General features: G+C 72.6%; 55 protein-coding genes (1 of these 55 running past the window's edge). 36 read left to right on the top strand and 19 right to left on the bottom strand.

Annotated elements, in window-relative coordinates; translation table 11 throughout:
- The 8 genes from sufB to ABZV93_RS10625 form a co-directional block, all read left to right on the top strand.
- Positions 1 to 441, top strand: partial view of a Fe-S cluster assembly protein SufB gene (gene sufB, locus ABZV93_RS10660; protein WP_354933271.1) — the final stretch only. 972 nt of this gene lie to the left of the window's left edge; 441 of the gene's 1,413 nt are visible here — the last part of the coding sequence; the start codon falls outside the window, past its left edge; it ends in the stop codon at positions 439 to 441.
- Positions 442 to 525: 84 nt separating this feature from the next.
- Positions 526 to 1,890, top strand: coding sequence for a Fe-S cluster assembly protein SufD (gene sufD / locus ABZV93_RS10655; RefSeq protein WP_354933269.1), 1,365 nt, complete (start codon positions 526 to 528; stop codon positions 1,888 to 1,890).
- The gene (locus ABZV93_RS10650) at positions 1,887 to 2,222 is read left to right on the top strand and encodes a non-heme iron oxygenase ferredoxin subunit (protein ID WP_354933267.1); all 336 of its coding nucleotides are present in this window, start codon (positions 1,887 to 1,889) and stop codon (positions 2,220 to 2,222) included. The genes sufD and ABZV93_RS10650 overlap by 4 nt, the downstream gene beginning before the upstream one ends.
- A 26-nt stretch (positions 2,223 to 2,248) precedes the next feature.
- Positions 2,249 to 3,013 carry a Fe-S cluster assembly ATPase SufC gene (gene sufC / locus ABZV93_RS10645; RefSeq protein ID WP_354933265.1) on the top strand — a complete coding sequence of 255 codons (765 nt, stop codon included), beginning with the start codon at positions 2,249 to 2,251 and terminating at the stop codon, positions 3,011 to 3,013.
- Positions 3,010 to 4,335, top strand: coding sequence for a cysteine desulfurase (locus ABZV93_RS10640; protein WP_354933263.1), 1,326 nt, complete (start codon positions 3,010 to 3,012; stop codon positions 4,333 to 4,335). Before sufC ends, ABZV93_RS10640 begins: the two co-directional genes overlap by 4 nt.
- 29 nt (positions 4,336 to 4,364) lie before the next feature.
- Positions 4,365 to 4,922, top strand: coding sequence for a Fe-S cluster assembly sulfur transfer protein SufU (sufU, locus tag ABZV93_RS10635; RefSeq protein ID WP_354933261.1), 558 nt, complete (start codon positions 4,365 to 4,367; stop codon positions 4,920 to 4,922).
- On the top strand, positions 4,919 to 5,242 hold the full coding sequence (locus ABZV93_RS10630) for a metal-sulfur cluster assembly factor (protein WP_092882996.1): 324 nt from the start codon (positions 4,919 to 4,921) through the stop codon (positions 5,240 to 5,242). The genes sufU and ABZV93_RS10630 overlap by 4 nt, the downstream gene beginning before the upstream one ends.
- On the top strand, positions 5,220 to 6,041 hold the full coding sequence (locus ABZV93_RS10625) for an acVLRF1 family peptidyl-tRNA hydrolase (protein WP_354933259.1): 822 nt from the start codon (positions 5,220 to 5,222) through the stop codon (positions 6,039 to 6,041). The genes ABZV93_RS10630 and ABZV93_RS10625 overlap by 23 nt, the downstream gene beginning before the upstream one ends.
- A 41-nt stretch (positions 6,042 to 6,082) precedes the next feature.
- Here the strand turns inward: ABZV93_RS10625 and ABZV93_RS10620 are convergent, their stop codons facing one another.
- Positions 6,083 to 7,015: an LLM class flavin-dependent oxidoreductase gene (locus ABZV93_RS10620; protein WP_354933257.1), complete on the bottom strand. Its 933-nt coding sequence runs from the start codon at positions 7,013 to 7,015 to the stop codon at positions 6,083 to 6,085.
- A 355-nt stretch (positions 7,016 to 7,370) separates the two neighbouring features.
- Here ABZV93_RS10620 and ABZV93_RS10615 point away from each other — a divergent pair, with 355 nt between their 5' ends.
- Positions 7,371 to 8,201: an IclR family transcriptional regulator gene (locus tag ABZV93_RS10615; RefSeq protein WP_354933255.1), complete on the top strand. Its 831-nt coding sequence runs from the start codon at positions 7,371 to 7,373 to the stop codon at positions 8,199 to 8,201.
- Positions 8,202 to 8,243: 42 nt separating this feature from the next.
- Here ABZV93_RS10615 and ABZV93_RS10610 read toward each other — a convergent pair whose 3' ends face one another.
- The 5 genes from ABZV93_RS10610 to ABZV93_RS10590 are packed head-to-tail and all read right to left on the bottom strand — an operon-like array spanning position 8,244 to position 12,772.
- A complete protein-coding gene (locus ABZV93_RS10610; RefSeq protein WP_354933253.1) occupies positions 8,244 to 8,879 on the bottom strand; it encodes an energy-coupling factor transporter transmembrane protein EcfT in 636 nt (211 codons plus the stop codon).
- Positions 8,876 to 9,550, bottom strand: coding sequence for an ABC transporter ATP-binding protein (locus tag ABZV93_RS10605; protein WP_354933251.1), 675 nt, complete (start codon positions 9,548 to 9,550; stop codon positions 8,876 to 8,878). The genes ABZV93_RS10610 and ABZV93_RS10605 overlap by 4 nt, the downstream gene beginning before the upstream one ends.
- Positions 9,547 to 10,785 carry a thiolase family protein gene (locus ABZV93_RS10600; protein ID WP_354933249.1) on the bottom strand — a complete coding sequence of 413 codons (1,239 nt, stop codon included), beginning with the start codon at positions 10,783 to 10,785 and terminating at the stop codon, positions 9,547 to 9,549. The genes ABZV93_RS10605 and ABZV93_RS10600 overlap by 4 nt, the downstream gene beginning before the upstream one ends.
- Positions 10,782 to 12,077 (bottom strand): AMP-binding protein, encoded by a 1,296-nt coding sequence (locus tag ABZV93_RS10595; protein WP_354933247.1) that lies wholly within the window; start codon positions 12,075 to 12,077, stop codon positions 10,782 to 10,784. Before ABZV93_RS10595 ends, ABZV93_RS10600 begins: the two co-directional genes overlap by 4 nt.
- Before the next feature lie 11 nt (positions 12,078 to 12,088).
- A complete protein-coding gene (locus ABZV93_RS10590) occupies positions 12,089 to 12,772 on the bottom strand; it encodes a biotin transporter BioY (RefSeq protein WP_354933245.1) in 684 nt (227 codons plus the stop codon).
- A 302-nt stretch (positions 12,773 to 13,074) separates the two neighbouring features.
- Between ABZV93_RS10590 and ABZV93_RS10585 the strand changes: the two genes are divergently transcribed.
- From ABZV93_RS10585 to ABZV93_RS10575, 3 genes are all read left to right on the top strand, one after another.
- On the top strand, positions 13,075 to 14,688 hold the full coding sequence (locus ABZV93_RS10585; protein ID WP_354933243.1) for an ABC-F family ATP-binding cassette domain-containing protein: 1,614 nt from the start codon (positions 13,075 to 13,077) through the stop codon (positions 14,686 to 14,688).
- A 193-nt stretch (positions 14,689 to 14,881) separates the two neighbouring features.
- Positions 14,882 to 15,100 (top strand): helix-turn-helix domain-containing protein, encoded by a 219-nt coding sequence (locus ABZV93_RS10580; protein WP_092655998.1) that lies wholly within the window; start codon positions 14,882 to 14,884, stop codon positions 15,098 to 15,100.
- Between the two features lie 214 nt (positions 15,101 to 15,314).
- A complete protein-coding gene (locus tag ABZV93_RS10575; RefSeq protein ID WP_354933338.1) occupies positions 15,315 to 17,198 on the top strand; it encodes an ABC transporter ATP-binding protein in 1,884 nt (627 codons plus the stop codon).
- A 30-nt stretch (positions 17,199 to 17,228) separates the two neighbouring features.
- Here ABZV93_RS10575 and ABZV93_RS10570 read toward each other — a convergent pair whose 3' ends face one another.
- The gene (locus ABZV93_RS10570) at positions 17,229 to 17,987 is read right to left on the bottom strand and encodes an SDR family oxidoreductase (RefSeq protein ID WP_354933241.1); all 759 of its coding nucleotides are present in this window, start codon (positions 17,985 to 17,987) and stop codon (positions 17,229 to 17,231) included.
- Positions 17,988 to 18,175: 188 nt separating this feature from the next.
- Between ABZV93_RS10570 and ABZV93_RS10565 the strand changes: the two genes are divergently transcribed.
- The 4 genes from ABZV93_RS10565 (at position 18,176) to ABZV93_RS10550 (ending at position 24,434) form a co-directional block, all read left to right on the top strand.
- Positions 18,176 to 18,967, top strand: coding sequence for a Sir2 family NAD-dependent protein deacetylase (locus tag ABZV93_RS10565; protein WP_354933239.1), 792 nt, complete (start codon positions 18,176 to 18,178; stop codon positions 18,965 to 18,967).
- Between the two features lie 119 nt (positions 18,968 to 19,086).
- The gene (locus ABZV93_RS10560; protein WP_354933237.1) at positions 19,087 to 20,415 is read left to right on the top strand and encodes an alpha-L-fucosidase; all 1,329 of its coding nucleotides are present in this window, start codon (positions 19,087 to 19,089) and stop codon (positions 20,413 to 20,415) included.
- Between the two features lie 367 nt (positions 20,416 to 20,782).
- On the top strand, positions 20,783 to 23,617 hold the full coding sequence (alaS, locus tag ABZV93_RS10555; RefSeq protein ID WP_354933235.1) for an alanine--tRNA ligase: 2,835 nt from the start codon (positions 20,783 to 20,785) through the stop codon (positions 23,615 to 23,617).
- Between the two features lie 316 nt (positions 23,618 to 23,933).
- Positions 23,934 to 24,434, top strand: coding sequence for an NUDIX hydrolase (locus tag ABZV93_RS10550; RefSeq protein ID WP_354933233.1), 501 nt, complete (start codon positions 23,934 to 23,936; stop codon positions 24,432 to 24,434).
- An 82-nt stretch (positions 24,435 to 24,516) separates the two neighbouring features.
- Here the strand turns inward: ABZV93_RS10550 and ABZV93_RS10545 are convergent, their stop codons facing one another.
- Positions 24,517 to 26,334, bottom strand: a complete 1,818-nt coding sequence (locus ABZV93_RS10545) for a glycoside hydrolase family 15 protein (protein ID WP_354933231.1) — start codon at positions 26,332 to 26,334, stop codon at positions 24,517 to 24,519.
- Between the two features lie 18 nt (positions 26,335 to 26,352).
- Positions 26,353 to 27,282, bottom strand: a complete 930-nt coding sequence (locus ABZV93_RS10540) for an SURF1 family protein (protein ID WP_354933229.1) — start codon at positions 27,280 to 27,282, stop codon at positions 26,353 to 26,355.
- 245 nt (positions 27,283 to 27,527) lie between these two features.
- Between ABZV93_RS10540 and moaA the strand changes: the two genes are divergently transcribed.
- Positions 27,528 to 28,526: a GTP 3',8-cyclase MoaA gene (moaA, locus tag ABZV93_RS10535; protein WP_354933227.1), complete on the top strand. Its 999-nt coding sequence runs from the start codon at positions 27,528 to 27,530 to the stop codon at positions 28,524 to 28,526.
- 21 nt (positions 28,527 to 28,547) lie between these two features.
- Here the strand turns inward: moaA and ABZV93_RS10530 are convergent, their stop codons facing one another.
- Complete coding sequence (locus tag ABZV93_RS10530; RefSeq protein ID WP_354933225.1) at positions 28,548 to 28,760, bottom strand: hypothetical protein; 213 nt, start codon at positions 28,758 to 28,760, stop codon at positions 28,548 to 28,550.
- Positions 28,761 to 29,041: 281 nt separating this feature from the next.
- On the bottom strand, positions 29,042 to 29,371 hold the full coding sequence (locus tag ABZV93_RS10525; protein ID WP_354933223.1) for a DUF3099 domain-containing protein: 330 nt from the start codon (positions 29,369 to 29,371) through the stop codon (positions 29,042 to 29,044).
- 236 nt (positions 29,372 to 29,607) lie between these two features.
- Here ABZV93_RS10525 and ABZV93_RS10520 point away from each other — a divergent pair, with 236 nt between their 5' ends.
- The 4 genes from ABZV93_RS10520 to ABZV93_RS10505 are packed head-to-tail and all read left to right on the top strand — an operon-like array spanning position 29,608 to position 33,376.
- Positions 29,608 to 30,684, top strand: coding sequence for an ABC transporter ATP-binding protein (locus ABZV93_RS10520; RefSeq protein WP_354933221.1), 1,077 nt, complete (start codon positions 29,608 to 29,610; stop codon positions 30,682 to 30,684).
- Complete coding sequence (locus tag ABZV93_RS10515; RefSeq protein ID WP_354933219.1) at positions 30,681 to 31,412, top strand: ABC transporter permease; 732 nt, start codon at positions 30,681 to 30,683, stop codon at positions 31,410 to 31,412. Before ABZV93_RS10520 ends, ABZV93_RS10515 begins: the two co-directional genes overlap by 4 nt.
- A 36-nt stretch (positions 31,413 to 31,448) precedes the next feature.
- On the top strand, positions 31,449 to 32,765 hold the full coding sequence (locus ABZV93_RS10510) for a sensor histidine kinase (RefSeq protein ID WP_354933217.1): 1,317 nt from the start codon (positions 31,449 to 31,451) through the stop codon (positions 32,763 to 32,765).
- The gene (locus ABZV93_RS10505; RefSeq protein ID WP_354933215.1) at positions 32,762 to 33,376 is read left to right on the top strand and encodes a response regulator transcription factor; all 615 of its coding nucleotides are present in this window, start codon (positions 32,762 to 32,764) and stop codon (positions 33,374 to 33,376) included. Before ABZV93_RS10510 ends, ABZV93_RS10505 begins: the two co-directional genes overlap by 4 nt.
- 12 nt (positions 33,377 to 33,388) lie before the next feature.
- Here ABZV93_RS10505 and ABZV93_RS10500 read toward each other — a convergent pair whose 3' ends face one another.
- The gene (locus tag ABZV93_RS10500) at positions 33,389 to 35,011 is read right to left on the bottom strand and encodes a CocE/NonD family hydrolase (protein ID WP_354933213.1); all 1,623 of its coding nucleotides are present in this window, start codon (positions 35,009 to 35,011) and stop codon (positions 33,389 to 33,391) included.
- Between the two features lie 193 nt (positions 35,012 to 35,204).
- Here ABZV93_RS10500 and ABZV93_RS10495 point away from each other — a divergent pair, with 193 nt between their 5' ends.
- Positions 35,205 to 37,217: an ATP-binding cassette domain-containing protein gene (locus tag ABZV93_RS10495; protein ID WP_354933211.1), complete on the top strand. Its 2,013-nt coding sequence runs from the start codon at positions 35,205 to 35,207 to the stop codon at positions 37,215 to 37,217.
- A complete protein-coding gene (locus ABZV93_RS10490; RefSeq protein WP_354933209.1) occupies positions 37,210 to 38,994 on the top strand; it encodes an ABC transporter ATP-binding protein in 1,785 nt (594 codons plus the stop codon). The genes ABZV93_RS10495 and ABZV93_RS10490 overlap by 8 nt, the downstream gene beginning before the upstream one ends.
- On the opposite strand, the gene ABZV93_RS10485 is transcribed toward ABZV93_RS10490, so the two are convergent.
- A complete protein-coding gene (locus tag ABZV93_RS10485) occupies positions 38,985 to 40,103 on the bottom strand; it encodes an alpha-hydroxy acid oxidase (protein WP_354933207.1) in 1,119 nt (372 codons plus the stop codon). The two genes, ABZV93_RS10490 and ABZV93_RS10485, sit on opposite strands and share 10 nt — an antisense overlap.
- 130 nt (positions 40,104 to 40,233) lie before the next feature.
- Here ABZV93_RS10485 and ABZV93_RS10480 point away from each other — a divergent pair, with 130 nt between their 5' ends.
- The gene (locus ABZV93_RS10480) at positions 40,234 to 40,938 is read left to right on the top strand and encodes a beta-ketoacyl-ACP reductase (RefSeq protein ID WP_354933205.1); all 705 of its coding nucleotides are present in this window, start codon (positions 40,234 to 40,236) and stop codon (positions 40,936 to 40,938) included.
- A gap of 3 nt (positions 40,939 to 40,941) precedes the next feature.
- A complete protein-coding gene (gene fabI, locus ABZV93_RS10475; RefSeq protein ID WP_354933203.1) occupies positions 40,942 to 41,712 on the top strand; it encodes an enoyl-ACP reductase FabI in 771 nt (256 codons plus the stop codon).
- Positions 41,713 to 41,784: 72 nt separating this feature from the next.
- Here the strand turns inward: fabI and ABZV93_RS10470 are convergent, their stop codons facing one another.
- The 3 genes from ABZV93_RS10470 to ABZV93_RS10460 all read right to left on the bottom strand — a co-directional run bounded on the left by ABZV93_RS10470 (position 41,785) and on the right by ABZV93_RS10460 (position 44,418).
- Entirely contained in the window at positions 41,785 to 42,435 is a 651-nt protein-coding gene (locus ABZV93_RS10470; protein WP_354933201.1) for an SGNH/GDSL hydrolase family protein, read from the bottom strand.
- 97 nt (positions 42,436 to 42,532) lie between these two features.
- Positions 42,533 to 43,699, bottom strand: a complete 1,167-nt coding sequence (locus ABZV93_RS10465; protein WP_354933199.1) for an S-adenosylmethionine:tRNA ribosyltransferase-isomerase — start codon at positions 43,697 to 43,699, stop codon at positions 42,533 to 42,535.
- Positions 43,696 to 44,418, bottom strand: a complete 723-nt coding sequence (locus tag ABZV93_RS10460) for an SDR family oxidoreductase (protein WP_354933197.1) — start codon at positions 44,416 to 44,418, stop codon at positions 43,696 to 43,698. Before ABZV93_RS10460 ends, ABZV93_RS10465 begins: the two co-directional genes overlap by 4 nt.
- A 210-nt stretch (positions 44,419 to 44,628) precedes the next feature.
- On the opposite strand from ABZV93_RS10460, the gene ABZV93_RS10455 reads away from it, so the two are divergent.
- The 7 genes from ABZV93_RS10455 (at position 44,629) to ABZV93_RS10425 (ending at position 50,516) form a co-directional block, all read left to right on the top strand.
- The gene (locus tag ABZV93_RS10455; RefSeq protein ID WP_354933195.1) at positions 44,629 to 45,807 is read left to right on the top strand and encodes a GAF domain-containing sensor histidine kinase; all 1,179 of its coding nucleotides are present in this window, start codon (positions 44,629 to 44,631) and stop codon (positions 45,805 to 45,807) included.
- Complete coding sequence (locus ABZV93_RS10450) at positions 45,800 to 46,522, top strand: response regulator transcription factor (RefSeq protein ID WP_354933193.1); 723 nt, start codon at positions 45,800 to 45,802, stop codon at positions 46,520 to 46,522. Before ABZV93_RS10455 ends, ABZV93_RS10450 begins: the two co-directional genes overlap by 8 nt.
- A 168-nt stretch (positions 46,523 to 46,690) precedes the next feature.
- Positions 46,691 to 46,954: a phosphoribosyl-ATP diphosphatase gene (locus ABZV93_RS10445; protein WP_092882967.1), complete on the top strand. Its 264-nt coding sequence runs from the start codon at positions 46,691 to 46,693 to the stop codon at positions 46,952 to 46,954.
- A 98-nt stretch (positions 46,955 to 47,052) separates the two neighbouring features.
- The gene (gene hisG / locus ABZV93_RS10440; RefSeq protein WP_354933191.1) at positions 47,053 to 47,898 is read left to right on the top strand and encodes an ATP phosphoribosyltransferase; all 846 of its coding nucleotides are present in this window, start codon (positions 47,053 to 47,055) and stop codon (positions 47,896 to 47,898) included.
- Between the two features lie 17 nt (positions 47,899 to 47,915).
- Positions 47,916 to 48,464: a PH domain-containing protein gene (locus ABZV93_RS10435; protein ID WP_354933189.1), complete on the top strand. Its 549-nt coding sequence runs from the start codon at positions 47,916 to 47,918 to the stop codon at positions 48,462 to 48,464.
- Positions 48,465 to 48,731: 267 nt separating this feature from the next.
- A complete protein-coding gene (locus ABZV93_RS10430; RefSeq protein ID WP_354933187.1) occupies positions 48,732 to 48,884 on the top strand; it encodes a hypothetical protein in 153 nt (50 codons plus the stop codon).
- A 33-nt stretch (positions 48,885 to 48,917) separates the two neighbouring features.
- The gene (locus ABZV93_RS10425; protein WP_354933185.1) at positions 48,918 to 50,516 is read left to right on the top strand and encodes a glycosyltransferase family 39 protein; all 1,599 of its coding nucleotides are present in this window, start codon (positions 48,918 to 48,920) and stop codon (positions 50,514 to 50,516) included.
- Between the two features lie 20 nt (positions 50,517 to 50,536).
- Here ABZV93_RS10425 and map read toward each other — a convergent pair whose 3' ends face one another.
- Entirely contained in the window at positions 50,537 to 51,400 is an 864-nt protein-coding gene (gene map, locus ABZV93_RS10420) for a type I methionyl aminopeptidase (RefSeq protein WP_354933183.1), read from the bottom strand.
- Between the two features lie 80 nt (positions 51,401 to 51,480).
- On the opposite strand from map, the gene ABZV93_RS10415 reads away from it, so the two are divergent.
- Positions 51,481 to 51,678, top strand: a complete 198-nt coding sequence (locus tag ABZV93_RS10415; RefSeq protein WP_354933181.1) for a hypothetical protein — start codon at positions 51,481 to 51,483, stop codon at positions 51,676 to 51,678.
- A gap of 195 nt (positions 51,679 to 51,873) precedes the next feature.
- Here the strand turns inward: ABZV93_RS10415 and ABZV93_RS10410 are convergent, their stop codons facing one another.
- Both ABZV93_RS10410 and ABZV93_RS10405 read right to left on the bottom strand, forming a co-directional pair.
- Entirely contained in the window at positions 51,874 to 52,791 is a 918-nt protein-coding gene (locus ABZV93_RS10410; RefSeq protein WP_354933179.1) for a histone H1-like repetitive region-containing protein, read from the bottom strand.
- Positions 52,792 to 52,974: 183 nt separating this feature from the next.
- The gene (locus tag ABZV93_RS10405; protein ID WP_354933177.1) at positions 52,975 to 53,700 is read right to left on the bottom strand and encodes a hypothetical protein; all 726 of its coding nucleotides are present in this window, start codon (positions 53,698 to 53,700) and stop codon (positions 52,975 to 52,977) included.
- 104 nt (positions 53,701 to 53,804) lie between these two features.
- On the opposite strand from ABZV93_RS10405, the gene ABZV93_RS10400 reads away from it, so the two are divergent.
- From ABZV93_RS10400 to ABZV93_RS10390, 3 genes are all read left to right on the top strand, one after another.
- On the top strand, positions 53,805 to 54,800 hold the full coding sequence (locus ABZV93_RS10400; RefSeq protein WP_354933175.1) for a TIGR03557 family F420-dependent LLM class oxidoreductase: 996 nt from the start codon (positions 53,805 to 53,807) through the stop codon (positions 54,798 to 54,800).
- A 161-nt stretch (positions 54,801 to 54,961) separates the two neighbouring features.
- The gene (locus ABZV93_RS10395) at positions 54,962 to 55,273 is read left to right on the top strand and encodes a hypothetical protein (RefSeq protein WP_354933173.1); all 312 of its coding nucleotides are present in this window, start codon (positions 54,962 to 54,964) and stop codon (positions 55,271 to 55,273) included.
- A 106-nt stretch (positions 55,274 to 55,379) separates the two neighbouring features.
- On the top strand, positions 55,380 to 56,102 hold the full coding sequence (locus tag ABZV93_RS10390; RefSeq protein ID WP_354933171.1) for a HEAT repeat domain-containing protein: 723 nt from the start codon (positions 55,380 to 55,382) through the stop codon (positions 56,100 to 56,102).
- The last annotated feature ends 55 nt before the right edge of the window (positions 56,103 to 56,157 follow it).

Here is a 56,157-nt window from a genome sequence, read left to right as displayed (position 1 = left end):
GGTGAGGGCCAGCACCAGGACGCGGGCGCCAAGATGGTGCACTGCGCGCCGCGTACGTCCTCCTCGATCATCTCCAAGTCGGTGGCCCGCGGCGGCGGCCGCACCTCCTACCGCGGCCTGGTCGAGGTGCAGGACGGCGCCGACCACTCCAAGAGCACGGTGAAGTGCGACGCGCTGCTGGTCGACCAGGTGAGCCGGTCCGACACCTATCCCTACGTCGACGTGCGCGAGGACGACGTGGAGATGGCGCACGAGGCCACGGTCTCCAAGGTGACCGACGACCAGCTCTTCTACCTCATGAGCCGCGGGCTCAACGAGGACGAGGCGATGGCGATGATCGTGCGCGGCTTCGTGGAGCCGATCGCGCGTGAGCTGCCGATGGAGTACGCGCTGGAGATGAACCGGCTGATCGAGCTGCAGATGGAGGGGTCCGTCGGCTGATCCCCGCGGTGGAGGTGCGGCCGGCGACTCCGGTCGCCTCGGCCGCACCACACCCCGCCGACGACCTGTTGGTACGACGAGAAGGTGAGAGCGACACCCGACATGCCCGATCACGACCAGACCCACACCGGAGCCGAGGCCGCGCAGGAACGCGCAGCCGTGGCGTCCCAGGTGCTCTCGCCCGACACCGGTGCCGCCGCCGGCCCGCCGCCGACCCCCGCGGGATCGGCCGGCCAGGCGCACTCCCACGGCGCGGGCGCGGACGGCAAGCCCGCGTCCCACCTGCACCCGGAGGGCTCCTTCGACCTGGCCGACCACCCGGTCCCGACGGGCCGGGAGGAGGTGTGGCGGTTCACCCCGCTGAAGCGGCTGCGCGGCCTCACCGACGGTTCGGCGGAGGCCACCGGCAAGGTGGTCGTCGACGTCTCCGCGGGCCCGGAGGTCCGGGTGGAGACCGTGGGCCGCGACGACCCGCGGCTCGGCTCGGTGTACAAGCCGGGTGACCGGGTGAGCGCCCAGGCGTGGACGTCGTTCGGGCAGGCCACCGTGGTGACGGTCCCGGCCGAGGCACGCCCGGCCGACCCCGTGGTGGTCACAGTGCGCGGCGAGGCGGCCGAGGGTGCGAGCTACGCCCACACCTTCGTCGACGTCCAGCCGTACGCCGAGGCGGTCGTGGTCCTCGACCACGTGGGCTCGGCGACCTACGCCGACAACGTCGAGCTCTCCGTCGGCGACGGCGCCAAGGTGACGCTGGTGTCGGTGCAGGACTGGGCCGACGACGCCGTGCACGCGGGGCACCAGGCGCTGCGGATCGGGCGGGACTCCCACGTCCGCCACGTCGTGGTGACCTTCGGCGGCGACCTCGTACGCCTGTACAGCCATCTGTCCTACGCCGGTCCGGGCGGTGAGGTCGAGGCGCTCGGCCTGTACTTCGCCGACGCCGACCAGCACCTGGAGCACCGGCTGTTCGTCGACCACAACCAGCCGCACACCCGCAGCAACGTCGAGTACAAGGGCGCGCTGCAGGGCGCGGGCGCGCACACCGTGTGGGTCGGCGACGTGCTGATCCGCAAGGTGGCCGAGGGAATCCAGACGTACGAGCACAACCGCAACCTGATGTTGACAGACGGCTGCCGGGCGGACTCCGTACCCAACCTGGAGATCGAGACCGGCGAGATCGAGGGCGCGGGCCACGCCAGCGCCACCGGCCGGTTCGACGACGAGCAGCTGTTCTACCTCCAGTCGCGCGGCGTACCGGCCGACGAGGCCCGCCGGCTGGTGGTGCACGGCTTCTTCGCCGACCTCATCCGGCACATCGGTGTCCCCTCGCTGCGCGAGCGGCTGATGGCCCACGTCGAGGAGGAGCTCGAGCGCAACGTCGGGCTGCCTCCGGCCTCCTCCACCGCGGTGCCCTTGTCGAGCGCGGCCGCGCAGGAGGTGGGAGCGTGACCGACTACGTTCGCGCCTGCCCGCTGGCCGACCTGCCGGAGACCGGTGCGGTCCCCGTCGTCGTCGACGGCGTGCCCGTCGCGGTCGTGCGCAGCAGCGAGGGCGACATCCACGCGATCCACGACGTCTGCTCGCACGCGGAGGTGGCGTTGTCGGAGGGCGAGGTCGAGGACGGCGAGATCGAGTGCTGGCTGCACGGCTCGCGGTTCGACCTGAACTCCGGCACCCCGACCGGACTGCCGGCCACCGAGCCGGTGCCGGTCTACCCCGTGAAGATCGACGGCGACGACGTGCTGGTCGACGTCCACCACCCGCTCAACTCCCAAGCCTGACCCCGCAAGAACTGGAGCCTGAATCCGTGAGCACCCTCGAGATCCGCGACCTGCACGTCTCCGTCGAGACCGAGGCCGGCCCGAAGGAGATCCTGCGCGGGGTCAACCTGACCGTGAGGTCGGGGGAGACCCACGCGATCATGGGTCCCAACGGGTCGGGCAAGTCGACGCTGGCCTACTCCATCGCCGGCCACCCGAAGTACCAGATCACCCGCGGCACGGTCACCCTCGACGGTGAGGACGTGCTGTCCCTGGCCGTGGACGAGCGGGCCCGTGCCGGCCTGTTCCTCGCCATGCAGTACCCCGTCGAGGTGGCCGGGGTGTCCGTGGCCAACTTCCTGCGTACGGCCAAGACCGCCGTCGACGGCAAGGCACCCAACCTCCGCAGCTGGGTGAAGGACGTCAACGGCGCCCTGCAGCAGCTCGGCATGGGGTCGGACTTCGCCCAGCGCAACGTCAACGAGGGCTTCTCCGGCGGTGAGAAGAAGCGGCACGAGATCGCGCAGCTGGAGCTGCTCGACCCGAAGTTCGCGATCCTCGACGAGACCGACTCCGGGCTCGACATCGACGCGCTGAAGGTCGTCTCCGACGGCGTCAACCGCTTCCACGGCAAGGGTGACAAGGGTGTCCTGCTGATCACCCACTACACCCGCATCCTGCGCTACATCACCCCCGACCACGTGCACGTCTTCGTCGACGGCCGGGTCGCGGAGGAGGGTGGCCCCGAGCTGGCCGAGAAGCTGGAGGCCGAGGGGTACGCGAGCTACCAGAAGGCGGGCTCGTCGTCATGACCGCCGACCGGACCGGCCTGGACGTGGAGCGGATCCGCAAGGACTTCCCGATCCTCGAGCGGGTCATGCCCGGTGGCCGGCCGCTGGTCTACCTCGACAGCGGGGCCACCTCGCACAAGCCCCGCCAGGTGCTCGACGCCGAGCGCGACTTCTACGAGCAGCACAACGCCGCGGTGCACCGGGGCGCGCACCGGCTCGCGGAGGAGGCGACCGACCTCTACGAGTCCGCACGGGCCCGGATCGCCGCGTTCGTCGGTGCCGGCGCGAACGAGGTGGTGTTCACCAAGAACACCACCGAGGGCATCAACCTCGTGGCGTACGCGATGAGCAACGCCGCCACCGCCCGGCCCGAGGCGGAGCGCTTCCGGATCGGACCCGGAGACGAGGTTGTCGTCACCGAGATGGAACACCACGCCAACCTCGTTCCCTGGCAGGAGCTCTGCCGGCGCACCGGCGCCACACTGCGGTGGTTCGGCCTCACCGACGAGGGTCGGCTGGACCTCTCCGGGATCGACGGGCTGATCAACGAGCGCACCAAGGTCGTGGCGCTGACCCACCAGTCCAACGTGCTCGGTACGGTCAACCCGCTCGACCTGATCGTGCCCCGCGCACACGCCGTCGGCGCGCTGGTCGTGCTGGACGCCGCGCAGTCCGTGCCGCACCAGCCGGTCGACTTCGCGAGCCTGGGCGTGGACTTCCTGGTGTTCTCCGGCCACAAGATGCTCGGGCCCACCGGGATCGGCGTCCTCGTGGGGCGCAACGAGCTGCTGGCCGCGATGCCACCGTTCCTCACCGGCGGGTCGATGATCGAGGTGGTGCGGATGGAGGGGACGACGTTCGCCCCGCCGCCGCAGCGGTTCGAGGCCGGCGTGCCCAACATCGCGCAGGCCATCGGCCTCGGTGCCGCGGTCGACTACCTCCAGGCCGTGGGCATGGAGGCGGTCGAGGCACACGAACGCGACCTCACGGCGTACGCGCTGGAACGCCTGCCGGCGATCCCCGGCGTGCGGGTCATCGGGCCGCCCACCGCGGAGGCCCGCGGCGGTGCGGTGTCCTTCGTCGTCGACGAGATCCACCCGCACGACGTGGGCCAGGTCCTCGACGAGCTGGGCATCATGGTGCGCGTCGGACACCACTGCGCCTGGCCGATCGTGCGCCGCTACAAGATTCCGGCCACCACCCGGGCGACGTTCTACCTCTACAACAACCGCGCCGAGATCGACGTACTCGCCGACGGGATCGAGCAGGTGCAGCGGTTCTTCGGCGTCGCCGGCACGACCGTCGGGACCAGCGGGGCGTCCGGCGCGACCACCACGAGCTGACAGCGGAACGACAGGACGGTGCTGACCTGATGCAGGTCGAGGCGTTGTACCAGGACATCATCCTGGACCACTACAAGAACCCGCACGGCAAGGGCCTGCGGGAGCCGTTCGAGGCCGAGGCTTACCACGTCAACCCCACCTGCGGTGACGAGGTGACGCTGCGCGTGCACCTCGAGGGGGAGGGGACCGACGCGAAGATCGCCGACGTGTCGTACGACAGCATGGGGTGCTCGATCAGTCAGGCGTCGGCGTCGGTGCTGTACGACCTGGTGAACGGCAAGACCGTCAAGGAAGCCTTGCGGCTGCACGACGAGTTCCTCACGCTGATGCAGTCCAAGGGGCAGCTCGAGCCCGACGAGGACGTGCTGGAGGACGGTATCGCGTTCGCCGGCGTGTCCAAGTACCCCGCCCGGATCAAGTGCGCGTTGCTGTCCTGGATGGCGTGGAAGGACGCGACCGCGAAGGCGCAGGCGGACCAGCCGGACGGCGTGGGCACGCAGGGCGCGTCCGGCGCGACGGCGGCAGCCGGTGCCGGCGACCAGCACACAGGCGACGAGAACAACGACGAGAAGGGAGCCGGCCGATGAGCGAGGCCGTGAAGACGAGCGAGGACGACCTGCTCGAGGCGATGAAGGACGTCGTCGACCCGGAACTGGGCATCAACGTCGTCGACCTCGGCCTGGTGTACGGCGTGAGCCTGGACGACGAGGGCGTGGCGACCATCGACATGACCCTGACCTCGGCCGCGTGTCCCCTGACCGACGTGATCGAGGACCAGACGCAGGTCGCCCTCGACGGCATCGTGCAGGCGTTCCGGATCAACTGGGTCTGGATGCCGCCGTGGGGCCCGGACAAGATCACCGACGAGGGTCGGGAACAGCTGCGTGCCCTCGGCTTCAACGTCTGACGCGGCTTCGGAACCGGTCTCCGGACCGGCTTCCGGGCCGGCTTCCGGCGTAGGGGAAACCACCCGCGAGCTGACCGTCGGGCCTGAACGGCTCGACCGTTGGCTGGCGGGTTTTCTCACCCGGCACGGCGGACCGGCGGCTGGCTCCGGTGGTGCGGACGCGCCGGCGGGCGAGTGCTCGGCCGGAGGGTCGGTCGAGGTGTCGGCCGACGGCACCTCGGTGACGGTGTACGCCGCCGACGGTGCCCGGGTGGAGGGCGACGTGCCGTTCCCGCCCCTGGTGCCGCCGGGCGGTTCGGATCCCGCGCCGCCGTACGCCGGGCTGGTCGCGCACGCGACGCGCGAGCGCACGGTCGGCGTCGTGCTGGTGCGGATGGGCGGCTACGCCGCGGGGGTGTTCGACGGCGCGGTGCTGCGGACGTCGAAGGTCGGTTCGCGACTGGTGCAGGGCCGCACCGCCGCCGGCGGCTGGTCGCAGCAGCGCTTCGCCCGGCGCCGGGAGAAGCAGGCCAGGGAGGCGTTCGCCGCGGCGGCGGACGTGGCGGCCCGGGTGGTGCTGCCGCACCTGTCCGACCTGGCGGCCGTGGTCGTCGGCGGTGACCGCAGGGCCGTGGGCCAGGTGCTGCAGGACCCGAGACTGGCACCGCTGCGGGCGCTGGTGACCGGCCCGCACCTGGACGTGCCCGATCCCAAGCTCGCCGTGCTGCGGGCGACGCCGGAACGGTTCCGAGCCGTCCGGCTGCGGCTCATCGAGCCGGACCCGCCGGCCCCGTCGGCCGAGCCGGACCGGACTGCCTGAACCATCACGCCCGGATCGTCACGCCCGCGCCGTCGCGGCTGCTACCGCGCCTCCGCAGGACTGCCGGTCGCACGGCCGGCGTTCTCGCGATACCGCGCGCAGGCGTCGGCGATCAACGTCACCGTGTCGGCGTCGGCCGGGTCCGGTGAGCAGATCAGCTCCGAGACCCCCTCGGCCTCCCAAGCGGCGAACGCCGCGGCCACGTCGTCCACGTCACCGCGGATCAGCCGCTCTGGCTTCTCCTCGGCGTTGGCGGCGGTCGGCGCGGCCACCTGCACACCGGCGGTGCGGGCCAGGGTGGCCGGGTCGCGGCCGATGTCGCGGCAGGCCTGGTCGAGGGCGGCGTTGGCCTGGCGGAAGCGGTCGCCGGGCAGGCCGAACCACGCGAGGTTCCACAGGTCGGCGTACTGCGCGGCGAGACCGAGCATCCGCGGCCGGACGCCCGCGACCAGCACCGGCGGCACCGGACGATCGGGCCGGTCGCGCACCGGCGCGTCCTGCACCCGGTGGTATTCACCGGAGAACGTAGCCCGCCCGCTGCGCAGCATCGTGGTGATGATCTGCAGCGCCTCGTCGAACCGGCCCACCCGGTGGTCGAAGGGCAGATCGAAGGCCTGGAACTCCGGCTCGTGCCACCCCGCGCCGACGCCGAGGACAAGCCGGCCGCCGCTGACCTCCTGCAGCGTGTCGGCCATCCGGGCCAGCACGCCGGGCGGACGGAACGCCGTGCACAGGACCAGAGCGCCCAGGCGGACGGTCGAAGTGGCCTCGGCCAGCGCGGTGAGAATGGTCCAGGCCTCCCAGGGAGACCCGGCACCGTCGTCGACGGAGTCACCGACGAGGTGGTCGTAGACCCAGAGAGAGTCCAGGCCCTGCGCCTCGGCATGGACGGCGAGATCGCGGATGCCGGCGTAGCCGCGGGGCACTCCGGGCTCCTGCTCGTCACCCATCGGCAGAATCAGACCTACGTGCACGCCGGCTCCTCTCACCGCCCCCGGGGCTCTGCGGGGTTCGCGCTCGCAGATTAGCCCCCGGCGGGCTTACGGGCGAGGCGCGCGAGCCGGCCGGTCCGCCCGCGAGTCCGTGTTCGGCTCCCACGCCGACGCCCCGCCCGGCGGGTACGGCTCGGCAGGAGGTGGTCGCGGCCGGTGATGGCCATCGCCGGAAACGATGCCGGTAATGCCGCCAAGTGGGATAATCGCTCGCAATTCGAAACCCCGTGACCTACGCACCGCCGGAAGGGTGAGGTCAACGAATCGTGAGGATTCGCCGAACGAACCAGGCCCGGCCACCGAGACGTCCACCACCTCAATGACCTCCGGGACATCCATGACGTCCGGGCGGCGCCGCGGCGTCCAGTCCATCGACCGCGCCGTCACCATCCTGCGGTGCTTCGACACCGCGCATCCCGAGCTCGGCATCAGCGACATCGCGCGCCGCACCGGGCTGTCGACGAGCACCACCCACCGGTTGCTCAGCGCGCTGCAGGACAACGGCCTGGTACGCCAGTCCCGCGACCGCCGCTACGCGCTCGGCCCGCTGCTGCTGCGGCTGGCCAGGGTCGGCGCCGCACCGGCCAGCGTCCTCGACGCCGCCCGGCCGGTGATGACCCGGCTGCGCGACGACGTGGACGAGACGGTCGGCCTGCACGTGCTCCTGCCCACCCGCGAACGCGCGGTCATCGACCAGGTGGAGAGCCGGCAGCCACTTCGGCGTACCTACACCGAGTTCGGCGCCCCGATCCCGCTGCTTCTCGGCGCGCCCGGCAAGGTGCTGCTCGCCGCACTGCCGTACGACGTGCAGGAGCTGGTGCTCGCCCGGCCGTTCACGGCCGCGACCCGGCCCGGCGCACCGGGCGAGGCCGCCGAGCCGGACGTGCTGCGCAAGCAACTGGTCGGCATCCGCCGGCGCAACGTCGCCTTCTCCCGGGCCGAGCGCACGTCGGGGATCCGCACCGTCGCCGCGGCCGTCTTCGACGGTGCCGACCTGCCGGTCGCCTCGCTCAGTGTCTCCGCGCCGGCCGGGCGGATGCCGGAGGAACGCATGGAGGAGTACGCCCCGCTGGTCGTCGCCGCGGCGTGGTCGATCTCCGAGCAACTCGGCGCCACCCGGGAGGGAGTTGCGGCGTACCTCACCCGGGCGGAGCCGCCACCGGCCTGACGAGGGTCATCCCGGTCGTCGGTGTCATCGGTGTCGTCGGTGTCATCGGTCCTCGGGGTCGTCCTCGACGCCGCGGGCGGCCAGCGCCTCACCGATCGCGTCGGCCCGTTTGAGCAGCCGGATGACCAGCGGGACGATCAGCGCGGCCGGGCTGCGCTCCAGGCCGCGGGCGCGCTGGGCCTCCCGGGTCTCGGCGAACGTCTGCGCGACCAGAGGTACGCAGCGCACCGTCAGCGCGAGCACCAGCCCCACCCGTGCCGGGCTCACCCCCACCCGCCGCAGCGGCCGCAGGCACGCCTCGAACGCGTCCAGCATCGCCGACACCCTGGTGGTGAGGGTGACCAGCGCGGCCAGCGTGACCATCAGGAGCAGCTGACCCACGACCAGCACCGCCCGGTGCGGACCGGCGGTGACCCACTGGAACGCCAGCAGCGGCACCGCGAACCACAGCACCGGCCGCAGCTGCGCGAGACCCACCCGCCACGGGATCCGGGCGAGCCCGGCGGCCAGCAACGTCACCGCGAACGCCAGCGCGAGGGCCGGCACGGTAGTGATCCGCAGGACACCGACGGCGGCCACCGCCAGGCCGGCGAGCTTCGCCCCGGCCGGCGCGCGGTGCAGCAGTGAGCCGCCCGGCTGGTACAACCCGAGCGTGCCGGAGGCCGAGGACGCGCTCACGCGAGCAGCTCCTCGTACGCCGCGACCGCCGACGCCGGATCGGTGTCCGCGGCCACCCGGCCCTCGTGCAGCACCAGCACCCGGTCGAACCCGTCCAGCAGCTGCAGGTGGTGGGTGACGAGGACGACCCGCTGAGGCAGCGAGGCCAGCAGTTCGGTGACCATCCGCGCGTTGCGCAGGTCGAGCAGCGTGGTCGGCTCGTCGCAGACCAGCGTGCCGGGTTCGGTGACCAGGACGCCGGCCAGCGCCAGCAGCTGGGTCTGCCCGCCGGAGAGCAGGTGGGCCGGGTGGTCGGCGTACTCGCTGAGTCCGTACGCCGAAAGCGTCGCGTCCACCCGCTCGGCGATCTGGGCCCGGGACAGCCCGGACCGGCGCAGCCCGAACGCGACGTCCTCGGCCACGGTGGGCATCACGACCTGGGCGTCCGGGTCGGTGAACACGAACCCGACCCGGCGGCGCACCTCGCGCCCTGCCGTCCGCGTGTCGTAGCCGTCCACCAGCACCTGCCCGCGGGTCGGCAGCACCAGGCCGTTGAGCAGCCGGGCGAACGTCGACTTGCCCGAGCCGTTGGCGCCGACCACGCCGATGCGGCGCTCGGAGAGTTCGAGGTCCAGCCCGGACAGCACCGTCCGGGAGCCGTAGCGATGGGAGACGCCGCGGAGTTCGATCACGGCCGGCTCCCGGCAGGCACCCTGGCCACCAGCGCGGCCAGTCCCATCCCGCCCCCGACCGCGACCGCGGCCAGCCCTAGGTCGGGGCCGTCCGCGCGCACCATCCGCGAGAACAGCCGCACCAGGACGACCGCGCCGCTCGCGCCCCACGGGTGGCCGAGCGCCAGCGCACCCCCGTCCGGGCAGATCCGTTCCGGGTCCAGGTCGAGGGCGTCGGCGCAGGCGAGGACCTGGCCGGCGAACGCCTCCACGAGCTCGATCGCGCCGACGTCGGCGAGCTTGAGGCCCTGCCGGTCCAGCAGCGTGCGTACGGCGGACACCGGTCCCAGTCCGGGCCGGCCGGGATCGGTGCCGGTGCACGCCCAGTCGACCAGGCGCAGTCCGGCCCAGCCGCGGGCGGCGCGCAGGCGCTCGGACACGACCGCGACGGCGGCCGCACCGTCGTTGATCCCGCAGGAGTTGCCCGCGGTGACGGTGCCTCCGTCGCTTTCGGGGACGAAGGCCGGCCGCAGCCGGGCCAGCCGGGTCACGTCCAGCCCGGCCCGCGGGCGGTCGTCGCGGTCGCAGCCGGCCAGCGGGACGAGCTCCGCGGCGAACCTCCCGGCAGCCGCGGCCGCCACCGCGCGGGCGTGGCTGCGCGCGGCGTAGGCGTCCTGGCGCTCCCGCCCGACACCGGCCTCGCGGGCCACCAGGTCGGCCGCCGCGCCCATCTCCGGGTCGGCGTACGGCGGGGGAGCGAACGGCGCACGGTCGTACGGTCGTGGTGCCCCGCCCGGGGTTGCCGGCCGCCACGCGCGCACCGGTGCCGTCGACGCACTCTCCACCCCGCCGGCGAGGTACAGGTCTCCCCGGCCCGCCCGCACCTGACCAGCCGCCAGCGTCACCGCCTCCAGGCCGCTGCCGCACTGGCGGTCGACCGTCAGGCCGGGCACCGCCGGGCCGAGCCCGGCGCGCAGGGCGGCCACCCGGGCGACGTTCCCGCCGGGACCCATCGTGTTGCCGAGGATCACGTCGGCGACGGCGGTGTGCTGTTCGGCGTCCGGCCCGGCGTCCGGTTCGGCGTCCGGTTCGACGGGGATTCCGATGTCGGCCAGGACGGCGCGCAGCACCGGTGCGGCGAGCTCGTCGGCGGGCAGCCCGGCGAGCCCGCGCCCGGCCGTGGCCAGCGGTGTGCGCCGGGCGGCCACCAGGACGGGGCCGGAGCCGGAGACCGCGCTCACGTCGCCCGCGCTCACGTCAGCACCCGGGCGCCGAGGGTGCCGTCGCGCAGGCCGGCGCCGACCTCGGCTCGCGCGACCTTGCCGGCGGAGGTACGGGGAAGCCGGTCGACGGCGTACCAGAGCCGTGGCCGGTCGGTGGCCGGCAGTCCGGACGCCGCGGCCGCCCGCAGCTCGGCGAGGGTGGGCGCGCGGTCCGGCCGCGGCTCGACGACGGCGGCGACGACCTGGCCCAGCCGTTGGTGGGGCGTACCGACGCAGGCGACCTCGGCCACGCCGGGCACCTGCCGCAGCACGTGTTCGACCGCCTCGGCGACGACGGTCGCACCACCGGTGGTGATCGCCGCGTCGCCGCGGCCGAGGACCGACAGCGTTCCGTCGTCGTGGCGTACGCCGTGGTCGCCGACCGTGGCGAACCCGTCGGGGTCGCGGTCCAGCCCCAGCGCGAGGTAGGGGCCGCGGGCCCAGACCACGCCGTCGCGGACGTCGACGGTCACCTCCGGGAACGGCCGCAACCGATCCGGCGGCAGGGCCGGCCTGCGGATCGCCACGAAGGAGAGTTCGGCCGCGCCGTAGTAGTCGACCACCTCCATGCCCGCCGCCGCGGCGGCCCTGCGGACGCCCGGAGCGAGGTGGGCGCCCCCGCACACGACGGTGCGCAGCCGGCTGGCGGCCGGGTCGAGCCGGTCCAGCAGTTCGGTGAGCATGCCCGGCACCAGGTGCACGGCGGTGCAGGACTCGCAGGCCCGGGCAGCCTCGGCGGGGGACCATGACGGCAGGGCGTGCACGGCGGCGCCCATCGTCAGCGCGTGCAGGGCGCCGTACAGGAACAGGCTCCCGGACAGCCGGCCGGGCACCAGCACCGTGTCCTGCGCGCCGACACCGGTGAGCGCGGAGAACGTCGGGAAGCTGAACGTCCACGACCGGCGGGAGCGAGCCACCGGTCGGGGCGTGCCCGTGCTGCCGGAGGTGAACACCACCAGGCTCACGGCGGTGCCGTGCCGGTCCACCAGCGCGCGGGCGGCGTCCGCGGCGGCTTTGCCTACGGCGTCCGGCCAGTCGGGGTCGGCTACCACGGCGGCCGCCTCCAGCAGGTCGGCCGCGAGGACGGCGGCCAGCAGGTCGGCCGGGTCCGGCTCGGCACAGACCACGGGGTGTCCGGCGGCGACCCCGGACGCGGCGAGCACCTCGGCGCGGCGTTCGGCGCGCGCGGCCAGCTCGCCGTAGGTGACCGTCCCGGACGCACCGACCAGCGCCGGCCGGTCCGGCTCGGCGGCCGCCCGGCGGCGTACGTCGCGGGAGATGGGCATCGAGGCGAACGCTACCGCCGGGCGCGGCGCCCGGAGCCGCTCGGCTTCCCGCCCGCCGGATCGGCGGCATCGTCCTCGGGCTCCTCCGTGCTGTCCGCGTGCTCGTCGGGTTCGGCCGTGCCGAGCGTCGGGTAGCCCGTGTGCACACCGCGGGCGACCAGCGTCGCGAGCACTGCCTTGATCAGGTCGCCGGGCAGGAACACCGCCGCCGCGACCAGGGTGGCCACCAGGCCCGTCGTGCCCGACCGCCATGCCTGCACCGGAACGCCGACCGCGTACACCACCACGATGCCGCCGACGACGTTGGCGACCAGGCCGGCCGGGATGCTGTACGTCCGGTGGCGGGGGAGCAGCCGCTCGGTCAGCCATCCGGTCACCCAGGCGCCCAACGGGAAACCGATGAAGTAGCCGGCCGACGCACCGGCCAGCACCCCGAGCCCGCCCCGCCCCCCGGCCAGCAGCGGCAGCCCGGCGAGGACCAGCGCACAGAACGTCAGCGTGGCCAGCAGCCCGCGGCGCGCACCCAGGATCGACCCGGCCAGCATCGGCCCGAGCGACTGCGCGGTGATCGGCACGGCGCTGCCGAACAGCGCGATCGACCCAGGCAGCCCGAGCACCGCGATCAGGGCCGCGAACAACGCGATCAGCGCCAGATCACGCGTGGATAGCCGGCGGGCGGATGCCGGTGCTGCCATGGCACAACTCCTCGTGGTTCGGTCGGCGCCCGACGCGGGGCCGCATCGAGGGTATGCGGCAGGCCCGCCGGCCCGACCTGCCCTCCGCGCCAACATCCGCCCGCGCCGGTTGGCATGACCTCACAACCGCGGGCCGCCCGCGGACCGACCGGGGGCGGACCGACCGCCTACCGGCCGACAACCGGGTCGCGGCCAGTCGGGACCGCCCCTTACACTGGCAGGCATGCTCATCCGGATTGCGTGACTGGACACTCCGTTGCCCACGTGTCCCCTGTGTCCGTTCGACTCCGGAGCGTTCTCCCGTGATCACCGTAAGCAGTCTCGAACTCCGCGCCGGCGCGCGGCTTCTCCTTTCTGATGTCTCCTTCCGGGTCGCCGCCGGCGACCGGGTGGGTCTGGTCGGCCGCAACGGCGCCGGCAAGACGACCCTGACCCGGATCCTCGCCGGCGAGGGCCAGCCCGCCGCCGGCACCGTCACCCGGTCCGGCTCGGTCGGGTATCTCCCGCAGGACCCCCGTACCGGCGACCTCGAGGTCACCGCCCGCGACCGCGTGCTGTCCGCGCGCGGCCTGGACCAGGTGGTCGAGCAGCTTCGCTCCGCCGAGCTGGAGATGGCCGGGGTCGGCGCGAGCAGCGCCGGGACCGCCGGCACCGACCGCGCGATGCGGAAGTACGCCCGGGCCGAGGAGGAGTTCCTCGCCCGCGGCGGGTACGCCGCCGAGTCCGAGGCCGCGCAGGTCACCGCGAGCCTCGGTCTGCCCGAGCGGGTCCTGGCCCAGCCGCTGCGCACCCTCTCCGGCGGTCAGCGGCGCCGGATCGAGCTGGCCCGGATCCTGTTCTCCGGCTCCGACACCCTGCTCCTCGACGAGCCGACCAACCACCTCGACGCCGATTCGGTCACCTGGCTGCGGGAGTACCTGCGGTCCTACAAGGGCGGCCTGGTGGTGATCAGCCACGACGTGGGCCTGCTCGAGGCGACTGTCAACCGCGTCTTTCACCTGGACGCCAACCGCGCCGAACTGGACGTCTACAACGTCGGGTGGCGCACCTACCTCGACCAGCGTGAGACCGACGACCGGCGGCGCCGGCGCGAGCGCACCAACACCGAGCGCAAGGCGAACGCGCTGATGGCCCAGGCGGACAAGATGCGGGCCAAGGCGACGAAGGCGACCGCGGCCAAGAACATGGCCCGCCGGGCCGAGCGGATGGTCTCCGGGCTGGAGGCCGAGCGCAAGGCCGACCGGGTGGCCAAGATCCGGCTGCCCGAGCCCGCTCCCTGTGGCAAGACGCCGTTGACAGCGCGCGAGCTGTCGAAGTCGTACGGCTCGCTGGAGGTCTTCGGCGACGTCGATCTGGCCATCGACAAGGGCAGCCGGGTGGTCGTCCTCGGGCTGAACGGCGCGGGGAAGACCACGCTGCTCCGGGTGCTGTCCGGGGTGGAGAAGCCCGACACCGGCGAGGTCGTGCCGGGCCACGGGCTCCGGCTCGGCTACTACGCCCAGGAGCACGAGACCCTCGACACCACTCGTACCGTCCGGGAGAACATGCTGGCCGAGGCGCCGCACCTCACCGACACCGAGGCGCGCAAGGTGCTCGGCTCGTTCCTGTTCTCCGGCGACGACGTGGACAAGCCGGCCGGGGTGCTCTCCGGCGGGGAGAAGACCCGGCTGGCGCTGGCCCGGCTGGTGTGCTCGAGCGCCAATGTCCTGCTGCTGGACGAGCCGACGAACAACCTCGACCCGGTGTCGCGGGAGGAGATCCTGGGCGCGATCCGGTCCTACAAGGGCGCGATCGTGCTCGTCACCCACGACGAAGGCGCGGTCGAGGCGCTCGAACCCGAACGCGTCCTGCTGCTCCCCGACGGCGTCGAGGACCTGTGGAACGCCGACTACGCCGACCTGGTGTCGCTCGCCTGAGCCGGCCTCGACGAGACGCCCGATTTCCGCCATTGGGACGACATCACCGGATTGCGAATCGGTAATCAGGGCGATCAGATCTTGCCGACGCGCATGGTCCGACCGATCATCGGGCATTGGTGGGTTGATCGAATGCCGTGCGGCTCTGCCATGTGAGCCGAGGGCAACCGCCAACTCGCCAGCGGAGGCAAGCGTGGTCGAGACATTGAAGAAGGGCGTTCGGGTCACCGGACCACAGCGGGACAAACTCGCCGCGGATCTGAGACGAAAGTACGACGGAGGCAAGAGCATCCGCACGATCGCCCAGGAGACCGGCCGTTCCTACGGGTTCGTGCACCGGTTGCTGAGCGAGTCCGGGGTGCGGCTTCGCAGCAGGGGCGGAGCGACCCGGGCCAAGAAGGTGCGGGCCTGAAGCCGCGCCGCCGTACGCACCCCGTCAGACGCGAGGAACAGACGTACGGAGGCGGGCCACGGCCTTGGGGCCGCGGGGGACACCAGGGAGCTGGGCCGGTCTCTGCGAGATCATGACGCCCTGACGCACGAACCCCCTGGCCGGGGAAGACATTCGCCGGCCAGGGGGTTCACTGTGCGGACCGTTGTCTAGGAAGGGATACCGCGCCTTGAGCATGCACGGTGGTGGCTGGGGCACGATGCGTTCCTTCACCCGGGACCGCTCGGCGGCCCGGCGGCGCCTCGCGCCCGGCACGATCCGGCGGATCGCGGCATTCGCCCGTCCCTACGCCCGGTTCGTCGTCGGCCTGACGGTGTTGCTGGCCGTGGACGCCGCCGCGGGCGCGGTGACGCCGTTGATCTTCCGCGAGATCATCAACAACGGTGTGCTCGGCAGGGACTCCGGGCTGGTGGTCCGGATGGCCCTGGTGGTCGCGGGCATCGCCGTGCTGACCGGCGCCCTCGGCCTGGTCGAGCGCTACTGCGGCGCCCGGATCGGCGAGGGCCTGATCTTCGACATGCGCTCGCGGGTGTTCGCGCACATCCAGCGGATGCCGCTGGCGTTTTTCACCCGTACCCAGACCGGGGCCCTGGTGTCCCGGCTCAACAACGACGTGCTCGGCGCGCAGCAGGCCTTCACCTCCACACTGTCGAACGTCGTGAGCAACCTCCTCACCGCGGTGTTCACGCTGAGCGCGATGTTCGTGCTGTCCTGGCAGATCACGCTGGTGTCCCTGGTCATGCTGCCGCTGTTCCTGCTGCCGGCGCGCTGGCTGGGACGCAAGCTGCAGGCGATCACCCGGGAGTCCTACGACCTCAACGCGCAGATGAACGCCATGCTCACCGAGCGGCTCGGCGTGTCCGGCGCGCTGCTGGTGAAGCTGTTCGGCCGGCACGAGGCGGAGGACGAGGCGTTCGGGCAGCGCGCGGCCAGGGTCCGCGACATCGGGGTCACCCAGGCGATGTACAGCCGGGTGTTCTTCACCGCGCTGATGCTGGTCGCCTCGCTGTCGGTGGCGCTGGTCTACGGCTGGGGCGGCGTGCAGGCGGTGGCCGGTGCGCTGAGTGTGGGGACGCTGGTGGCCCTGACGGCGTACCTCACCCGGCTGTACGGTCCGCTGACCGCGCTGTCCAACGTGCACGTCGACATCATGACCGCGCTGGTGAGCTTCGAGCGGGTGTTCGAGGTGCTCGACCTCGAGCCGCTGGTGAAGAACCTCCCCGGCGCCCACGACCTGCCGGCGGACGTGCCAGCGAGCATCGAGTTCGACCGGGTGAGCTTCGAGTACCCCCGCGCCGCCGACGTCTCACTGGCCTCGCTGGAGACCGTCGCCGTCCTCGACCAGACCGTCTCCACCCAGGTGCTGCACGAGGTGTCGGTGCGGGCGGAGGCCGGCCAGCTGGTCGCGCTGGTCGGGCAGTCCGGTGCGGGCAAGACCACGATGACCCACCTGGTCACCCGGATGTACGACGTCACCGCGGGCGCCCTGCGCGTGGGCGGCATCGACGTCCGCGACCTCACGCTGGAGTCGCTGCGGGACGCGATCGGCGTGGTCACCCAGGACCCGCACATGTTCCACGACACCATCCGGGCCAACCTGCTCTACGCCAAGCCGGACGCAGGCGAGGAGGAGCTGGTCGAGGCGCTGCGGGCCGCGCAGATCTGGACGCTCGTCAGCGGTCTGGCCGACGGGCTGGACACCGTGGTCGGCGAACGCGGTTACCGCCTGTCCGGCGGGGAGAAGCAGCGGCTGGCGATCGCGCGGCTGCTGCTCAAGGCGCCCCGGATCGTGGTCCTGGACGAGGCGACCGCACATCTGGACTCGGAGTCGGAGGCCGCGGTGCAGAAGGCGCTGTCGACCGCGCTGGCCGGCCGGACGTCACTGGTGATCGCGCACCGGCTGTCGACCGTACGCGACGCCGACCTCATCGTCGTGCTGGACGAGGGCCGGATCGCCGAGCGCGGCACCCACGAGCAGCTGCTGGCAGCGGGTGGGCTCTACGCCGAGCTCTACCGAACCCAGTTCGCCATACAGGGACAGGCGCAGGGCACGCTGTAGCGCGTCTTTCCGGCGGACTTCCCGCGTCGCTCAGATCGCGCGGGTGGCGCCGCCGTCGACGGAGACCGTCGTACCGGTCATGTACGACGCCACCGGGGCCAGCACGAACGCCGCCACCCGGCCGAACTCCAGCGGCGCGCCGTACCTCCGCAGCGGGATCTCCGCCTCACGCCGGCGGCGGTATGCCTCCGGGTCCGGGCTCTGGTCGGCGATCTCGCGGGTGCGTTCGGTGTCGAAGCTGCCCGGCAGCAGGGCGTTGACCCGGACCCCGGCCGGTCCCAGCTCGTCGGCCATCGTCTTGGCCAGCCCGGCGAGGCCTGGGCGCAGGCCGTTGGAGATCGCCAGCCCCGGAATCGGAGAGCGCACCGAACTCGACAGGACGAACGCGATCGAGCCGCCGTCGCGGCAGGCCGCGGCGACCGAGCGCGCGAGCCGCAGGCCCCCGAGGAACACCGACTCGAACGCCGACCGCCACTGCTCGTCCTCGGCGTCCATCGCGGTGCCGGGCGCCGGACCACCGACGCTGATCAGCGCGCCGTCCAGCCGCCCCCACTTGGCCATCGCGGTGGCGACGAGGCGTTCGGCCGAGGCGGGATCGGCGTTGTCGGCCGCGACACCGACGGCACGCGCGGTGCCCAGGCTCGCCGCGGCGCGTTGCACGCCCTCCTCGCTGCGCGCGGAGATCACCACGTAGGCGCCCTCCGAGACCAGCACCTCCGCCGCCGCCCGGCCCAGCCCACGACTGGCACCACTGAGTAGGAACACCCGGTCCCGTACGCCAAGATCCACGATGCCTCATCTTTCCTCATGACGGTCACGCCATGCGTACTGACACGCTGGGTGGTCCGACCAGTCTGGGTGTTCGGGAGCGCCGGGCAGGAATCCGTCACGGCGGGTGTGCTTCGGAGCGGCAGCGGAGGCGGGTCCGGCTGCGGCCGGTCGCCGGAACCACCGCGTCCTCGCGTACGGTCGGTGGCATGTCTGGTGGCATGTCTGGTGGCACGTCCGGTGGCACGTCCGGCGAAGACCGCTCCGTGGGCGGGTGGCTGCGCACGGCCGGCGCGGTCACCGTCCTCACCGGCGCCGGTATCTCCACCGACTCCGGCATCCCGGACTTCCGCGGCCCGAACGGCGTGTGGACCCGCGACCCGAAGGCCGAGCGCCTGTCCACCCTGCAGGACTACCTCGCCGACCCGGAGGTACGCGCCGAGGCGTGGCGACGCCGGCTGGACCATCCGGCCTGGTCGGCACGTCCCAACGCCGCCCACGAGGCGCTGGCCCACCTGGAGCGGGCGGACCTCGTGACCTCGGTCGTCACGCAGAACATCGACGGGCTGCACCAGCGCGCGGGCTCGCGGCGGGTGATCGAGATCCACGGCACCATCTGGTGGGTCACGTGTGTGGACTGCGGCCTTCGTACGCCGATGCGCGACGTGCTCGCCCGGGTGGAGGCCGGCGAGGCGGACCCGCGCTGCCTGCGCTGCGGCGGTATCCAGAAGTCGGCCACCATCTCCTTCGGGGAGTCGCTGGACCGCGCGGTGCTGCTGGCCGCGCAGGAGGCGGCGCGCACCTGTGACCTGCTCCTCGCGGTCGGTACGTCGCTGCAGGTCCACCCGGCGGCCGGGTTGTGCGACGTCGCGCTGCGGGCGGGCGCTCGGCTGGTCGTCGTCAACGGCCAGCCGACGCCGTACGACGAGGAGGCCTCGGCGGTCCTGCGTACTCCCATCGGCGAGGTCCTGCCCCGCCTCGCCGCCGCCGCAACCGGCTAGGGATACCCCGGAAACCGCCCGGGCCTTGCCTGTCGGAGGCGTGCCCTAGGGTTCGACGCACTCCGCGAACTCCGCGAACGCCGCGGCAGAAGAGACCCGGACGGACCCCAGGGAGCGCCATGACGCACGCCGTGCCCTCGAGCCGACGCCCGACACCCGCACAGCTGGCCTGGCAGCGCGCCGGGATGGGGATGTTCTGTCACTTCGGCATCAACACGTTCTTCGACAAGGAGTGGAGCGACGGCACGCTGCCGGCCTCGGGGTTCGCGCCGACCGACCTCGACGCGCGGCAGTGGGTGGACACCGCCGCCGACGCCGGCATGCGCTACGTCGTGCTCACCGCCAAGCACCACGACGGGTTCTGCCTGTGGCCGACCGACACCACCGACTACTCCGTCCGGTCCTCGCCGTGGCGGGGCGGGCGCGGGGACGTGGTCGAGGAACTCGCCCAGGCCTGCCGGGACGCGGGTCTCGGCCTCGGTCTCTACCTGTCCCCGTGGGACCGCAACGCCGCCTGTTACGCCGACCCGGCCGCCTACGACGACTTCTACGTCCGCCAGCTGACCGAGCTGTGCACGAGGTACGGCCCGCTGTTCGAGGTGTGGTTCGACGGCGCCGGCTCGGAAGGGCGCGTGTACGACTGGGGCCGGATCATGGACGTGGTCGACGAGCACCAGCCGGACGCGATGGTGTTCAACATGGGCCGGCCCACGATCCGCTGGGTGGGCAACGAGGACGGGCTGGCCGCCGACCCGTGCGACTACGTCGTCTCCGCGGTCGAGGGCGACCCCGGTGGCGAGGGTGGTGACCGGGCGTGGCTCGGCGAGGGCCGCTACCTGCCACCGGAGTGTGACGTGCCGATCCGGCGGCACTGGTTCTGGCAGAGCGACGACCTGGCGACGCTGAAGAGCCTGGAGCACCTGCTGGCGATCCACCACCGCTCGGTGGGCCTCGGCGCCGGCCTGCTGCTGAACGTCCCGCCCGACCGCCGCGGGCTGCTGGACGAACACGACCGCGCCCGGCTGGGCGAGTTCGGCGCAGAGCTGCGGCGGCGGTTCGGATCGGGGCGGCCGGGCGTGCTGACCGCCGAGCCGGACCCCGGCACCGATACCGCCACGGATACCGGCACGACGGTCGTGCGGGTCGACCTCGGTGCGCGGACGTCGTTCGACCACGTCGTTCTCGGGGAGGAACTCGCGGCCGGGCAGCACGTCACCGGGCACGAGGTGCTCGTCGGCGGGACCGTGGTGGCGGCCGGCGGCACCATGGGGGTGCGCCGCATCCACGCCTTCGACGAGGTGACCGCCGACCGGCTGGAGATCCGGCTCAGGGGAGCGGGCGCCGCGATGGCCGAGGTCACCGCACACCGGACGGGAGTGACCCGGGCGCCCGCACTGGAGGAACAGCCGGACATCTCCGCGCAGAAGGTGGACGCGCCGGCGACGTGACCCGGCGACGTGACCCGGCGCCGTGACCCGGCGCCGTGACGGCAGGCCCGGCGGCGGCTTCGGACCTTCGCGAGGCCGTCCGAATCGGCCGGGAGGACCGGAAAACCCCCTGGAGCCGGCCGGGCTGGCTCGGCATACTGGGCACGGACGAGAGCCGTCCCCGTATCGGTGCAACGACACCGACCGGGCGGCGTGAGCAGCCGGCTGAGCGAGAAGGGTCGAGCGATGCGGGTCGGGCAGCGAGCTAGGTGCGCCGAGCTGGGCGCCGAGGTCCGTCTTCGCTGACTCCTCGACCGGCCCTCGGTCCGGCTCGGCGTGAACGCGATTCCCGTTCGCTCCGCCGATCCCACGAACCGAGGGCTTTCTCGTGCGCACCGTCGACATCCGCCGTACCTTCCTGAACTTCTTCACCGACCGCGACCACCAGGTCGTGCCGTCCTCCTCCCTCGTCACCGACGACCCCACCATGCTTTTCACCACCGCCGGCATGGTGCAGTTCAAGCCGTACTTCCTCGGCACTTCCACCCCGCCCTGCTCCCGGCTCACGTCGGCGCAGAAGTGTGTGCGGACCGTCGACATCGACGGGATCGGGCACACCGACCGGCACACGACGTTCTTCGAGATGCTCGGCAACTTCTCCTTCGGCTCCTACGGACCGGACGAGGTGGTGCCCTGGGCGTACGAGTTCCTCACCGAGCGGCTCCGCCTGGACCCCGGCCGGCTGTGGGCGACCGTCTACCGCGACGACGAGGAGACGTCGGCCCGCTGGCAGCGGCTCGGCATCCCCTCCGACCGCATCCAGCGGCTCGGCATGGCCGACAACTACTGGTCCACCGGCGGGCCCGGCCCGTGCGGGCCGTGCACGGAGATCTTCTACGACCGCGGCCCGGAGTTCGGCGGGGAAGGCGGCCCGGCGGCGGCCCCCGACCGGTTCCTCGAGGTCTGGAACCTCGTGTTCATGCGGCACGTACGTGGCGAGGGTGGCACCGGCGACGACTTTCCGATCGTCGGTGACCTGCCCCAGGCGTGTGTGGAGTCCGGGCTCGGCGTCGAGCGGGCGGCGGTGGTGCTGCAGGACGCGCCCCACATCCACCGCACCGACGCGTTGCTGCCGGTGCTGTCGAGCGTGCTCGGCCGGGCGTCCGCGTCGCGCACCCGGTCACCGGAACTGTCCGCCCGGATCGTCGTCGACCACGTGCGCGCGGCGGCGTTCCTGCTCGCCGACGGCGTCCTGCCCGGCCCGGACGGCCGTGGTTACGTGCTGCGCCGGCTGGTACGCCGGGCGGTTCGGCACGCGCGCCTGCTCGGAGTCGAGTCGCCGCTGCTCGCCGACCTCGCGGACCAGGTGGTCGACACGCACGTGGAGTCCTGGCCGGAGCTTTCCGGGCACCGCGCGCTGGTCCGGCAGGCGATCGCGCACGAGGAGGAGGCGTTCGGCCGGACGTTGACGCACGGCACCCGGCTGCTGGACACCGCGATCCGGCGGGCGCGGGCGGAGTCCTCGGGCTCCCCGGGCTCCCCGGAGTCCACCGAGTCCCTGGGATCGGCGCGGCCGTCGGGGCGACCCGCGCTGTCGGGCCGTACTGCGTTCGAACTCCATGACACGTACGGCTTCCCGGTCGACCTCACCGTCGAGGTGGCGGCGGAGGCGGGACTCGGGGTCGACACCGACCGGTTCGCGGCGCTCATGGCGGACCAGCGGGAACGCGCGCGGCAGGCGCGCACCTCGGCGTCCGGCGACGTCGACGTGCCCTACCGCGCGCTGGCCGAACGACAAGGGCCGACCCGGTTCGTCGGCTACGACCGTCACCAGGCGGACGGCACCGTGCTGGCGTTGGTGCGCGACGGCCGCGAGCTCGCGGTGGCGACCGAGGGGGAACGGTGCACTCTCGTCCTGGACCGAACGCCGATGTACGCGGAGTCCGGTGGCCAGGTGGGCGACACCGGCACGATCCGCGTCGGGTCCGGGTCCCGGGGGTCGGACGGTGACACCAGGCTGCGGGTGCTGGACACCAGGCGCGGACCCGGTGGCCTGCACGTCCACGAGGTCGAGGTGGTCCACGGCGAACTCCGGCCCGGTGAGCCGGCGCGGTCGACGGTCGACGTGCAGCGCCGGCAGGCAACCGCGCGTTCGCACAGTGCGACGCACGTCCTGCACGCGGTTCTTCGTGAGCATCTCGGCGACCATGCGCGCCAGCAGGGCTCGCTGGTGGCGCCGGGACGGTTGCGGTTCGACGTGTCCCACTTCGCGCCGCTGGACCCCGACCAGCTGCGGGCGGTCGAGGACGAGGTCAACCAGCGCCTGCTGGCCGACCCCGAGGTGCGCGTGTGGGAGGCCAGCCAGGACGAGGCGCGGGCGGCGGGTGCGATCGCGTTGTTCGGCGAGACGTACGGCGAGGTGGTCCGGGTCGTCGACATCGGCGACTTCTCCCGCGAGCTGTGCGGCGGCACGCACGTCGGGCACGCGAGCGCGGCAGGCCCGGTGCGGATCGTCGGGGAGTCCTCCGTCGGTGCCGGGGTACGCCGGCTGGAGGCGCTCACCGGGCTGGACGCGCTGCGGTACGCCGACCACGAACACCGGCTGCTGGAACAGATCCAGGACCTCCTCGGCGGGTCCGGCCGGTCGGGCAGCGGTGGGCCGGGCCGGTCGGCGGACCGGATACTCGACCAGCTCCGGCGCCGGTTGTCCGACCTGGCCCAGGCTGAACGCGAACTCGGCCGGCGCCGGCGGGCGGACCTGCTGGCGGGTGCGGACCGGCTGCTGAGCCGTCGTCGCGACACCGCGTCCGGCGGCTGGCTGGTGGCGAGCCGGGTGGACGAGCGCGGCGGGGTGGCGGGTGGTGCGGATCAAGGCGACCTGGATCAAGGCGACCTGGATCAAGGCGACCTGGATCCGCGGGACCTGGACCTGCGGGAACTGGCGCAGGCGGTCCTGGAACGCGGCCCGCGGGACCGACCAGGCGGCGTCGTCCTCGCTCGCGCGCTCGACGGCCGGGCGCAGCTGGTGCTGACGGTCGACCCGTCGTCGGCGGGCCGCGGCACTGCCAAGGAGCTGTTGACACCGGCGGGGCGGGCGATCGGTGGCGGCGCGGGAGGCAACGGTTCGTTCGCCCACGCGGGTGGCCGTGACGTCGACCGGTTGGACACCGCGCTCGCGCTGGCGGCCGACCGGCTGACCGACCACCTCGGCGCGACCGCCTGACCGCCTGACCGCGGCGTTTGCCCAAGCTGGGAAGACTTGTGGGTGCCATAAGCCCCATTGGTCTTCCCAGCTCGCCGCGATCTCGTGGTTCGGACGGCTTGCGGCGCGATCCCGCGAAGGGCGGCGCTTCGGTCCAGCGCTCCGGTCCAGAGCTTCGGCATTCTTCCGCGGAAGAATGCCGAAGGCGTTCGACGGACGCGAGGATTCTTCCGCGGAACAATGCCGGGCGCCCTAGCCCGCCAGGGGGGTGCCGAGGGCGCGTCAGACGCATGTCGGCGCGGCGACGGGGAGGACCGACACTGATATGTTCCGCCGGATGACGACGATCGAGCCGCCCGACGGTCACTGGAGCCTGCGCCTGCCGCGCAAGCGCGAAGCCTCAGGTGCGTTGTTCTTCGACTCGGCCGGCCGCGTGCTCGTGGTCAAACCGACCTACACCGACGGGTGGGACTACCCCGGCGGTGTGGTCGACGCCAATGAGGCTCCGTACGCTGCCGCAGCCCGGGAGGTGAAGGAGGAACTCGGCCTGACCCGGCCGCTCGGCAGGCTGCTGGTCGTGGACTGGGAACCCCGCACCGAGGCCATACCGATCGAAGGGCTGATGACCGTGTTCGACGGCGGAGTCCTCACCCCGGAAGAAATCGCGTCGATCACACTTCAGGAAAGTGAACTGGGCGCCTTCGACTTCTGGTCCATCAGGCAGGTCCGGGAGATGCGTCCAGCGCTCTACGGACGCCGCATCAGTGCGGCCATGCGGGCCAGGAAGACCGGCGCCGTCGCCTATCTGGAGAACGGATATCCGCCCGTCTCCTTCTAGCAGGATGCTCCGGTGTCCATGGGAAAGTCGGACGCCGGTCGGGATGTCCAGCCCCACCATGGGGAGCGCCGGAAGAATCGCCTCACGCCGCCGGCGCGGCGTGGTTCGGGTCGCAGCGCACCGGGGTCGCGCCGTTCAGGTGCAGAGCCGAGTTGATCAGGGCGATGTGGCTGTACGCCTGCGGGAAGTTGCCGACCATCCGGCGGTGGCGCGGGTCGTACTCCTCGGCCAGCAGACCGACGTCGTTGCGCAGGTCCAGCAGGCGGCAGAACAGGTCGCGGGCGTCTCGTTTCCGCCCGATCATGGCCAGGTCGTCGGCCAGCCAGAACGTGCAGGCGAGGAAGGTGCCCTCGGTGCCCGGCATCCCGTCGGATCCGCGTTCGCCGCCCTCGTCGCTGGGATAGCGCATCACCAGCCCGTCGCGGGTGAGCTCGCGCTGCACGGCCTCGATAGTGCCCACGACGCGTGGGTCGTCGGGCGGCAGGAAGCCGACCTGCGGGATCAGCAGCAGCGCGGCGTCGACGTCGCGGGATCCGAACGACTGGGTGAAGGTGTTGCGGTCGGCGTCGTACCCCTTCGCGCACACCTCACGGTGGATCTCGTCCCGGACCGCCCGCCACTTCCCGACCGGGCCGCGCAAGCCGTAGTCCTCGACCGCCCTCACCGCGCGGTCCATCGCCACCCAGGCCATCACCTTGGAATGGGTGAACGGCCGGCGCGGACCGCGAACCTCCCAGATCCCCTCGTCGCGGTCGTGCCAGTGCTCGCTGAGGTGGGAGATCAGCACCGCCTGCAGCGACCACGACTCCTCGTGCGGGTCGAGGCCGGCCCGGCGGGCCAGCGCGAGGGCGTCGATCACCTCGCCGTACACGTCCAGCTGAAGCTGGTCGACCGCCTTGTTCCCGACCCGGACCGGGCGGGAGTCGTCGTAGCCGGAAAGCCACGGCAGGTCGTACTCCAGCAGCCGGCGCTCACCGGCCACGCCGTACATGATCTGCAGGTCGGCGGGCGATCCGGCGACCGCGCGCAGCAGCCACTGACCCCACGCGGCGGCCTCCTGGTCGTACCCGCTGCGGATCAGCGCGGACAAGGTCATGGTGGCGTCGCGCAGCCAGCAGTAGCGGTAGTCCCAGTTGCGGCTGCCGCCGATGTCCTCGGGCAGGGAGGTGGTGGCCGCCGCCACGATGCCGCCGGTCGGCTCGTACGTCAGCGCCTTCAACGTCAGCAGCGAACGCAGCACCGGCTCCCGCCAGGGCCCGTCGAAGGTGGACTGCCCCGACCACGCCTTCCACAGCTCCTCGGTGTGGGCGAGTTCCTCGTCGGCGTCGACCGGGGTGGGCGGCGGCAGGTGGGACGGATGCCAGGTGAGCACGAACCGCACCCGGTCGTTCGCGCTCACCTCGAAGTCGGCGTACGTCGCGAAGTCCCGGCCGTACGTGTGGACGTCGGAGCGCAGCCAGACCGCGTCCGGACCGGCGACGGCGGCGACCTGCTGGTCGATCTTGCGAACCCACGGGACGACAGCGCCGTAGTCGAACCGCAGGCGAAGGCAGCTGCGCATCGGCACCCGCCCGGAGACGCCCTCGACGATGCGGACGATATCGGGCGCCTGGTCCCGCGGCGGCATGAAGTCGATCACCCGGACCGCGCCCTCGGGGACCTCCCACTCGGTCTCCAGGATCAGGGTGTCGCCGCGGTAGTGCCGCCGCGCCGCGCGCGCCGAGCCGCCGCGGGGCCGGATCGTCCAGTGGCCGTTGTCGTCGTCACCGAGCAGGGCGGCGAAGCACGCGCCGGAGTCGAAGCGGGGGAAGCACAGCCAGTCGATGGAGCCGGACCTGCTGACCAGGGCGGCGGTCTGCATGTCGCCGACGATGGCGTAGTCCTCGATGGGTGCCGCCATGCCACGCTCCTCACGGCCTCAGGTGGAACGCCGCGCGCTGTCCTCGTCCTCCAGTGTCGCGCTCCTCCCCGAGTGCCCGCGAGTGCCGGGCGAACCGGGCGGGCCGGGGCGCTCGGGCGGTCCGGGGGTGCGTCCCGGGGGCGTACGTCCGGGCGCGGTGCGGCCGGCCGGTCGGCGCGGTTCGTTCGGTTCGACCCGCATGTTCCGGAGCCGTTCGCGCAGCCGCCCGTCGTGCGCCTCGTCGTACGCGAGGAAGATCGCACCGGCCACCGCGATCAGCGCGAACATGTACCACTGGAACGCGTACGCCAGGTGTGGTCCCTCCGACAGCTCCGGCGGCGGCAGCATGTGGGGGAGATCGGCGCGCTGGGCGGGGATCTGGCGGGCGAGTTCGACGTAGTCGCCGAGCAGGGGGTACGGCATCACTGCCGAGATCGCGCGGACCTGGATGAACCGGACCTGTCCGTCGTTCACCGGCACCTGCTGGTCGGTGGCCTCGCTGGCCCGGACCCGCGCGATCACGGTGACCTCGCCGGTGGGCGGGGCGGGTGCCTTCGGCGCGTTGGTGGAGCGGAGGCTGGGAATCCAGCCCCGGTTGACCAGAACGGCGTACCTCGACCCGTCCAGCCGCAGCGGGGTGAGGACGTTGAAACCCGGCTCGCCCTGCAGCGGGCGGTACCGGACCAGGATCTGGTGCGCGGCGTCGTAGGTGCCGCGCGCCTTAACCTGGGCGTACTCCCTGGCCGAGCCGACCGACCGGCCGGGCACGAGCACGTCGGCGACGGGGCGGGCGGACACGCCGGAGTTGCTGGTGATCAGGGCGTTGTGTGCGCGGCGCGCCTCCAGGCGGTGCAGCTGCCAGCCGGCGAGTTCGACGCACACGGTGGCCGCGATCACGACCGCGACCATCATGGCGAGCCAGCGTGGCCGCAACAGGAAGCGGTACACGATGAACGACGCTAACCGAACCAGCCCGGCGGCCCTCCCATCGGGGTGGCGGCGGCCGGCTTCGAGTCCGAGGGGGAGACCGCCTCGCGGTCTCGTTCGGCTCTCGCTCGGGGTCCGGCTCGGGGTCCGGCTCGGGTCCGGCTCGGGTCCGGCTCGGGTCCGGTTCGGATCCGGCTCGGGTCCGGTCGCGCGCGCGAGGCCGCGAGCCGGGGGCGACTGTCGGTGGTGTGACCTAGGCTGGGCGAATGGTCCCGCAACTACTGGACTCCTTCGGCCGGGTGGCAACCGACCTGCGGGTCTCCCTGACCGACCGGTGCAACCTGCGCTGCACCTACTGCATGCCGGCCGAGGGTCTCGCCTGGCTGCCCGGGCCGGAGCTGCTCACCAACGACGAGGTCGTCCGGCTGGTCGAGGTCGCCGTCTGCCGGCTCGGCGTTCGGGAGGTCCGCTTCACCGGGGGCGAGCCACTGGTCCGGCGCGGCCTGGTCGACATCGTTTCCCGTACGGCGCGACTCTCGCCCCGGCCTGAGATCTCGCTGACCAGCAACGGGATCGGGCTCACCCGGCTCGCGGCACCCCTGCGCGAGGCCGGGCTGGACCGCATCAACGTCTCTCTCGACACTTTGCGCCCGGACACCTTCGCCCGGCTGACTCGTCGCGACCGGTGGAACGACGTGGTCGACGGGCTGGCCGCCGCGGCCGACGCCGGGCTGACCCCGGTGAAGGTCAACTCCGTGCTGATGCGCGGCACCAACGACCACGAGGCGCCCGACCTGCTGGCCTGGTGCCTGGAGCGCGGTTACGAGCTGCGGTTCATCGAGCAGATGCCGCTGGACGCCCAGCACGGCTGGGACCGGAAGACCATGGTCACCGCCGACGAGATCATCGAGCGGCTGGAGGCCCGGTTCAGCCTGGTGTCCGACGACCCGAGCCGGCGGGGCAGCGCACCCGCCGAGTCGTTCCTCGTCGACGGCGGGCCGGGGCGGGTCGGGGTGATCGCATCGGTGACCAGGCCCTTCTGCGGCGACTGCGACCGCGTACGGCTCACCGCCGACGGGCAGGTCCGCAACTGCCTGTTCGCCCGGTCGGAGTCCGACCTGCGGACCGCTCTTCGGGCAGGCGCCGACGACGCCGAGCTCGCCAGGCGCTGGCAGGACGCGATGGCCGGCAAGCTGCCCGGGCACGGGATCGACGACCCCAGCTTCCTGCAACCAGCCCGCCCCATGTCCGCCATCGGCGGCTGACACCAGGCGGGAGCCCCGTTGTCAGCCGGGGGAGAAGGGTTCCACCTCGCGCAGGAAGCCGCGGGCGGACAGGAAGTCGGACAACTGGGCGCGGTGCGCGTCACACGCGAGCCAGGTCTTGCGGCGTTCCTCGGTGTGGATGCGCGGATTGTTCCAGCGCAACGCCCACTCGGCGGGCGCGGAGCACCCCTTGGCCGAACAGATCGGCTCGTCCTCGACGACGCTCTCGGTCACGACCTCACCTCACCGCGCGACCACCGCGCCTGCCACGCCGGGCCCGCGCAGCCGGACCGGCAGGGCCGACTCAGCCCCACAGACGCTCGGCTGCGAAGAGTAGCCGAGAGTGGCCACATCAGGCGGATCGGCTCACGCTGAGTCATAATTAACGGTCCGTAGAAGACAAGAAGCGATGCCGGGCAGCCACGGGGGAAGCCGCCCGGCATCGCATCACGTCGCACTCCGACGGGGGAAGCGGAGCGCGCAGAACGAGTCTGGCACGAAGGCACCAGGTAGGTCTAGCCGGTCCTCACGTTATTTTGCGGGGGGACAGGGTGCTCCGGAGGTGCTGGAAGCTCCAGCCGGTGATCAGCCAGGTAGGCCGGTGGCGGCGCCTTGGTCCGCTCCCGACCGGCGTTGGCGATCACAACCGCGATGTACGGCAGAAAGACGGCGGCCACGATGAGCAGCCATCGGGCGATGCCGTGAGTGACGAACGCGCCCACGAAGCAGAGCGTTCGCACCCCCATGGAGATCAGATATCGCACCTCCCGGGAACGGACATCAGCCTTCAGGCTGCGCGGGGCCCCCGAGATCCGGAACACGCCCTGATCCGACTTCTGGTTCATTCCACCTCCCGCACCTGATCCACGGTACGCGTGTCCACCGACAGGTCCCACCGGCGAGCGGCGCTCCGACGGCCCCGATGGCCCGTCGACTGCGCCGATCACCGTGCGCCTACCCCCTCAGGACCACTCCGAGCGCCCGAACGTGACACCGGTGGGCCCGAACGTGACAGATGTCATGCCGGGACCAGGATCACCGGCGCAGGCAGGCACGCCGGCCGACCGGCACCGTGGACTCCGTGCAGACGACACCATCGCGTACGGCACGGTCCCGTACGAATCCCTCCCGTACGTCACGCCGGCGGACGGCCTCCCCGGGCGCGGCCCCGGCCACCACCGGCATGGCGGTCCACCTGTCCGGTCTGGTGAAGAGCTACGGCGACGTCCACGCCGTGCGCGGTGTGGACCTCGACATCGCACCCGGTGAGGTCGTGGCGCTGCTCGGCCCCAACGGCGCCGGCAAGTCCACCACCCTCGACATGCTGCTCGGCCTGGCCCGCCCCGACCAGGGCTCGGTCGCGTTGTTCGGCGCCGAGCCCCAGCAGGCCGTGGCGCAGGGCCACGTGGGGGCGATGCTGCAGGCCGGGACGCTGCTTCCGGACGCCACCGTCGGCGAACTGGTCGGGATGTTCGCCGCCCTGCACCGAGCGCCGCTGCCGGTGCAGGAGGCGCTGGAGCGGGCAGGCATCGCCGACCTCGCGGACCGGCCCACCGGCAAGCTGTCCGGCGGCCAGGCCCAGCGGGTGCGGTTCGCGCTGGCGGTCGTACCCGATCCGGTCCTGCTCGTCCTGGACGAACCCACCGTCGGCATGGACGTGGAGTCCCGGCGCGCCTTCTGGGCCTCGATGCGCAACCTCACCGCTGCCGGGCGGACCGTGCTGTTCGCCACGCACTACCTCGACGAGGCCGACGACTACGCGGACCGGGTCGTGCTGATGCGGGCCGGCCGGATCATCGCCGACGGAACCGCCGCCGAGATCAAGAACCAGGTGAGCGGCCGGCGGATCAGCGCGCGGCTCCCCGGCGCGGACGAGGCCAGGCTTGGTGGTCTGCCCGGAGTCTCCGAGGTGGCGGTGCGCGGTGACCGGGTGACGCTGCACTGCACCGACGCGGACGCCGCGCTGCGCGCGCTGCTGTCGACGTATGAGCGGGCCGGTGACATCGAGGTCCGCAGCGTCGACCTCGAGGACGCTGTGGTCGCCCTCACCTCCGGCGCGGACGACCAGAGCAACGACGCCCACGCCGACGCACCCCACACCGACACACCCCGTACTGACGAAGCCCGCAGCCGGGACGACCAGGAGAGCCGGTCATGACCACGCGCTACCTCATGCTGGAGGCGCGCCGCGCCTACCGGAACAAGCGGTTCCTCATCTTCACCCTGGCGATGCCGGTGGTGCTGTTCCTGATCTACGTCCAGATGTACGGCAAGGGAGACATCAACGGGGTCAGCGTCAAGGCGTACCTCATGGTCTCGATGGCGGCGTTCGGCGCGATGAGCGGAGCCATGTCGGCGGGTACGCGGATCGCGCTGGAACGCCAGAGCGGCTGGAACCGCCAGCTCCGGCTGACGCCGCTCAGGCCCGTCTCCTACCTCGTGGCCAAGGCGGCGGTGGCGATGCTGGTGGCCGTGCCCTCGGTCGTCCTGGTCTACGCCGCGGGCGCGCTGGCCGCCCACGTCCGGCTCAGCCCGCAGGAGTGGGCGGTGTCGGCGGTCGGGCTGTGGCTGGCGCTGATCCCGTTCGCGGTGATCGGGATCGTCATCGGGTACGTCGCCTCGCCCGACAGCGCGCAGGCGATCTTTCCTGCGACCTTCATGACCCTGTCGCTGTTCGGTGGCATCTTCATCCCGGTGGAGGCGATGCCGAAGCTGATGGCGAACATCGCGCAGGTGCTCCCGTCGTACTGGCTCGGGATCATCGGGCGCAGCCCGCTCGGTCTGGCCGGGTTCGAGTGGAAGGCCGTGCCGGTGTTGCTGGCCTGGACCGCGGTGCTCACACTGATCGTGGTGCGGCGCTACCGGGTCGACACCGCCAGGGCGTGACCTGCCGAACACCTACCGAAACCGGAGTCGAGAAGCGTGACCCCAGCCGTCAAGGGCGAGGACGCGGCACCTGTCCGGCCGGACACCGGCCGCCCGGACACCGGCCGCCCGGTGGCCGCGTCCTCCGGTGCCGGCTCCGCGGACGTCACGGTGCCGGGCGACTCCCCGGAGCCCGCGGTGATGCGGCGGAGCCGCCTGGGGCGATGGCGTGGCATCTTCGGCGCCGCCCTGTGGCTGGTCTTCATCGCCTCTCCGGTGTCGACGGCACTGAAGCGCAATCCCGCGTGGGAGTGGCAGCTTCTCGTCGCCGTGGTGACCGTGGCGTTCTGCGCGACCTACGTCGCGATCTTCCGGATGGTGCGCCGGGACGCCGAGCGCCGGCACGCGCTGGCCTGGCTGGCGACGCTGGCCGCGCTGGCCGGCGCGTTCTGCTTCCTGGCGGGTGAGGACGGCCTGTTCTGTCTGGTCTACGTCGCCGCGGGTGGTGCCGCGGCGCTTCGTGGGCGCACGTCGGCATGGTGGACGGCGGGCTGCGTCGCCGCGACGATCGTGCTGCCGCTGGCCGTGCCGGGATGGAACCTCACCCCCGAGGGCACGATGTCGGTGCTGCTGGGCGCGCTGGCCTCCACGGCGTTCGTCAGCCTGCTGCGGCGCAACTGGGAGTTGCGCGAGGCCCAGGGCGAGATCGCCCGGCTGGCGGTCGCGGACGAGCGGCTGCGTTTCTCCCGCGACCTGCACGACATCCTCGGGCACAGCCTCACCGTCATCACTGTCAAGGCGGAGTTGGCAGGGCGGCTGGTGGAGCAGGCGCCCGACCGGGCCGCCGGTGAGATCGCCGACGTCGAACGCCTGGCCCGCGAGGCGCTGGCCGACGTCCGGGCGACGGTCGCGGGATACCGTGCCACCAGCCTGGCGGCCGAGCTGAGCCAGGCCCGGCACACGCTGGAGTCCGCCGGCATCACCGCGGTGCTGCCGAACTCCGCCGACGAGGTGACCGGCCCGCCACGCGAGGTGTTCGGATGGGTGGTGCGTGAGGGCGTGACGAATGTCGTACGCCACAGCGGGGCGGCGACCTGCACCGTACGGCTGACACCCACCAGCGTGGAGGTCGTCGACGACGGGATCGGGTCGCTCGCGGGCAGGGGGTGGAACGGCAGGATCCGGAACGGCCATGCACCGGACGGCCCCGCACCGGTGGAGCGTGCGTTCAACCTGTCCGACGGCTTCGACGAACCCGCCTCCTCCCACGGGCTGGTCGGCCTGGCCGAACGCGTGCGGGCCGCCGGTGGCAACCTCACCGCGGGCCCGCTGCCCGACGGCGGGTTCGCGTTGCGGGCGGAGGTGCCCGCATGAGCGAGCAGATCCGGATCCTGCTCGCCGACGACCAGCACCTGGTCCGCGGCGCGCTCGCCGCCCTGCTGTCGCTGGAGGCCGACCTGGAGGTGGTCGCCGAGGTGAGCCGCGGCGACGAGGTGGTGGACCGGGCACGGGAGACCAGGCCCGACGTGGCGTTGCTGGACGTGGAGATGCCCGGCGCGGACGGGATCACCGCCACCCGGGAGCTGCGGACCGCACTGCCGGACTGCCGGGTGCTCGTGGTCACGACGTTCGGCCGGCCCGGGTACCTTCGCCGGGCGCTCGCCGCGGGTGCCAGCGGGTTCGTGGTGAAGGACACTCCCGCCTCCCAGCTCGCCGACAGCATCCGCCGGGTGCACCAGGGGCTGCGGGTGGTGGACCCGACGCTGGCGGTGGAGTCGCTCACCGCGGGGGAGAGCCCGCTGACCGCGCGCGAACGCGACGTGCTGCTGGAGACCCGCGGCGGCGGGACGGTGGCCGACATCGCCCGGGCACTGGTGTTGTCGGAGGGTACGGTGCGCAACCACCTGTCCAGCGCCATCGGCAAGACAGGCGCGCGTACCCGCGCGGAGGCGGTCCGGATCGCCGACGCCAACGGCTGGCTGTAGAAGCTGCAGACCCTAGGAAAGCGTTCCGGCGTACGCCGGAAGCACGATCCGCGACGCCGCCCGGCCGCCGCGGTGGACGGTCTGGTCACCGGCCGGGCAGAGGTCGAACCTCGGGTAGTTGGACGACGCGATCTCCACCCGGATCCGGTGTCCGGCCCGGAACGTCATCGCGGTCGACCCGACCGTCACCTCCACCTCGGTGCTCCCGCCCGCCGGTAGCTCCACCCGGCGAACCGAGTCGGCCACCGACATCGCGGTGCCGTCCGGGTGCACGTCCACCAGCTTCACCGTCACGTCGGCGACCGGCGCGGTCGACTCGAACACCACGTGCGCGCGGACCGTGCCGAGCACCGTCAGGTCCTGGCTGAGCACGTCGCCGGTGTAGACGAGGACGTCGGGCCGGCGCTCCAGGTCGCGCTGGTCGCGGGGACCGGCCTCGGGCAGGACCGGATGCAGGGTGCGCCCGCCGTTGGTGGGCACCGGATCGGCCGGGTCGTGGCGGTAGCGGTCAGCCCCGGACTCCTGCGGAACGGGCCGGTCCAGCCGTCCGCCGGCGGCGAGGTAGAACGCGGTCTCGTGGGCGGGCGGCGGCCAGGTCGGCAGATCGAGCCACCGGTTGGCGCCCATGACGTAGACGCGTACGCCGTGCGGCACCTCCCCACCGGCCAGGCCCGCGCCCAGGAAGCCGGCCTGCTCCTCGTACAGCCCGTTGAAGTCGCCCATGGCGGCCACGCCGAAGTCGAGCTGCCCGGTCGTCCGCCGCAGCATCGACATGTGCGACCACGGCCCGACGACCAGCCGCTGGCGGCGGGCGGCCCGCCCGTCGGCCCCGGCCAGTAGCGAGTAGCCGGCGATGGTGTTCTCGCAGAACAGGTCGTGCCAGCCGGCCAGGTGGTAGCCCGCGACGTCGGTGCCGGCCCCGTCGAGAGCGGGGGAGGCGTCGAGCTCGGCCCACGGGCCGTTCCCGTCCGCATCACCTGAGCTCGGCTGCTCCTGCGAACTGCCAGAGCCCAGCCAGCGTCGCCATTCCGGGCTGATCGCGGTCAGCGTCTTCTCGGCCTGGGCGATCGAGGCCGGCCAGGTGTCCAGTGCCTCGATCGACGCCTGGCGTACGCCGTCGCCGAGGTTGTTGCCGATCGCGCCGAGCCCCAGCGTCCAGGAGGAGAAGACGCCGAGCTGGAGCGCACCGCCCTCGTAGGCGACCGACCGGATCGACGGCCCGGCCACAGCCGGCGCGACCACCCGCAGGCCGGCGGGCCGGTCGGCCAGGGCGAGCCACTGGGTGAAGCCGTTGTAGGAGGCGCCGATCATCGCGACCGCGCCTGCCGACCACGGCTGGGTGGCGCACCAGGCGACGGTGCACGCGCCGTCCTCGCGTTCGGTCCGGAACGGCGTGAACCGGCCGGCGGAGTCCCAGCGCCCGCGGACGTCCTGGGTGACCACCGCGAACCCGAGCCGGGCCAGGCCGACCGCGTCGTGGGCAGCCCGGGCCGACGCCCGGCCGTAGGGCGTGCGGACCAGGACGACCGGGTGCCGCTGCCCGTCGTCGGCGACCGTCACGTCGGTCGCCAGCGCGGACCCGTCGGCGGCGGTGACGGTGGTGTCGAGGGTGAGGACGCGCGAGGCCGAGATCACGTGGGGAGCCTACGGTCGCGGCGCCGGATGGAAGGGGGCCCGGCGGCCCGGCTGTCCGGGCCTGGTCGCCCGGGTCCCCACCCGCCCCCGCACCCGCCGCCGAGGCGGTCGGAGCGCGCCGTGACATCGGCGTGGCGCCGACTGACGCCGCACTGACGTTGACATGACGTCTCTATGACGCCATCATGCCGTCATGACGTTGGTCGAACGAGTTCGCGCGCTTCCGCGCCGTTGGCCCGGTTTCGAGTCGATCCGGGGCATTCCGATCCTGTTGCGCCTGTTGCCCTCGGTGAGCCGCCGCCAGTCCGCCCTGCTCGGTCTCGGAGTGCTGCTCGCCGCCGCTCTCCCGGTCGCGGCGATCGCGCTGACCGGTCTGCTGGTGGGCTCGATCCCGGCGGCCGTCCGGGGCGGACTCGACTCGCCGGCCGGTCAGCGGACCCTCGACCTGCTGGTCGCCGTGGGCGCCGTGGTCGTGGCGCAGCGGTTCGTCGCCCCGATGCTGCGCGCGGTCTCGATGACGCTCGGCCGGGAGACCGACCGCTACCTGCAGGACCGCGTACTCGCCGCCGTCGGCCGGCCGGGCGGCATCGCCCACCTGGAGGACCCCGACGTCCTCGCGCACGTACGCCTGGTGAAGGGGCTCGGCGCCGACGCGCAACGCCCCGGCCTCGCCGTCGAGGGGCTCGGGTACGTCCTGCCGTCCTGGCTGCAGGCGCTGGGCTCGGCCGTGGTGCTGTTGTTCTTCTCCTGGTGGATCGGCCTGCTGTGGTTGGTCGTCTGGCCGGTCGTGGTGTTCGCGATGCAGCAGGAGTACCTCCGCGTCGGCGAGGTCGGCTACGGCCGCAGCGACGCACTGCGCCGCGCGGAGTACCTCCGTGACGTCGCGCTCGGGCCCGCCGCCGGCAAGGAGGTGCGGGTGTGGGGGATGCTCGGCTGGCTGGTCGCCGCGTTCGAACGCGCGTGGTACACCGCGATGGCGCCGGTGTGGAAGGTGCGCAGCCCGCGGGGGAGCGTGCTGTTCGGGGCCAGCGGTGCGGTGCTGGCGGTCAACGCCGTGTCGTACGGGCTGCTGGCCTGGGCCGCGACCCGCGGCGACCTGTCCGTGGCGGCGGTGGCGATCTACACCCAGGCACTGGCCGGGGTGAACTCCTACACCGCCTTCGACGACCGCAACGTCTACCTGTCCTACGCCGCGGTGACGGTGCCGAAGGTGCTCGCCCTGGACGCTCGGCTGGGCGGCACGGGTGACTACTCTGCCGGCACCTCGACGGTGTCCGTCACCGAGCGGCCCGAGCGGCCCGAGCGGCCCGAGCGCCCCGAGCCGCTCGCGCCAGCGGCCGGCCGGGACCTGCCACGGCACGGCATCCGGTTCGACGGCGTGACGTTCCAGTACCCGCGCAGCGAACGCACGGCCCTGCACGGGCTCGACCTCGCCATCCCGGCCGGACGGTCGCTGGCCATCGTGGGGGAGAACGGCGCGGGCAAGACCTCGCTGGTCAAGCTCCTGTGCGGGCTGTACGCACCGACGCGCGGCCGGCTGCTCGTGGACGGCCACGACCTCGCCGGCCTGGACCCCGCGGCGTGGCGGGACCAGGTGGCCGTTCTGTTCCAGGACTTCGCCCGCTACCACCTGCCCGTCCGCGACAACATCGGCCTCGGCGCCCCGGCGTACGCCCACGACGAGGACCGGCTGCGGTCGGCCGCCCACAAGGCCGGCGTCCTGGACCTGGTCGAGTCGCTGCCGTACGGCTTCGACACCGTGCTGTCGCGGGAGTACACCGGCGGCGTCGACCTGTCCGGCGGCCAGTGGCAGCGGATCGCGCTCGCCCGGGCGATGTTCGCGGTGCAGGCCGGCGCCCGGCTGCTGATCCTGGACGAGCCCACGGCGGCACTGGACGTGCGGGCGGAGGCGGAGCTGTACGAGCGGTTCCTGGAGCTCACCGAGGGGCTGACCACCTGCCTGATCTCGCACCGTTTCTCGACCGTGCGCCGGGCCGACCGGATCGTCGTCCTCGCCGACGGCGGCGTGGTCGAGGACGGCAGCCACGAGGAGCTGATGGACCTGTCCGGCCGGTACGCCGAGATGTTCACCCTGCAGGCCTCGCGCTTCCTCGACCAGCAGACTGCACAGGCGGCGCTGCCGGTCGACGGGCAGGGGCACGCGGCCGGCACCTCCACAGGAGAAGGGATGGAGACCCATGCGTGAGGCACTGCGCGCCTACCGGATGACGATGGCGATCGGGTTCCGTGCGGCACCCTGGCGAGCGACCTTCCAGCTGGTCACCGGCGTGGTCATGGCGCTGGTGCCGGTGGTCCTGGCGTACGGCGCGAAACTCGTCGTGGACGCCGCCCTCGGCCGCGACCTGGGGCTGGGCCTGTGGGCCGCGGGCCTGCTCGCCGGCGTCGTCGCGGTCAGCCTGGTCAACGTCTTCTACTACTGCGACTGCGTGTTCGGCGTGATCGAGCGGGCCCAGGCCTACGCGGAGCGGCGGCTGATGGTGCTGCTCGGCGGGGTGGACGGGCTGGCGCACCACGAGCGCCCGGAGTACCTCGACCAGGTGCAGCGCATCCGCGAGGAGAGCCGTTCCCTCGGGACGATGGTCAACGCCACCGCCGGGATGGTGCGGTCGCTGGTGTCGCTGGCGGCCACCGGAGTGCTGCTGGGCCGGGTGCATCCGGCGCTGCTCGCGTTGCCGCTGGTGTCCGTGGTGTCCATCGTGATCGGCCGGCGGGCCCGTGACCTCGACGTCGCCGCGCAGGAGGTGACCACCGAGCCCGAACGCCTGCGCCGGCACCTGTTCGACGTCGCCACGTCCGCCTCGGCCGGGAAGGAGCTGCGGGTCTTCGGGCTCACCGGTGAGCTGCGTACCCGCCACAACGAGGTCGCCGGTCGCGTGGTCGCCGAACGCAACCGCGCCACCTGGAGGGGCGCCGTGCTCGGCGCGGTGGACGCGCTGGTCGTCGCCGCGGCGTACGTCGCCGCGATCGCCTTCGTGCTGCTCCTCGCCGTGCGGGGACAGGCCGGCCCAGGTGACGTGGTGCTGGCCATCGGGCTGGCCGCGCAGCTGACCTGGATCGTGTCCACGGCCGTCGCGTACGGCACCAGCCTGATGCTGGTGCTGAAGGTCGGCCGGCGGCTGCTGTGGCTGGAGGACTACGCGGAGAACGAGGCGTACGTCCCAGCGCACCCGGCAACGGTGCCGAACCGGCTGCGGGACGGCATCGAGGTGCGCGACGTGTCGTTCGGCTACCCCGACACCGGCGGGAAGGTGCTCGACCGGCTGTCGCTGCGGTTGCCGGCCGGCAAGGTCGTCGCGCTCGTCGGCGAGAACGGCGCCGGGAAGACCACGCTGGTGAAGATGCTCTGCGACTTCTATCGCCCGGACCAGGGGGCGATCCTGGTGGACGGCACGCCGCTGGCCGACTTCCCGGTGGAGGAGTGGCGGTCCCGGCTGAGTGCTGCGTTCCAGGACCACGTGGCGTTCGAGTTCGCCGCCCGGGAGGCGGTCGGCGTGGCGGACCTGCGCCGGGTCGACGACGACGCGGCGGTGCTGGCCGGGCTGGAGCGCGCGGGCGCGAGCGGTGTGCTGACGGCGCTGCCGAACGGCCTGGACACCCAGCTCGGCAAGTCCTGGGAGGGCGGCGTCGACCTGTCCGGCGGGCAGTGGCAGCGGCTGGCGCTCGGGCGTGGGCTGATGCGCACCGACCCGCTGCTGGTGGTGTTCGACGAACCCACCGCCGCGCTGGACCCGCAGACCGAGCACGCGATGTTCGAACGCTTCGCTGCGGCCGCCCGCAGCGGGGCGCGCCAGGGCACCGTCACGCTGCTGGTCTCGCACAGGTTCTCGACCGTACGCATGGCCGACCTGATCGTCGTGCTGTCCCGCGGGCGGGTCCTGGAGCAGGGCAGCCACGCCGAGCTGATGGAACACGGCGGGTTGTACGCCGAGCTGTACGACCTGCAGTCCCGCGCCTACCGCTGAGGGTGAGCCGGGCGCAGCAGGTCAGGTGTGACGTCGGCGAGGGACGCGCATCCGCACAGGGCCAGCGTCTCCTCCAGGTCGGCCCGCATCGCCACCAGCAGGTCGCGCACTCCGTCGGCACCTCCGGTGGCCAGCGCCCACACCGCGGGCCGCCCGACGAACGCCGCCGTGGCGCCGAGGGCCAGCGCACGGACGACGTCGCGGCCGGTGCGGATCCCGCCGTCGACGTACACCTCCACCTCGTCGGGCAGGGCGGACCGCACCTCGGCCAGGGCACGCGCGGTGGGTACGGCGCCGTCCAGCTGGCGGCCGCCGTGGTTGGACACCCACACCGCGTCCGCGCCCGCGTCGGCGCAGGCGCGGGCGTCGTCGCCGCGCACCACGCCCTTCACCACCAGCGGCAGCCGGCCCGACACCTCGGCCAGCCAGGCCAGGTCGGCGTACGTCACACCCGGGTCCTGCCACACGCCCTCGTCCGCGCGGGCACGCAGCTCGGGGACGAGCACGGGCGAGACCTCGGCGGGCGGGAACGCCGTGGACCGCGCCTTCTTCGCGACGTACGGCGTGTCGACGGTCAGCACCAGCGCCCGGGCACCGGCGGCCGCGGCCCGCTCGACCACGGCGGCGGTGAGGTCGCGGTCGCGGAGCACGTACAGCTGCAGCCACCACGGCCCGGCCGCGCCCGCGAGCTCGTCGAACGTCGCGGTGGCCCGGGTGGACAGCGCCAGCAGGGAGCCCGCGTGTGCGGCACCGGTGGCCATGCCCAGCTCGCCGTCGGGATGCACCAGCCGCTGGTAGCCGGTCGGTGCGACCTGGACCGGTGAGCTGACCGGCGTACCCAGCACTGTCGTGGACGTGTCCACGCTGCTCACGTCGCGGAGTACCCGGGGAGCGAGGGCCAGGTCGCGCCAGGCGGCCAGGTTGGCGGCCAGCGTCTCCTCCACGCCCGAGCCGGTGGCGATGTAGTCGTACACCTCCGCGGGAAGCACCGAGCGGGCCGCCGCCTCGAGGTCGAGAGGCTCGAGCTGCGGGGCCGTCACGGCGGCCGACGCCGCCGGAGGCTGCGGGTCGGGGGAAGGCCGGGTGTCCGGAGGAGGCACGGAGGTCATGACGGCCATTGTCCCGTCTCTCCCGCGAACTGCTGCCCGGACGGCCGCGCCCACCGTGCCTGACCGATGATCGACACCCGGGCTGCTAGCGTGCCTGGATCGAAGACGGCAGCTGACCAGGGAGGCGTACGTGGGTCGATCCGTGCTGGTGACAGGGGGGAACCGCGGCATCGGGCTCGCTGTCGCGCAGGCGTTCCGCGAGGCCGGCGACGACGTCGCGATCACCTATCGCGGCGGGGAGCCCCCGGAGGGCTTCCTGGCGGTGAAGTGCGACGTGACCGAGCCGGACACGGTGGAGGCGGCGTTCGCCGAGGTCGAGGAGAAGCAGGGCCCGGTCGAGGTGCTGGTGGCCAACGCCGGCATCACCCGCGACACCCTGCTGATGCGGATGAGCGACGAGGACTGGTCCAGCGTCATCGAGACCAACCTGACCGGCGCCTTCCGCTTCGCCCGGCGGGCCGCCAAGGGCATGCTGCGGAAGCGCCGCGGCCGGATCGTGTTCGTGTCCTCGGTGGTCGGGCTCTTCGGTGGCGCCGGCCAGGTCAACTACGCGGCCAGCAAGTCCGGCATGGTCGGCATGGCCCGGTCCATCGCCCGCGAGCTGGGGTCGCGGGGAATCACCGCCAATGTCGTGGCCCCCGGTTTTGTGGAAACCGCCCTGACGGCCGAGCTTTCCGACGAGCTACAAAAGCAGTACCTCAAGCAGATCCCGCTCGGCCGGTACACCAGCACCGAGGAAGTGGCGCGGGTGATCCGCTGGGTGGCAAGCGACGAGGCGGCATACATCACCGGGGCCGTCATCCCGGTGGACGGCGGACTAGGGATGGGGCACTAAGACATGGGCGGGATCCTCGAGGGCAAGCGCATCCTGGTCGCGGGCGTGACCATGGACTCCTCGCTCGGCTTCGCGGTCGCGAAGGTCGCGCAGGAGCAGGGCGCGCAGGTGGTCATCACCAACTTCGGCCGGGCGCTGTCGATCACCAGGCGAATCGCCAAGCGGCTGCCGGTCGAGCCGGCGGTACTCGAACTCGACGTCACCAACGAAGACCACCTGGCCGGGCTGGCCGACGCGCTGCGCGCCCACGTCGACGGGCTGGACGGCGTGGTGCACTCCATCGCGTTCGCGCCGCAGGACGCTCTCGGTGGCAACTTCCTGAACACCAGCTGGGCCGATGCCGCGACGGCGATGCAGGTCTCGGCGTACTCCCTGAAGTCGCTCACGATGGCCACGCTGCCGCTGATGAAGGAGGGGTCGTCGGTGGTCGGCCTCACCTTCGACGCCACGGTGGCCTGGCCTGCGTACGACTGGATGGGGGTGGCGAAGGCCGGGCTGGAGTCCTGTGCCCGCTACCTCGCCCGCGACCTCGGGCCGAAGGGCATCCGGGTCAACCTCGTCTCCGCGGGCTACACCAAGACGATCGCCGCGGGCGGCATCCCCGGGATCGAGAAGGTGGAGAACGTCTGGAGCGAGCGGGCTCCGCTCGGCTGGGACCCGACGGACAGTAGCCCCACCGGGCGCGCGGTCGTCGGGCTGTTGTCGGACTTCTTCCCGAAGACGACCGGCGAGATCATCCACGTCGACGGCGGCTACCACGCGATGGGTGCCTGACCGCCCCAGCTCGCAGCTCCACACTGCTCAGGTGGGCGCCACGCACGACGCGTGGCGCCCACCGGCGTCTTCTCAGGAGGCTGCGGCCTCGCCGGGCGATCCGGTAGTGGCCTCCAGCCAGAACCTCGCGATCAGCGCGTGCCCCGCGTCGGTGGGGTGTACGCCGTCGGCGGCCAGCTCGGCCGGGTCCTGGTCGGCGGCGGCCTTGGCCAGTAGTCCGTCGAGCGGCACCAGGGTCGCGCCGTACTCCGCGGCCAGTCGGCGGACGACCTCGAGCTTGGGGTCCAGGTCCTCCCGCCAGCCGTGCTGGCCCGCCGTCACCGGCAGCACGAACGGCTCCACCAGCACCAGCCGGGCGGGCAGCGCGTCGGTCGTCCGGGCAAGGATGTGGTCGTAGTCGCGGGCGAAGTCGTCCGCCGACGTGGCGTCACCGCTGTCGTAGCGGCGCCAGGTGTCGTTGATCCCGACCAGGATCGACACCACGTCGGGAGTGAGATCCAGGCAGTCCTCCTGCCACCGGGCGCGCAGGTCGCGGACCCGGTTGCCGCTGATGCCGCGGTTCAGGAACCGCACGCCGTCGCCGGGCCGGGTCCGGAAGTAGGTGTCGGCGACCAGCCGGGGGTATCCGGCGCCGAGGTCGTTCGGGTCGGAACGGTCCCGGCCGGCGTCGGTGACGCTGTCGCCGATGAACAGGACCGTCGAGTTCGGGGTCAGTACGCTCACGTGTTCGAACCTAGGCCGACTCGCCCCGATCGGCGGGTCCGGGGTCCGGTCCTGGACGGCCGGCCGCGGGCCGCGAGTACGCCGACCGGGGCGCTGCTCAGGGCAACAGCAGGTTGACGTCGCCGAACTCGTGCCACAGGTAGCCGTTCTCCACCGCGGCCGCGTAGCAGCGGCGTACGAGATCGGGCCCGGCGATCGCCTCCAGCATCAGCAGGTGGGACGCCTTCGGCTCGTGGAAACCGGTGAGCAGCCCCGACACCACCGCGACGCCGCGCTCGGCGGTGACCACGAGCTCGGTCCAGCCGGAGGCGGCGCGCACCCATGGTCCCTGGGCGGCGGACTCCAACGCGCGCACCACCGTCGTACCGACCGCCACCACCCGGGCGCCGCGCTCGTTGGCGTCGTTCACCACGGCGGCGGTCGCCGCCGGGACCTCGAACCACTCCGCGTACGGCGGTTCGTGGAACTCCGCCGAGGCCACGCCGGTATGCAGGGTGATCGGCACCACCAGGACGCCGCGGGCCACCAGCTCGGTCACCACCTCCGGGGTGAACGGCCTGCCGGCACTGGGCATCTCCGCACTTCCGGGCGTGGTGGCGAACGCCGTCTGGTAGGCGTGCAGCGGCCAGTCACGGCCCACGTACCCGTACCGGATCGGCCGGCCGTGCCGGGCGAGATACGCCGGTACGTCGGGGACGGTGGACGGGAGGGCCGGTACGGCGTGCCAGAGCCGGCCGGACCGGTGCCGCTCGCGCAGCACCAGCGCCGCGCCGCCGGGCAGGTCGATCCGCCGGCCGGGACGGCCGCCTGGGTCGGGGCCGTCACCGCGGCGGAGCTCGACCAGCCACGAACCATCGGCGGCCAGGGTGGAGAAGTGCACGCTGCGCCGCTCGGCCTGCTCGGTGCCGTCGGCTCCCGGGGGCAGGTCCACGGCGGCGGGCCGGGTCCCGGACCGGTTCACCACCACCACGTCGCCGGGTTCGAGCAGCTGCGGCAGGTCGACGAACCGGTGGTGGGCGACCTCGTTCGCCGGCCCGTCGCCGGACCCGTCGCCCCGGCCGAGCAGCAGCCGTACGCCGTCCCGGGTCAGTCCGCGGGCCTCCGGCGGCTCGTGCGCCTCGAGCTCGGGCGGCAGAACGAAGTCGATCCTGGGCGTGGGGAGAACGCCCGGCGAGGTCCGGTCCGGCTGGACGGCGGCTGTCTTCGTACTGGCTGTCTTCGTACTGGCTGTCTTCGTACTGGCTGTCTTCGTACCGGAGCTCATGCGGCCACCTCGCTGAGCAGGTCGGCGGCACGGTAGCGGCCGTTTGCGGGGCGCTCACTGACCAGCCGGACGAACGCCGGCACCACGGTGTCGGGCAGCGGGCGGTCGGAGATGTCCTCGCCGGGGAAGGCGTCCTGGTGCATCTGGGTGCGCAGGTCGCCCGGGTCGACCCACCACACCCGTACGTCGTCGCCGGCCTCGGCGAGCTCGACCGCGAGGACGCGGGACCAGTGCTCCAGCGCGGCCTTGGCCGAGCCGTAGCCACCCCAGCCGGGGTAGGCCTCCACGGCCGCGTCGCTGGTGACGTTCGCCACAGCGCCGGACCGCTCCCGCAGCAGCGGCAGCGCCAGCTGGGTCAGCGCCAGCGGGGCGACGACGCCGATCTCCAGGACCTCCCGGTACGCCGGGGCGCCGAGCGACGCCAGCGGCGGCAGCGGGCTGGGGCCGAGCAGGCCGGCGTTGTTGACCAGCAGGTCGAGGCCGCCGAGGTCACGGGCGGCCGCCACCAGTTCGGCGCGGTGTGCGGCGTCGCCGACCGAGCCGGCCCGGGCCTCGACCCGGGCGCCGGGCCCGGCCCGGCTGGTCAGCTCGGCCACCGCGTCGCGCAGTGCGGCGTCGTGGCGGGCGTCGACGACGAGGGACCAGCCGCGGTCGGCGAGCCCGCCGGCGAGGGCGAGCCCGAGGCCGCGGGAGGCTCCGGTGACAAGGGCGACAGGCATGGCGTACCTCCGGATCGGAGAGGTTCGAGGGGCGGCTCCGCGCCGTCGGGAACCGCGGGCTTCGAGGTGCTGCTGGTCCCGACGCTAGGAGCGCGGGCGGTCCCGGCCATCGGGCCGCGGATCGGACCGGCCTCGGTCGATGGGCCTAGGACCAGCGGCGGGGCGGCGCGGCCGGTCCCGGGGGCCCCGGCGGCGGGTAGCGTTCGGAACGTGTCCAGCTCCGATCACGCCGCGGACCCGGGCCGGCCCCGCGACGCCAGCCGCCGGGACGATCTCGAGGCACTGTCGCGTGCGCTGCTCGCGATCACCGAGCAGACCGCCACCCGCGAGGTGCTGCAGATGATCGTGGAGTCGGCGCGCTCGCTGGTGCGGTCGGAGTACGCCGCCCTGGGGCTGCCGGACGAACGCGGCCGGTTCGCGGAGTTCTACGCCAGCGGGATCAGCCCCGAGCAGTGGCAGGCGATCGGCCCGCTCCCGCGCGCGCACGGCCTGCTGAGCGTGATGATGGCGCAGGCCCGGCCCTACCGCGCCGAGGACGTGCAGGCGGACCCGCGGTTCTCCGGCTGGCCCGCCGCCCACCCGCCGATGCGGGGCTTTCTCGGCGTCCCCATCGTCGACCGGGGCGAGATCATGGGCGCGATCTACGTCGCCAACGGTCCGGACGCGCCGGTGTTCGGCGACGAGGACGAACGCCTGCTCGGCATCCTCGCCGCGCACGCCGCGATCGCGCTCACCCGCGCCCGGATGTTCGAACGCGACCGCGAACTCACCCTGGTGGCCGAGCGCGCCCGGATCGCCCGCGACCTCCACGACGCGGTGGCGCAGAAGCTGTTCAGCCTGCGCCTGACCGTGGGGGCCGCGGAAGCCCTTACGGTGAAGGGCGATCGCGACCGTGCACATGAACAGTTCGCCCGGGTGAAGGAGCTCGCCGGGTCCGCGCTGGACGAGTTGCGCGCCGTGGTGACCGAGCTACGCCCGCCGGCGGTGCGCGAGGACGGCCTGGTGCCGGCGCTGCGCAAGCATGTCGCGGTGATCTCCCGGGCCCATCCGGTCCGGGTCCGCTTCACCTCCGACTGCGACGGCCGCTGCGAGCTGCCCGGCGAGGTCGAGGACGTGGTGTTCCGGGTGGCCCAGGAGGCGTTGCACAACGCGCTGCGGCACGCCGAGCCGGGCAGGGTCGACGTCGACCTCAGTACGTCAGACCACGAGGTGGTGCTCGTGGTGGCCGACGACGGCAAGGGGTTCGACGGCGACCCGGCCCGCGACGGCGGCCACCATCTGGGGCTCGCGTCGATGCACGAACGCGCCCGGCAGGCGGGCGGGCGGCTCCGGGTCGACTCCCGTCCCGGCGCGGGAACCACACTTCGGCTGGAGGTGCCGCATGAGTGACAGTGCCCCTGGGAGTGCCCCCGGGAGCGCGCCCGGCAGGGCCGCGGGGAATGCCGCACGAGGTGCCGTGGAGGCCGCCGGCACCGCCGGGCCGATCCGTGTGCTCGTCGTCGACGACCACCAGGTCGTACGCCACGGACTGCGGACGTTCCTCGACATCCAGGACGACATCGAGGTGGTCGGCGAGGCCGGTGACGGCGGCACGGCGGTGGAGTTGACCGAGACGCTGCGACCGGACCTGATGCTGCTCGACCTGCAGTTGCCGGGGGTGGACGGGGTGTCGGCACTGCGCATGCTGCGTGACCGGGGGAGCACGGTGCGCGTTCTCGTTCTCACCTCGTTCACCGAACCCGCCACCGTGGTCCCGGCACTGCGGGCCGGCGCGGCGGGCTACCTCTTCAAGGACGTCGACCCCGAGGCGCTCGCGCAGGCCATCCGGGCCGTGCACGCGGGCCAGGTCCTCCTCGAACCCGAGGTGGCCGAGGCGCTGCTGCGTGGGGACGAGCCGGCCGAACGCGCCGGAGGCGGCCTCACCGAACGCGAACGTGAGGTACTGGTCGAGATCGCCCATGGCCGGTCCAACCGGGAGATCGCCCGGGCGCTGGTGCTGTCGGAGAAGACCGTGAAGACGCACGTCTCGTCCATCCTGGCCAAGCTGGGCCTGGCCGACCGGACCCAGGCGGCGCTGTACGCGGTGCGCCGCGGCCTGGCCTGATCCACACCCGGGATCTCGGCACCGCACCTGTGGTGAGGGCGGCCAGTGGCGAGATTTGGGTCACCGCACCCGTGGAGAGGGCGGCCAGTGGCGAGATTTGGGTCACCCATAGGCTGGGGCGCGTCCACGTACGCCCGTACGCACCCCGAATCCCAGGGACCCACTCGGATGAAGACGTTCGACGAGTTGTTTGCCGAGCTGGCCGCGAAGGCCGCCACCCGCCCGGAGGGTTCGGGCACGGTCGCGGCGCTGGACGCGGGCGTTCATGCCATCGGCAAGAAGCTCGTCGAGGAGGCGGCGGAGTCCTGGATGGCCGCCGAGCACGAGGGTCGTGAGCGCGCCGCGGAGGAGATCTCCCAGCTGCTCTACCACGCCCAGGTGCTGATGCTCGCCTGCGACCTGAAGCTCGAGGACGTCTACAAGCATCTGTAGGGGTGAGCGGCCCTCACCCCTCTCCGGCGACCGAGTACCGCCAGGACTTCCCGGGCCCGTCCGGGTTTCCTTCCAGGCTTGAGGAAAGAGCGTCCGACATGTTGCGTGTGGCCATTCCGAACAAGGGTCAGCTGGCCGAGCCCGCCGCCCAGATGCTGCGCGAGGCCGGCTACCGCCAGCGCGGCAGCGCCCGTGAGCTGGTGCTGATCGACCCCGACAACCAGATCGAGTTCTATTACCTGCGTCCCCGCGACATCGCGGTCTACGTCGGCGAGGGCACCCTCGACGTCGGCATCACCGGCCGGGACATGCTGCTGGACTCCGGCGCGCCCGCCGACGAGGTGCTCACCCTCGGCTTCGCCCGGTCGACGTTCCGGCTGGCCGCCCGGCCGGGGACCGCGAAGTCCGTGCACGACCTGCAGGGCCTGCGCATCGCCACGTCGTACGCCGGGCTGATCCGGAGCTACCTCGCCGACAACGGCGTCACCGCTCATGTGACCCACCTCGACGGCGCGGTGGAGACCGCGATCCAGCTCGGCGTCGCCGACGTCATCGCCGACGTCGTGGAGACGGGCGCCACGCTCCGCCAAGCCGGGCTGGAGCTGTTCGGCGACCCGATCCTGCGTTCGGAAGGTGTGCTGATCCGCCGCAACGGCACGGCCGACCCGGAGGGGTTCGAGCTGATGCTGCGCAGGCTGCAGGGTGTGCTGGTCGCCCGCGACTACGTCCTGATGGACTACGACATCGCCGCGGACCGGGTGGACGAGGCGTCCCGGATCGCGCCGGGGCTGGAGGGGCCGACGGTCTCCCCGCTGCATCGGTCCGGCTGGGTCGCGGTGCGGGTGATGGTGCCGCGGGCGGACGCCCAGCGGTTGATGGACGAGCTGTGGAACGCCGGTGCGCGTGCGATCCTGGTCACCAGCATCCACGCCTGCCGACTGTGAGCGGATCGGTGCATTCGATGTCCGTACCCCGGCCCGATCCGGGCGATGCCGGGGACCATTCCGGCGACCGTGACGACCGCGGTGGTGCTGGTGACCGCGGCGGCGACGGGCCGGTGGTCCCACCCCTGCCGCACACCTGGCGTTCCCAGCTCGCCCTGGTCGTCGCCGTGGCGATGGGAGTCCTGCTGACGGCCGCCGCGGCGGGCCTGTGGATCGCGTTCCCGGCCGAGATCCGCGCGAAGTTCAGCTGGCCGCAGACGCTCACCCTGCTGGCGTTCCTCGCGGTGCTGTTGTTCGGCCTGTACCGCCTGGGGCGAATGCGACTGCGCGCCGACGACGCCGGGGTGACCATCGTCAACCTCACCCGTACGCACACGCTGGAGTGGGCCCAGGTGGTGCGGGTCAACCTGCGCCGCGGCGACCCCTGGGTGCAGCTCGACCTGGACGACGGGACGACCGTCTCGGTGATGGCCATCCAGTCCGCCGACGGCGACCGGGCGCGGGCGGCGGCCCGGCAGCTCGCCCGCCTGGTCGTCGCGCACTCCAGCACCAGCCGAGACGACTGAGCCCGCCTGAACCCGCCTCAAGCTGCCTGAAACGCGCCTGATCCCGACTCGGCCCGTTCAACCGTGTCCGGAGCGTGACCGTCTGGCCGGTGACTCCGGGCCGCCCTGGGTCGTTCACCACGGCTGGTGTGCGATGGGCTCGTGCCCGCTCGCCGTGGTTCACCGCCGCCACCGGCCGGGCGTGGTCGCGGTCCGGTGTGGGATCGGGGCTTGCGTTCGAACACTCGTTCGATACCCTGGGGGTACTGGGTATGGGGAGGGCAGCTGGTGAGCGAACGATTCGAGGTACGAGAAACCGAGTACGGCTACGGTATCTGGGACGCGCGAGCGGGCGACTGGTGGATTCGGCGGCTGGACATGACCCAGCGCGACGCCGAGCAGATCGTCGCCGAGCTTCGGCGCGGTGAGGCGGAGCTTTAGCGGCACCGACGCGACCGCCGCCGATGAGGGCCGGTGGATGACGACGGTGGAGGTGCGGGCGTGACGCGGGAGGCGGCTGGGACGCTTCCCGCGCCGCCCGCATCGTCGCGTCCGGACACGGCGACGACCCGGTCGGCGTTGGCGGTGGCGGCGCTTCCCGCCCTCGGTGCGCTCCTGCTGTACCTGTTCCGGATCGGCACCCCGGCGCTGTGGCTGGACGAGGCCGCAACCGCCGGTGAGTCCGGCCGGTCGCTGTCCGGACTGCTCGGGTTCCTCGCCGGGCGGGACGCCGGGCTGGGCGCCTACTACCTCTTCATGCACGGCTGGACCTCGTTCGGCGACGGCGAGGCCTGGTTGCGGTTTCCGTCGGCGATCGCGATGGCGGCCACCGTCGGAGTGCTGGCCGATCTCGGACGGCGGTGGTGGGGGAGCGGCGCCGGGGTCGCCGCGGGCCTGTTGCCGGCCGTCTCCCCGATGGCGTCGCGGTACGCCCAGGAGGCACGGCCCTACGCGCTTGCCGTCCTGTTTGCGGTGGCCGCCGCATGGTGCCTCTGGCAGGCCGCCGAATCGTGTACCCGAGCGGGTGCGTGCCAGGGGCCGGTGTCGTCTGCCCTGCCGCGGTCCGCCCGGTCGGAGCGGTCGGCGCGGCGTTGGTGGATCGCGTACACGGTCGCTGTCGCCACCCTCGGCGTTGTCCATGTGGTCGCGCTGGTGGTGCTGGTCGCACACCCCCTGCTGCTGCGCGCGGCGTACGGGCGAACTCGCCAGGACCAGGAATCAGCCCGGCCAGAAGCCGGTCGGCAGCGGAGCGGGCCTCCGTGGCGGGCGTACCTGCTCGCCACCGGCGCCGGACTGGTGCTGCCCGCCCTGGTCGCGGTCGCGGCGTTCGGCGAGCGGGCGACCGTCTCCTGGATCCCGCCCACCAGCCGGTCCGTACTCGTGGACACCTTCGTGGCGTTGGCCGGCAGCGGCCCGTACCTCCTCCTGCTCGGCGCACTCGCGGCGATCGGCGCGCTGAGGGCGGCGCGCGGCACGTCCCGCACCGAACAGGGCCGGCTGCTGGCCGCGCCGGCGTGCTGGCTGGTCGGCCCGCCACTCGTACTGGCCGGGCTCGGCCTCCTCACGCCGGTGTTCCTTCCGCGCTACCTGCTGGTGTGCGCACCCGCCCTGGCGCTCCTGGCCTCGTCCGCGTTCGCCGTCCCCGGCGGGTCGCGCACGACGGCACCGACGTCGACAAAGGCGACGGCCGTGACGGGCGCGGGTGTCACCGTGGCCGTCGCCCTCGCCGTCGCGGTGGCGTGGTCCTCGCTCGCGCAGGTACGCGGCGTCACCGGCCACGGGCCCGACATCCGGTCCGCCGCCGGGGTGGTCGCGGCCGGCTGCCGTCCGGGAGACGGTGTGCAGCGGACGGTATCCACCGTGCAGACGCTGCCGTACTACCTGCGTCACGCGCGCTGCGTACCGCGCTGGCTGGACGGGGGCCTGCCCGACGGCCTACGCCGGGTGTGGGTGGTGCAGCCGGACTGGCAGCACGGCGACCCGCCCGGGGTCACCGGCCTGCGGCACCTGCGGACCGTGGACGTACCCGGCCTGCGGGTCAGCCTGTGGACCCGGACCGGCCCGCCGGGCTGACCCGCCCGTCCGGGCAGCGGTCAGGACGCCGGGGCGTCCGGAAGGGTGAGGATCTCGGCGCCCTGCTCGGTCACCAGCACGGTGTGCTCGAACTGCGCCGACCGCCGGTGGTCCTTGGTGACGACCGTCCACCCGTCGTCCCACATGTCCCACTCGTGCGTGCCGAGAGTGAGCATCGGCTCGATGGTGAAGGTCATCCCGGCCTCGATCACGGTGTCGAACCGCGGCTCGTCGTAGTGGGGGATGATCAGCCCGGAGTGGAACGCCGTGCCGATGCCGTGGCCGGTGAACTCCTCCACCACGCCGTAGCCGAACCTCCTGGCGTACGACGCGATCACCCGGCCGATGACGTTGACCTGGCGACCGGGGCGGACCGCCTTGATGCCGCGCATCATCGACTCGTGGGTGCGTTCGACCAGCAGTCGGCTGTCCTCGTCCACGTCGCCGACGAGGAACGTCGCGTTGGTGTCTCCGTGCACGCCGTCGAGGAACGCGGTGATGTCGACGTTGACCAGATCACCGTCCTGCAGCGGACGGGAGTCCGGGATGCCGTGGCAGATCACCTCGTTGACCGAGGTGCACAGCGACTTGGGGAAACCGCGGTATCCGAGCGTGGAGGGGTAGGCGCCGGCCGCGCACAGGAAGTCGTGGCCGATCTGGTCGAGTTCGTCGGTGGTGACGCCCGGCTTCGCGTGCCGGCCCACCTCCTGCAACGCCTGGGCGGCGAGCCGGCAGGCGACCCGCATCCGGGCGATGGTGTCGGCGTCCTTGACCTCCGAGCCGGTGAACGGACTCGGACCGCGCCGGTCGACGTACTCCGGGCGTTCGATGGTGCGGGGTACGGAACGACGCGGTGAGATGGTGGCCGGTGCGAGAGTGCCCATGATTCCCGGAGTCTACGACGCCTCGGGGTACGCACCGTCAGGAGTTGCCGGGGCCGCCCGGCTGGGGAAAGCTTCGGGTCATGAGCACCGAGCAGCCGGAATGGTTCTTTTGCCTGCGGCACCACACCGTCGAGCCCAAGGAGGGGTGCAAGGCCGCCGACCGGCTCGGCCCCTACTCCTCGCGGGCCGAGGCGGAGCGGGCGCTGGACAAGGTCGCCGAGCGCAACGAGTCCTGGGACCACGATCCCAACTGGTCCGACGACGACGAGGACAAGTGACCGCCACCGGACGCTGAGCGTGCGGATCCCGCGGATTCACTGGTTCCGGAGGTTCCGCGATTTCCGCCGGTTCGGCTGATTCCGGGCTGACCCGGACCGACTCGGGCTGACCGGGCCTTATCGGCGCGAGCCGTGTCCGCGCCGATGGGTGTGGTGGCGTGCCAGCAGTCACGCCTCCACACCCAGGCAGCGGATTCAGCCTCGACGCGTCGAGCGGGGCGAGCTCGCCGGCCGCACCATCGGCATCATGGTGTCGGTGTCGACGGGCATGTCGATGGGCATGGCAGTGTCCATCGACGCCGCCCGGGTGCGTCCGCGAGTCGCCATCCCGCGGGTCCCGGTGGTGGTCCGCCGGGCCGTGGTGCGCTTCGCGGTGGTCCGCTTGGCCGTGGTCCGCTTGGCGGCGGCCTTCTTCGCCGGTGCGCGCTTGGCGGTCGACTTCTTCGTGGGAGCCCGCTTCGCCGTCGACTTCTTCGCCGGTGCGCGCTTGGCGGCGGCCTTCTTCGTGGTGCGCTTCGCCGCGGTCTTCTTGGCGGTGGTGCGCTTGGCCGTCGCGCGCTTGGCGGTGGCGCGTTTGGCAGTGGTCATCTTGGCGGTGGCCTTCTTGGCGGTGGTCTTGCGCGCTGCCGTCTTCTTGGCCGTGGTCTTGCGGGCCGCGGTCTTCTTCGCCGTCGTCCGCTTGGCCGTGGCGCGCTTGGCGGTGGACTTCTTCGCCGCGGTCCGCTTCGCTGCGGCCCGCTTGGCCGGTGCGCGCTTCGCCGTCGTCCGCTTGGCGGTGGTCCGCTTCGCGGTCGTGCGCTTGGCCGGCGACTTCCTCGCCGTGGTCTTGCGGGCCGCGGTGGTCCGCGTGGCGGTGGTCCGCTTCGCGGTCGTGCGCTTGACCGCCGGCGAGGTCGACTTCCCCGTGACCCGCTTGGTGACCTTGCGCGCGACCGTCGAGGCGGTCCGCTTGGCAGCCGTGGTCCGCTTCGCGATGGACCGGGCCGCTGTCTTTCTCGCTGATGTCGCTGTGGTGGGCACCGCACTGCCTCCCTCTGAGGGGACATCCGGTGTTGACCGGACCGTTGCTATGGCAAGGACGTGACCCCGCCATCTGGAGGGGATCTGCAACATTCGGCGGCTTCCCAAACCACGAGAGACACAGCAATCTCTTGACGAGCGGCCCCGTACTCGTGCTTTCTTGAGGATTAACGGTTTCTGCCCGACAGAGCTTTGCTGTATTTCTCCTGGCGCCCAGGATTCTTCTTCCTGCTACGCCGGTCATCCGATGGTGTGCCGGCGTGCGGTGAAGTGCGTTCAGGAACTCGGTCCGGAGATCAGTTCGAGGAGTCTGGCCAGGCGAGAGCGCATTCCCCTGCCGTCCGTACTACCCGCGCCGGCGCTGCGGGAGCCGGCCGAACCACGCGTGCCGGCTGCGGATTCGGCGGCGGCGATGCTGAGCAGATGCTGCGCACTGTCGAAGGAGACCGGCGATCCGATCGGGGATTTCCACGCGGATTCGGAATTGGCGTCACCGCCCTCGTCGGGCAGCGAAAAGCCGAACGTCCCTTCGTCCACAGGCCCTGTGTCGGTAATAGTCGAGTCCACGGAAAGGATTTCGTGGGCGAGGCCCGCGAGTTCGGTCCGGCCGGTGTCGAGGGCGAAGACGGTGGCCCCCGCGCGGCGTACGTCCTGGACGCGTTCGAGCAGGGACTCGGGTGCGGCCTCGGCCACCACCAGCAGCGACTCACCGCGTCGCGCGGCGGCCAGCCGGTCCAGTCCGACCGACAGGTGCCGCGGCGCGTTCGGCGGGGGACTCCAGCGCACAAGGGTGGGCGAGAGTTCGGGAACCTGGGCGTACCTCGCCTCGTCGTCCAGGTGCGCGGTGAGATGCCACGGCTCGGCGGCGGGCGGGCCGACGAGGAGCAGGCCGCCGGGGCTCTTCGTCGACGTGCGCAACGCGGCGCCGAACGCCCGGGTGCGGTCCCACCACCGGGTGTCGGCCAGAAGGTCGCGAAGCACTCTCGCCTGCTGAAGGTCCATTGGCTCAAGCGTGCCAGACTGGCGAAGGGGTATCACGCGGTCAGTGAACGCCATGGCGCACTGTGACCGCGGCAGACGACCGTGAACGGCGGAAGGGGAGCGCAGTGAAATACGGCTACAAGGCGTCGGCGGAGCAGTTCGGCACCCGGGAACTACTCGACTACGCGCTGCTGGCCGAGCGACTCGGCCTGGACATCGTGGCGGTCTCCGACCACTTCCAGCCCTGGCGTCATCACGGAGGGCACGCACCGCTGGTGTTCAGCTGGCTCGGCGCCCTCGCCCATGCCTCCGAACGCATCGAGATGGGGACCAGCGTGCTCACCCCGATCCTGCGCTACCACCCCTCCGTGGTCGCCCAGGGATTCGGGACGATCGACCAGTTCGCGCCCGGCCGGGTCTTCCTCGGCGTGGGCACCGGCGAGGCGATGAACGAGGTACCCGCCACCGGCACGCCGTGGCCGGGTGGCAAGGAGCGGCGGGCCCGGCTGGCGGAGGCGGTGACGCTGATCCGGAAGCTGTGGACCGAGGACCGCGTGACGTTCGAGGGTGAGTACTACAGGACCCACAAGGCGACGGTGTACGAACGCCCCGACGTGCCGCTGCCCATCTACGTCGCCGCGGGCGGCCCGCTGGCCGGCAAGCTCGCCGGCCGCGTCGGTGACGGTGTGATCGCCACCAGCGGCAAGCCACCGGAGCTGTACGAGAACGTCCTCGGTCAGGTGGCCGAGTCGGCCAAGGCCGCCGGGCGCGACCCGGGCAAGTTCCCGCACCAGATCGAGATCAAGGTGTCGTACGACACCGACCTGCAGGCCGCGAAGGAGGCCTGCACCTGGTGGGCGGCGCTGGGGCTGAGCTCGGAGCAGAAGCAGGGCGTGGACGACCCGCTGGAGCTGGAACGCCTCGCCGACGAGGACCCACTGATTGCGACGAAGCGGTTCATCGTCACCGACGACGCCGACGAGGTGGTCGAGCGGGTCGCGCCGTACGTCGACCTCGGCTTCACCGAGCTCGTCTTCCACGGGCCCGGCAACGACCAGCGGCGGTTCCTCGAGCTGTTCACCCGGGACGTGCTGCCGAAGCTGCGGGACCGCTGGTCCTGACCGCACCCCCGGGGGGCGGAAGCGCTCGTACGGACCGGGCGGGACGACCTCGCGACCGTGGTCCGCGTACCCACCCGGGCCCGGCGGGGGCGTCCCGCCCCGTCCTTTCACCGACCGTCGCGCCCGCCCCGTGGGACTCCGTTCGGCGCGAGGAGATCGCCGTGTCGTTCGTCGCCGCGTACGACCCGACACCGAGCCGACGGCCCAGAGCCGATTTCCGGATCCTGACCGTCACGCCCCCGGTGGCGCCGCCGGGCGTGGCAGCTGCCCTCACCCGGGCCCGGCTGGACTGGATCTGGGCACGCGCGGAGCGGGCCTGGTACTTCGCGAACGCCGCCAACCGGGCCTCCCTCGCGTTGCACGCGGCGTTCGGCTTCGTCGAGGTCGGCCGCGGGCCGGAGTTCCAGGCTGTTCGCTTCGAGGGCGGAACCGGTGTCCTGCCGTGTGCCGTCCGTCCCCTTCCAGGCTCGTGAGACGGCGCTGCAACGGCGGCTGGTCGACGGCCGGCTCGGCCGGTGGAAATCTCGCTTGACCCTGACACAGTGACAACGTCTTCACTGTGGCGGGGAGGTGGTCCCGATGACCATGCCGCAGGAGACCGCGCAGGAGTCCAACCAGCAGGAGCAACCACTCCAACGGCAGCCGGAACAGGACACGTACGCGATGCGGGCCTTCCGGGCGCTGGCCCACCCCGGCCCGTCGGTGCGGGTGCAGGCGGCGCTGGCCGTGGGCACGAACCCGGACCCTTGCTTCGTCGACACGCTGGTCCAGCGGTGCGGGGTCGAGCCCGAGTTCCTCGTACGCGAGATGCTCACCTGGGCGCTCACCCGCCACGCGCCGTCGCTCACGGTGCCGAAGCTCGTGGCCGAACTCCGTTCCGAGGGCCCGCAGGCACGAAGCCAGGCACTGCACACGCTGTCCAAGATCGGGGACCGCCGGGCATGGCCCGCGATCACCCGGGGTCTGCTGACCGACGCCGACGACGAGGTGGCGCGCGCGGCCTGGAGGGCTGCGGTCGCGCTCGTCCCCGAGGGCGAGGAGGCCGACCTGGCCACGGTGCTGGCGACCCGGCTCGGGCGCGGGGACCGGGAGACGCAGCTGAGCCTCAGCCGGGCGTTGATCGCGCTCGGTGAGGGGATGATGCCGACCCTGCGGGCCGCCATGACGGCCTCGGACGCCAGGGTGCGGCAGCACGCGATCGCCACGGAGCGGCTGTGGTGCGACCCGGACGCCGGATTCGAGCTCGCGATCGAGGAGGCCAAGCGCGTCGCGGTCCTGGGCACGGCCGGCGAGGAAGGCTGAGGACCGAGAGTGCCGGCCAGGGGATGTGACGGCCAAGGGGGACGTGACGACCAAG

Source organism: Actinopolymorpha sp. NPDC004070 (assembly GCF_040610475.1).
In the GTDB taxonomy this organism is placed as follows: Bacteria; Actinomycetota; Actinomycetes; order Propionibacteriales; family Actinopolymorphaceae; genus Actinopolymorpha.
The sequence above is the reverse complement of the archived record's forward strand: the minus strand, read 5'-3'. Positions and strand labels throughout refer to the sequence as shown.

Excerpts from the sequence above, each read along its gene's own strand:
- ABZV93_RS10640 (WP_354933263.1), top strand. The coding sequence starts at position 3,010 with ATGACCGCCGACCGGACCGGCCTGGACGTGGAGCGGATCCGCAAGGAC.
- sufU (WP_354933261.1), top strand. The coding sequence starts at position 4,365 with ATGCAGGTCGAGGCGTTGTACCAGGACATCATCCTGGACCACTACAAG.
- ABZV93_RS10630 (WP_092882996.1), top strand. The coding sequence starts at position 4,919 with ATGAGCGAGGCCGTGAAGACGAGCGAGGACGACCTGCTCGAGGCGATG.
- ABZV93_RS10615 (WP_354933255.1), top strand. The coding sequence starts at position 7,371 with ATGACGTCCGGGCGGCGCCGCGGCGTCCAGTCCATCGACCGCGCCGTC.
- ABZV93_RS10595 (WP_354933247.1), bottom strand. The coding sequence starts at position 12,077 with ATGCCCATCTCCCGCGACGTACGCCGCCGGGCGGCCGCCGAGCCGGAC.
- ABZV93_RS10590 (WP_354933245.1), bottom strand. The coding sequence starts at position 12,772 with ATGGCAGCACCGGCATCCGCCCGCCGGCTATCCACGCGTGATCTGGCG.
- ABZV93_RS10575 (WP_354933338.1), top strand. The coding sequence starts at position 15,315 with ATGCACGGTGGTGGCTGGGGCACGATGCGTTCCTTCACCCGGGACCGC.
- ABZV93_RS10565 (WP_354933239.1), top strand. The coding sequence starts at position 18,176 with ATGTCTGGTGGCATGTCTGGTGGCACGTCCGGTGGCACGTCCGGCGAA.
- ABZV93_RS10560 (WP_354933237.1), top strand. The coding sequence starts at position 19,087 with ATGACGCACGCCGTGCCCTCGAGCCGACGCCCGACACCCGCACAGCTG.
- ABZV93_RS10550 (WP_354933233.1), top strand. The coding sequence starts at position 23,934 with ATGACGACGATCGAGCCGCCCGACGGTCACTGGAGCCTGCGCCTGCCG.
- ABZV93_RS10545 (WP_354933231.1), bottom strand. The coding sequence starts at position 26,334 with ATGGCGGCACCCATCGAGGACTACGCCATCGTCGGCGACATGCAGACC.
- moaA (WP_354933227.1), top strand. The coding sequence starts at position 27,528 with ATGGTCCCGCAACTACTGGACTCCTTCGGCCGGGTGGCAACCGACCTG.
- ABZV93_RS10525 (WP_354933223.1), bottom strand. The coding sequence starts at position 29,371 with ATGAACCAGAAGTCGGATCAGGGCGTGTTCCGGATCTCGGGGGCCCCG.
- ABZV93_RS10515 (WP_354933219.1), top strand. The coding sequence starts at position 30,681 with ATGACCACGCGCTACCTCATGCTGGAGGCGCGCCGCGCCTACCGGAAC.
- ABZV93_RS10505 (WP_354933215.1), top strand. The coding sequence starts at position 32,762 with ATGAGCGAGCAGATCCGGATCCTGCTCGCCGACGACCAGCACCTGGTC.
- ABZV93_RS10495 (WP_354933211.1), top strand. The coding sequence starts at position 35,205 with ATGACGTTGGTCGAACGAGTTCGCGCGCTTCCGCGCCGTTGGCCCGGT.
- ABZV93_RS10490 (WP_354933209.1), top strand. The coding sequence starts at position 37,210 with ATGCGTGAGGCACTGCGCGCCTACCGGATGACGATGGCGATCGGGTTC.
- ABZV93_RS10485 (WP_354933207.1), bottom strand. The coding sequence starts at position 40,103 with ATGACCTCCGTGCCTCCTCCGGACACCCGGCCTTCCCCCGACCCGCAG.
- fabI (WP_354933203.1), top strand. The coding sequence starts at position 40,942 with ATGGGCGGGATCCTCGAGGGCAAGCGCATCCTGGTCGCGGGCGTGACC.
- ABZV93_RS10465 (WP_354933199.1), bottom strand. The coding sequence starts at position 43,699 with ATGAGCTCCGGTACGAAGACAGCCAGTACGAAGACAGCCAGTACGAAG.
- ABZV93_RS10460 (WP_354933197.1), bottom strand. The coding sequence starts at position 44,418 with ATGCCTGTCGCCCTTGTCACCGGAGCCTCCCGCGGCCTCGGGCTCGCC.
- ABZV93_RS10450 (WP_354933193.1), top strand. The coding sequence starts at position 45,800 with ATGAGTGACAGTGCCCCTGGGAGTGCCCCCGGGAGCGCGCCCGGCAGG.
- ABZV93_RS10445 (WP_092882967.1), top strand. The coding sequence starts at position 46,691 with ATGAAGACGTTCGACGAGTTGTTTGCCGAGCTGGCCGCGAAGGCCGCC.
- hisG (WP_354933191.1), top strand. The coding sequence starts at position 47,053 with ATGTTGCGTGTGGCCATTCCGAACAAGGGTCAGCTGGCCGAGCCCGCC.
- ABZV93_RS10435 (WP_354933189.1), top strand. The coding sequence starts at position 47,916 with ATGTCCGTACCCCGGCCCGATCCGGGCGATGCCGGGGACCATTCCGGC.
- map (WP_354933183.1), bottom strand. The coding sequence starts at position 51,400 with ATGGGCACTCTCGCACCGGCCACCATCTCACCGCGTCGTTCCGTACCC.
- ABZV93_RS10415 (WP_354933181.1), top strand. The coding sequence starts at position 51,481 with ATGAGCACCGAGCAGCCGGAATGGTTCTTTTGCCTGCGGCACCACACC.
- ABZV93_RS10410 (WP_354933179.1), bottom strand. The coding sequence starts at position 52,791 with ATGTTGCAGATCCCCTCCAGATGGCGGGGTCACGTCCTTGCCATAGCA.
- ABZV93_RS10405 (WP_354933177.1), bottom strand. The coding sequence starts at position 53,700 with ATGGACCTTCAGCAGGCGAGAGTGCTTCGCGACCTTCTGGCCGACACC.
- ABZV93_RS10390 (WP_354933171.1), top strand. The coding sequence starts at position 55,380 with ATGACCATGCCGCAGGAGACCGCGCAGGAGTCCAACCAGCAGGAGCAA.